Annotated in this window: 58 protein-coding genes (1 of these 58 only partly in view); 21 read left to right on the plus strand and 37 right to left on the minus strand. The window is 63.7% G+C overall.

Going from position 1 to position 54,252, the window contains the following annotated elements; all coding sequences use genetic code 11:
• Positions 1–265, minus strand: a 265-nt coding sequence (locus BMW28_RS11075; RefSeq protein WP_143280593.1) for a transposase, incomplete at its 3' end; no start/stop codon positions are given.
• Between BMW28_RS11075 and BMW28_RS11080 the strand changes: the two genes are divergently transcribed.
• Positions 200–892, plus strand: coding sequence for an integron integrase (locus tag BMW28_RS11080; protein ID WP_143280594.1), 693 nt, complete (start codon positions 200–202; stop codon positions 890–892). The two genes, BMW28_RS11075 and BMW28_RS11080, sit on opposite strands and share 66 nt — an antisense overlap.
• 106 nt (positions 893–998) lie before the next feature.
• Here BMW28_RS11080 and aceA read toward each other — a convergent pair whose 3' ends face one another.
• Both aceA and BMW28_RS12820 read right to left on the minus strand, forming a co-directional pair.
• The gene (gene aceA, locus BMW28_RS11085) at positions 999–2,315 is read right to left on the minus strand and encodes an isocitrate lyase (RefSeq protein WP_091817939.1); all 1,317 of its coding nucleotides are present in this window, start codon (positions 2,313–2,315) and stop codon (positions 999–1,001) included.
• A 229-nt stretch (positions 2,316–2,544) separates the two neighbouring features.
• A complete protein-coding gene (locus BMW28_RS12820) occupies positions 2,545–2,796 on the minus strand; it encodes a hypothetical protein (protein WP_143280595.1) in 252 nt (83 codons plus the stop codon).
• A 10-nt stretch (positions 2,797–2,806) separates the two neighbouring features.
• Between BMW28_RS12820 and BMW28_RS11090 the strand changes: the two genes are divergently transcribed.
• A complete protein-coding gene (locus BMW28_RS11090) occupies positions 2,807–3,733 on the plus strand; it encodes a DMT family transporter (RefSeq protein WP_091817942.1) in 927 nt (308 codons plus the stop codon).
• Positions 3,734–3,738: 5 nt separating this feature from the next.
• Here BMW28_RS11090 and rraA read toward each other — a convergent pair whose 3' ends face one another.
• On the minus strand, positions 3,739–4,239 hold the full coding sequence (rraA, locus tag BMW28_RS11095; protein ID WP_091818043.1) for a ribonuclease E activity regulator RraA: 501 nt from the start codon (positions 4,237–4,239) through the stop codon (positions 3,739–3,741).
• Between the two features lie 257 nt (positions 4,240–4,496).
• Here rraA and BMW28_RS11100 point away from each other — a divergent pair, with 257 nt between their 5' ends.
• Entirely contained in the window at positions 4,497–4,796 is a 300-nt protein-coding gene (locus BMW28_RS11100) for an SWIB/MDM2 domain-containing protein (protein ID WP_091817944.1), read from the plus strand.
• A gap of 103 nt (positions 4,797–4,899) precedes the next feature.
• Here BMW28_RS11100 and BMW28_RS11105 read toward each other — a convergent pair whose 3' ends face one another.
• Together BMW28_RS11105 and clpB are read right to left on the minus strand one after the other, a co-directional pair.
• On the minus strand, positions 4,900–5,472 hold the full coding sequence (locus BMW28_RS11105; protein WP_159430753.1) for a Spy/CpxP family protein refolding chaperone: 573 nt from the start codon (positions 5,470–5,472) through the stop codon (positions 4,900–4,902).
• 188 nt (positions 5,473–5,660) lie between these two features.
• Positions 5,661–8,258 (minus strand): ATP-dependent chaperone ClpB, encoded by a 2,598-nt coding sequence (gene clpB, locus BMW28_RS11110; RefSeq protein WP_091817949.1) that lies wholly within the window; start codon positions 8,256–8,258, stop codon positions 5,661–5,663.
• A gap of 119 nt (positions 8,259–8,377) precedes the next feature.
• On the opposite strand from clpB, the gene BMW28_RS11115 reads away from it, so the two are divergent.
• Positions 8,378–8,965: a hypothetical protein gene (locus tag BMW28_RS11115; protein WP_091817953.1), complete on the plus strand. Its 588-nt coding sequence runs from the start codon at positions 8,378–8,380 to the stop codon at positions 8,963–8,965.
• Positions 8,966–9,030: 65 nt separating this feature from the next.
• The gene (gene ppsR / locus BMW28_RS11120; protein WP_091817955.1) at positions 9,031–9,861 is read left to right on the plus strand and encodes a posphoenolpyruvate synthetase regulatory kinase/phosphorylase PpsR; all 831 of its coding nucleotides are present in this window, start codon (positions 9,031–9,033) and stop codon (positions 9,859–9,861) included.
• A gap of 9 nt (positions 9,862–9,870) precedes the next feature.
• On the opposite strand, the gene BMW28_RS11125 is transcribed toward ppsR, so the two are convergent.
• On the minus strand, positions 9,871–10,974 hold the full coding sequence (locus BMW28_RS11125) for a patatin-like phospholipase family protein (protein ID WP_091817958.1): 1,104 nt from the start codon (positions 10,972–10,974) through the stop codon (positions 9,871–9,873).
• 267 nt (positions 10,975–11,241) lie between these two features.
• On the opposite strand from BMW28_RS11125, the gene BMW28_RS11130 reads away from it, so the two are divergent.
• Together BMW28_RS11130 and BMW28_RS11135 are read left to right on the plus strand one after the other, a co-directional pair.
• Entirely contained in the window at positions 11,242–11,688 is a 447-nt protein-coding gene (locus BMW28_RS11130) for an RNA-binding S4 domain-containing protein (RefSeq protein ID WP_091817960.1), read from the plus strand.
• A gap of 8 nt (positions 11,689–11,696) precedes the next feature.
• A complete protein-coding gene (locus BMW28_RS11135) occupies positions 11,697–12,362 on the plus strand; it encodes a Smr/MutS family protein (RefSeq protein ID WP_091817962.1) in 666 nt (221 codons plus the stop codon).
• 71 nt (positions 12,363–12,433) lie between these two features.
• Here the strand turns inward: BMW28_RS11135 and BMW28_RS11140 are convergent, their stop codons facing one another.
• From BMW28_RS11140 to hisB, 6 genes are all read right to left on the minus strand, one after another.
• Positions 12,434–12,856 (minus strand): group II truncated hemoglobin, encoded by a 423-nt coding sequence (locus BMW28_RS11140; protein ID WP_091817963.1) that lies wholly within the window; start codon positions 12,854–12,856, stop codon positions 12,434–12,436.
• A gap of 21 nt (positions 12,857–12,877) precedes the next feature.
• Positions 12,878–15,502 (minus strand): ABC transporter permease, encoded by a 2,625-nt coding sequence (locus tag BMW28_RS11145; protein WP_091817965.1) that lies wholly within the window; start codon positions 15,500–15,502, stop codon positions 12,878–12,880.
• A gap of 68 nt (positions 15,503–15,570) precedes the next feature.
• Positions 15,571–16,470, minus strand: coding sequence for a D-hexose-6-phosphate mutarotase (locus BMW28_RS11150; protein WP_200785790.1), 900 nt, complete (start codon positions 16,468–16,470; stop codon positions 15,571–15,573).
• Positions 16,471–16,507: 37 nt separating this feature from the next.
• Positions 16,508–17,257, minus strand: coding sequence for a 1-(5-phosphoribosyl)-5-[(5-phosphoribosylamino)methylideneamino]imidazole-4-carboxamide isomerase (gene hisA / locus BMW28_RS11155; protein WP_091817967.1), 750 nt, complete (start codon positions 17,255–17,257; stop codon positions 16,508–16,510).
• Positions 17,258–17,288: 31 nt separating this feature from the next.
• Complete coding sequence (gene hisH, locus BMW28_RS11160) at positions 17,289–17,936, minus strand: imidazole glycerol phosphate synthase subunit HisH (protein WP_091817970.1); 648 nt, start codon at positions 17,934–17,936, stop codon at positions 17,289–17,291.
• Positions 17,936–18,547, minus strand: coding sequence for an imidazoleglycerol-phosphate dehydratase HisB (gene hisB / locus BMW28_RS11165; RefSeq protein WP_091818045.1), 612 nt, complete (start codon positions 18,545–18,547; stop codon positions 17,936–17,938). The genes hisH and hisB overlap by 1 nt, the downstream gene beginning before the upstream one ends.
• A gap of 288 nt (positions 18,548–18,835) precedes the next feature.
• Here hisB and hisC point away from each other — a divergent pair, with 288 nt between their 5' ends.
• Together hisC and BMW28_RS11175 are read left to right on the plus strand one after the other, a co-directional pair.
• Entirely contained in the window at positions 18,836–19,918 is a 1,083-nt protein-coding gene (hisC, locus tag BMW28_RS11170; protein ID WP_091817972.1) for a histidinol-phosphate transaminase, read from the plus strand.
• A gap of 158 nt (positions 19,919–20,076) precedes the next feature.
• Positions 20,077–20,631: a superoxide dismutase family protein gene (locus BMW28_RS11175; RefSeq protein WP_091817974.1), complete on the plus strand. Its 555-nt coding sequence runs from the start codon at positions 20,077–20,079 to the stop codon at positions 20,629–20,631.
• A gap of 203 nt (positions 20,632–20,834) precedes the next feature.
• Here the strand turns inward: BMW28_RS11175 and BMW28_RS11180 are convergent, their stop codons facing one another.
• The 8 genes from BMW28_RS11180 to apbC all read right to left on the minus strand — a co-directional run bounded on the left by BMW28_RS11180 (position 20,835) and on the right by apbC (position 27,917).
• Positions 20,835–21,269 (minus strand): hypothetical protein, encoded by a 435-nt coding sequence (locus BMW28_RS11180; protein WP_091818047.1) that lies wholly within the window; start codon positions 21,267–21,269, stop codon positions 20,835–20,837.
• Positions 21,270–21,404: 135 nt separating this feature from the next.
• The gene (hisD, locus tag BMW28_RS11185) at positions 21,405–22,727 is read right to left on the minus strand and encodes a histidinol dehydrogenase (RefSeq protein WP_091817976.1); all 1,323 of its coding nucleotides are present in this window, start codon (positions 22,725–22,727) and stop codon (positions 21,405–21,407) included.
• A gap of 4 nt (positions 22,728–22,731) precedes the next feature.
• Complete coding sequence (hisG, locus tag BMW28_RS11190; protein ID WP_091817978.1) at positions 22,732–23,397, minus strand: ATP phosphoribosyltransferase; 666 nt, start codon at positions 23,395–23,397, stop codon at positions 22,732–22,734.
• Entirely contained in the window at positions 23,394–24,677 is a 1,284-nt protein-coding gene (murA, locus tag BMW28_RS11195) for a UDP-N-acetylglucosamine 1-carboxyvinyltransferase (RefSeq protein ID WP_091817980.1), read from the minus strand. The genes hisG and murA overlap by 4 nt, the downstream gene beginning before the upstream one ends.
• 48 nt (positions 24,678–24,725) lie before the next feature.
• Positions 24,726–24,968, minus strand: coding sequence for a BolA family protein (locus BMW28_RS11200; protein WP_091817983.1), 243 nt, complete (start codon positions 24,966–24,968; stop codon positions 24,726–24,728).
• A gap of 28 nt (positions 24,969–24,996) precedes the next feature.
• A complete protein-coding gene (locus tag BMW28_RS11205; RefSeq protein ID WP_234970131.1) occupies positions 24,997–25,737 on the minus strand; it encodes an ABC transporter permease in 741 nt (246 codons plus the stop codon).
• Positions 25,738–25,817: 80 nt separating this feature from the next.
• Positions 25,818–26,765, minus strand: a complete 948-nt coding sequence (locus BMW28_RS11210) for an ABC transporter ATP-binding protein (protein ID WP_091817987.1) — start codon at positions 26,763–26,765, stop codon at positions 25,818–25,820.
• 51 nt (positions 26,766–26,816) lie between these two features.
• Positions 26,817–27,917, minus strand: coding sequence for an iron-sulfur cluster carrier protein ApbC (apbC, locus tag BMW28_RS11215; protein WP_091817989.1), 1,101 nt, complete (start codon positions 27,915–27,917; stop codon positions 26,817–26,819).
• Between the two features lie 219 nt (positions 27,918–28,136).
• Here apbC and metG point away from each other — a divergent pair, with 219 nt between their 5' ends.
• Complete coding sequence (gene metG, locus BMW28_RS11220) at positions 28,137–30,293, plus strand: methionine--tRNA ligase (protein WP_407640954.1); 2,157 nt, start codon at positions 28,137–28,139, stop codon at positions 30,291–30,293.
• A 48-nt stretch (positions 30,294–30,341) separates the two neighbouring features.
• A complete protein-coding gene (locus BMW28_RS11225; RefSeq protein WP_091817991.1) occupies positions 30,342–32,051 on the plus strand; it encodes a SulP family inorganic anion transporter in 1,710 nt (569 codons plus the stop codon).
• Between the two features lie 15 nt (positions 32,052–32,066).
• Here BMW28_RS11225 and bamE read toward each other — a convergent pair whose 3' ends face one another.
• On the minus strand, positions 32,067–32,600 hold the full coding sequence (gene bamE / locus BMW28_RS11230) for an outer membrane protein assembly factor BamE domain-containing protein (protein WP_091817994.1): 534 nt from the start codon (positions 32,598–32,600) through the stop codon (positions 32,067–32,069).
• Between the two features lie 125 nt (positions 32,601–32,725).
• Here bamE and BMW28_RS11235 point away from each other — a divergent pair, with 125 nt between their 5' ends.
• Positions 32,726–32,932: a DUF3460 family protein gene (locus tag BMW28_RS11235; protein WP_091817995.1), complete on the plus strand. Its 207-nt coding sequence runs from the start codon at positions 32,726–32,728 to the stop codon at positions 32,930–32,932.
• A 95-nt stretch (positions 32,933–33,027) separates the two neighbouring features.
• A complete protein-coding gene (locus BMW28_RS11240) occupies positions 33,028–33,825 on the plus strand; it encodes a segregation and condensation protein A (RefSeq protein ID WP_091818051.1) in 798 nt (265 codons plus the stop codon).
• A gap of 45 nt (positions 33,826–33,870) precedes the next feature.
• Here BMW28_RS11240 and BMW28_RS11245 read toward each other — a convergent pair whose 3' ends face one another.
• The 5 genes from BMW28_RS11245 to BMW28_RS11265 form a co-directional block, all read right to left on the minus strand.
• The gene (locus BMW28_RS11245; protein WP_091817997.1) at positions 33,871–35,004 is read right to left on the minus strand and encodes a succinylglutamate desuccinylase/aspartoacylase domain-containing protein; all 1,134 of its coding nucleotides are present in this window, start codon (positions 35,002–35,004) and stop codon (positions 33,871–33,873) included.
• Between the two features lie 57 nt (positions 35,005–35,061).
• Entirely contained in the window at positions 35,062–36,096 is a 1,035-nt protein-coding gene (locus BMW28_RS11250) for an NAD(P)H-dependent glycerol-3-phosphate dehydrogenase (protein WP_091817999.1), read from the minus strand.
• 111 nt (positions 36,097–36,207) lie between these two features.
• Positions 36,208–36,672 (minus strand): protein-export chaperone SecB, encoded by a 465-nt coding sequence (secB, locus tag BMW28_RS11255; protein ID WP_091818000.1) that lies wholly within the window; start codon positions 36,670–36,672, stop codon positions 36,208–36,210.
• A gap of 74 nt (positions 36,673–36,746) precedes the next feature.
• The gene (gene grxC, locus BMW28_RS11260; protein WP_091818002.1) at positions 36,747–37,007 is read right to left on the minus strand and encodes a glutaredoxin 3; all 261 of its coding nucleotides are present in this window, start codon (positions 37,005–37,007) and stop codon (positions 36,747–36,749) included.
• Positions 37,008–37,072: 65 nt separating this feature from the next.
• Positions 37,073–37,432: a rhodanese-like domain-containing protein gene (locus BMW28_RS11265; protein WP_407640955.1), complete on the minus strand. Its 360-nt coding sequence runs from the start codon at positions 37,430–37,432 to the stop codon at positions 37,073–37,075.
• Between the two features lie 179 nt (positions 37,433–37,611).
• Here BMW28_RS11265 and gpmA point away from each other — a divergent pair, with 179 nt between their 5' ends.
• From gpmA to BMW28_RS11280, 3 genes are all read left to right on the plus strand, one after another.
• Complete coding sequence (gene gpmA, locus BMW28_RS11270; RefSeq protein WP_091818005.1) at positions 37,612–38,355, plus strand: 2,3-diphosphoglycerate-dependent phosphoglycerate mutase; 744 nt, start codon at positions 37,612–37,614, stop codon at positions 38,353–38,355.
• Between the two features lie 245 nt (positions 38,356–38,600).
• Positions 38,601–40,130 (plus strand): S41 family peptidase, encoded by a 1,530-nt coding sequence (locus BMW28_RS11275; protein ID WP_091818006.1) that lies wholly within the window; start codon positions 38,601–38,603, stop codon positions 40,128–40,130.
• Between the two features lie 239 nt (positions 40,131–40,369).
• Entirely contained in the window at positions 40,370–41,125 is a 756-nt protein-coding gene (locus BMW28_RS11280) for a HesA/MoeB/ThiF family protein (protein ID WP_091818008.1), read from the plus strand.
• A 3-nt stretch (positions 41,126–41,128) separates the two neighbouring features.
• Here the strand turns inward: BMW28_RS11280 and BMW28_RS11285 are convergent, their stop codons facing one another.
• The gene (locus BMW28_RS11285; RefSeq protein WP_159430754.1) at positions 41,129–41,647 is read right to left on the minus strand and encodes a thermonuclease family protein; all 519 of its coding nucleotides are present in this window, start codon (positions 41,645–41,647) and stop codon (positions 41,129–41,131) included.
• A gap of 207 nt (positions 41,648–41,854) precedes the next feature.
• Here BMW28_RS11285 and BMW28_RS11290 point away from each other — a divergent pair, with 207 nt between their 5' ends.
• On the plus strand, positions 41,855–42,229 hold the full coding sequence (locus BMW28_RS11290) for a response regulator (protein WP_091818012.1): 375 nt from the start codon (positions 41,855–41,857) through the stop codon (positions 42,227–42,229).
• A 25-nt stretch (positions 42,230–42,254) separates the two neighbouring features.
• Here the strand turns inward: BMW28_RS11290 and BMW28_RS11295 are convergent, their stop codons facing one another.
• Positions 42,255–42,887, minus strand: coding sequence for a response regulator (locus BMW28_RS11295; RefSeq protein WP_091818053.1), 633 nt, complete (start codon positions 42,885–42,887; stop codon positions 42,255–42,257).
• Between the two features lie 112 nt (positions 42,888–42,999).
• Between BMW28_RS11295 and BMW28_RS11300 the strand changes: the two genes are divergently transcribed.
• The 4 genes from BMW28_RS11300 to BMW28_RS11315 all read left to right on the plus strand — a co-directional run bounded on the left by BMW28_RS11300 (position 43,000) and on the right by BMW28_RS11315 (position 46,052).
• On the plus strand, positions 43,000–44,343 hold the full coding sequence (locus tag BMW28_RS11300) for a CHASE3 domain-containing protein (RefSeq protein ID WP_159430755.1): 1,344 nt from the start codon (positions 43,000–43,002) through the stop codon (positions 44,341–44,343).
• A 123-nt stretch (positions 44,344–44,466) separates the two neighbouring features.
• On the plus strand, positions 44,467–44,841 hold the full coding sequence (locus BMW28_RS11305; RefSeq protein ID WP_091818016.1) for a glycine zipper domain-containing protein: 375 nt from the start codon (positions 44,467–44,469) through the stop codon (positions 44,839–44,841).
• Between the two features lie 172 nt (positions 44,842–45,013).
• On the plus strand, positions 45,014–45,391 hold the full coding sequence (locus tag BMW28_RS11310; protein WP_143280597.1) for a hypothetical protein: 378 nt from the start codon (positions 45,014–45,016) through the stop codon (positions 45,389–45,391).
• On the plus strand, positions 45,384–46,052 hold the full coding sequence (locus tag BMW28_RS11315) for a hypothetical protein (RefSeq protein WP_091818019.1): 669 nt from the start codon (positions 45,384–45,386) through the stop codon (positions 46,050–46,052). The genes BMW28_RS11310 and BMW28_RS11315 overlap by 8 nt, the downstream gene beginning before the upstream one ends.
• Positions 46,053–46,128: 76 nt before the next feature.
• Here BMW28_RS11315 and BMW28_RS11320 read toward each other — a convergent pair whose 3' ends face one another.
• The 8 genes from BMW28_RS11320 to ubiB form a co-directional block, all read right to left on the minus strand.
• Positions 46,129–46,551, minus strand: coding sequence for a BLUF domain-containing protein (locus BMW28_RS11320; protein ID WP_091818020.1), 423 nt, complete (start codon positions 46,549–46,551; stop codon positions 46,129–46,131).
• Positions 46,552–46,569: 18 nt separating this feature from the next.
• A complete protein-coding gene (folE, locus tag BMW28_RS11325) occupies positions 46,570–47,277 on the minus strand; it encodes a GTP cyclohydrolase I (protein WP_091818055.1) in 708 nt (235 codons plus the stop codon).
• Positions 47,278–47,388: 111 nt separating this feature from the next.
• A complete protein-coding gene (locus BMW28_RS11330; protein WP_091818022.1) occupies positions 47,389–48,201 on the minus strand; it encodes an endonuclease/exonuclease/phosphatase family protein in 813 nt (270 codons plus the stop codon).
• 15 nt (positions 48,202–48,216) lie between these two features.
• Positions 48,217–50,025 (minus strand): aspartate--tRNA ligase, encoded by a 1,809-nt coding sequence (aspS, locus tag BMW28_RS11335; protein WP_091818024.1) that lies wholly within the window; start codon positions 50,023–50,025, stop codon positions 48,217–48,219.
• A gap of 48 nt (positions 50,026–50,073) precedes the next feature.
• Positions 50,074–50,814, minus strand: coding sequence for a DUF502 domain-containing protein (locus BMW28_RS11340; RefSeq protein WP_091818026.1), 741 nt, complete (start codon positions 50,812–50,814; stop codon positions 50,074–50,076).
• Positions 50,815–50,832: 18 nt separating this feature from the next.
• Positions 50,833–51,105, minus strand: a complete 273-nt coding sequence (locus BMW28_RS11345; RefSeq protein ID WP_091818027.1) for an FmdB family zinc ribbon protein — start codon at positions 51,103–51,105, stop codon at positions 50,833–50,835.
• A 132-nt stretch (positions 51,106–51,237) separates the two neighbouring features.
• Positions 51,238–52,710, minus strand: coding sequence for a high affinity choline transporter 1 (locus tag BMW28_RS11350; protein ID WP_091818029.1), 1,473 nt, complete (start codon positions 52,708–52,710; stop codon positions 51,238–51,240).
• A 178-nt stretch (positions 52,711–52,888) separates the two neighbouring features.
• A protein-coding gene (ubiB, locus tag BMW28_RS11355) for a ubiquinone biosynthesis regulatory protein kinase UbiB (protein WP_091818031.1) crosses the window boundary here: on the minus strand, positions 52,889–54,252 show its 3' portion. Its footprint extends 208 nt past the window's final position; only the last 1,364 of its 1,572 coding nucleotides appear in the window; the start codon falls outside the window, past its right edge; the stop codon is at positions 52,889–52,891.

The raw sequence follows: 54,252 nt of genomic DNA on the forward strand, positions 1-54,252 counted from the left end.
GGATCTCATTGGCACGGCGCAGCTCCTTGACTTCGCGCTCCAGTTCCTTGATGCGTCGCGCATCCGAGGTCGTGGTACCCGCACGCAGGCCAGCGTCGATCTCGGCTCTCTTGACCCAATCGTGCAGGGTTTGCGGCACACAGCCAATCTTCGGCGCAATCGATTCGATAGCTGCCCACAACGAAGGGTACTCGGCTCGATGCTCCTGCACCATGCGCACAGCGCGCTCGCGCACTTCCGGGGAAAACTTGTTGGACTTGTTCATGGCTCCATCTTCTCAAGAGTTGGGGCCTCCTCCAAACCCGGGGCGGTTCAGTATGGCACCGGCATGCGCCTGATGGAATGCATGCGTTTGCGCGTCAAAGACGTAGACTTTGAGCGGCTGGAAATCCTGGTTCGCGATGGCAAAGGTGGGAAGGATCGCGTCACCATGCTGCCTCGCACACTGGCTCCTGCCCTGCAACAGCATCTTGTATGGCGGCGCGCCCTGTATCAGGATGATCTGGCTGCCGGCAAGGCAGACGTCCATCTGCCGCATGCTCTGGCCATTAAATATCCAGACGCCTCCACCCAATGGGGGTGGCAATACATCTTTGTAGCAGCCGGATTTTCCACAGACCCGCGCAGCGGGGTAGTACGACGGCATCATCTCGATGAAAAGCAATTGCAAAGGGCTTTCAAGCGCGCAGTTCAGGCCGCGGGGTTTGCAAAACCTGCTACGCCGCACACATTACGGCACAGCTTTGCCACGCATCTGCTACAAGCCGGTTACGACATCCGCACCGTCCAGGAACTGCTGGGCCACGCCGACGTGACCACCACCATGATCTATACGCACGTGCTCAACAAGGGCGGCCGCGGAGTCTCCAGTCCGCTCGATATCCTGCAGTAAAAGCCAGTAAAAAAGCCACGGCTCCCGCCGTGGCTTTCGTCTCCTTGCGCCTCTTGTCAGGCACAGCCCTGCGCCTGTCAAGGCGCAGGTGCTGACGCCATAGGGCTTAGTGGAACTGCTCTTCTTCCGTGGAACCGGTCAGGGCCTTCACGCTGGAAGAACCGCCCTGGATGACGGTGGTCACGTCGTCGAAGTAGCCTGCGCCCACTTCCTGCTGGTGCGACACGAAGGTGTAGCCCTGCTCGCGTGCCTTGAATTCCGGCTCCTGCACCATTTCGGTGTAGTGCTTCATGCCTTCGCCGCGGGCGTAAGCGTGGGCAAACTGGAAGGTGTTGTACCAGTTGATGTGGATACCGGCCAGCGTGATGAACTGGTACTTGTAGCCCAGTGCGGACAGCTCGTCCTGGAAGGCGGCAATCGTCTTGTCGTCCAGGTTCTTCTTCCAGTTGAAGGAAGGAGAGCAGTTGTAGGACAGCAGCTTGCCGGGGCAGGCAGCGTGCACGGCCTGGGCGAATTCACGGGCAAAGCCCAGATCCGGCGTACCGGTTTCGCACCACACCAAGTCAGCGTAGGGAGCGTAGGCAACGCCACGGCTGATGGCCTGCTCCAGACCGTTCTTCACGCGGTAGAAACCTTCCTGCGTGCGCTCGCCGGTCAGGAACGGCTTGTCGTTGGCGTCGTAGTCACTGGTCAGCAGGTTGGCTGCTTCAGCATCGGTACGGGCCAGAACGATGGTGGGCACGCCCATCACGTCGGCTGCGAAACGGGCAGAGATCAGCTTCTCGATGGCTTCCTGGGTAGGAACCAGCACCTTGCCGCCCATGTGGCCGCACTTCTTCACGGCAGCCAGCTGGTCTTCGAAGTGCACGCCGGCAGCGCCAGCGGCAATCATGTTCTTCATCAGTTCGAAGGCGTTCAGCACGCCGCCGAAACCGGCTTCAGCATCAGCCACGATCGGCAGGAAGTAGTCCACAAAGCCTTCGTCACCGGGGTTCACGCCACGGCTCCACTGGATTTCGTCAGCACGCTTGAAGGTGTTGTTGATGCGGCGAACCATGGTCGGCACGGAGTCGTAGGCGTACAGCGATTGGTCGGGGTACATGGTTTCGGAGGTGTTGCCGTCAGCGGCGACTTGCCAGCCAGACAGGTACACGGCTTCCAGACCGGCCTTGGCCTGCTGCATGGCCTGGCCAGCAGTGATGGCGCCGAAGGCGTTCACGTACCCCTTCTTGGCACCGCCGTTGACCTTTTCCCACAGCTTTTCGGCGCCGCGCTTGGCCAGCGTGTACTCGGGCTGCAGGCTGCCGCGCAGGCGCACCACGTCAGCGGCGCTGTAGCCACGCTTCACGAGCTTCCAGCGGGGGTTTTCGGCCCAGTCTTTTTCCAGGGCGGCGATCTGTTGTTCGCGGGTCAGTTGGGTCATGGTGCTCTCCAAGAAAAGAAAAAGTGTCTAAAGCGAATCAATCTACCGGGCTGCGACTCGGCCCTTGCGGGGCCTTGCCTTGTCTCTTTGCATGGTGCCTCGAGGCACTCTCTGCGCCAGTCGTTTTCTCGCTGGCATGGCCTCTATCATAAGTCTTGTATAAGAGTTGTCATCTATCTTATGTCTTATATAAGAGTTATTTTTGCTCTTTATAAATCAACCACTTACGTTATTTATTTCGTAATGCGGAAATATTATGCGCTCTGCAAAAAGACGGAGTCCGATTTTCCACGCCAATTTTCCACAATGTAAAACCATCTTCCGGAAATAGAAAATGGCTGCCGATCCACGCCTCGCAACTGCGCCCGAGGAACGGCAGCGTTTTTTCCCTCCAGCATGCCTGCTGCAGATGACACCAGCACGACAGGCCGCCGGCCCGTTTCCCTGCCGATAATGGCGAATCTCCGATCTGAACCAGCATTCCGCACTGCATGCACAGCATCCCCCGCCCCCTCGCCCTGCTCTGCCTGGCTGCCAGCATGTCGCTGGTGGGCAGCTATGTGGCTCTGTCCAAACCGCTGGCCATGGTGTTTCCGGTGATGCTATTGGCCTGGCTGCGTTTCGGCATCGGCGGTGCGGCCATGCTGCACTGGCTACGCAAGCCGGCAGACGAACCACCGCTCACGTCACGCACGCGCTGGCTGCTGTTTCTCGAGTCCTTTTTCGGCAACTTCCTGTTCACGCTGTGCATGATTGCCGGCATGCGGCTCACCACCGCTGTCGCAGCCAGCGTCATCATGGCCTCGATCCCGGCCGTGGTGGCCGTGCTTGGCTGGCTGATCCTGCGCGAGCGCATGAGCCTGCGCATCTTGCTGTCAGTACTGTGTGCGGTGGGGGGTGTGGCCTTGCTCGCCCTGGGCCGCGATGCTTCGCCGGGAGGCAGCACGGCGCAGTCGTCCTCCTGGCTGGGCTACGCGCTGCTGTTTGCCGCCGTGGTGTGCGAGGCCAGCTACTCCATCATCGGCAAGCTGCTCACGGTCTCGCTATCTCCCAAGCGCATCACGGCCCTGATCAATCTGTGGGGTCTGGCGCTGTCCACGCCGCTTGGGCTGTATGCCGCCTGGCAATTCGATTTTGCTGCCGTTTCTGCCGGCATCTGGACGCTGCTGCTGTTCTATGCGCTGGCGGCCTGCGTAGGCACGGTGTGGCTGTGGATGACCGGGCTGAAAACCATTCCGGCATCACAGGCTGGCGTGTTCACGGTGATGCTGCCGGTCGGCACGGCAGCCACGGGAGTGATCGCACTGGGCGAAACACTCAACGCCATGCAGGGCCTGGCGCTGGCGATCGCCCTTTTTGGCGTGCTGATGGCTACCCTGCCCGGCCGCCCGCAGGCCTTGCCGCCGGTGTCAAGCTGAGGCGATCAGCACAAGGGCTGGCTACTCACCACGATGCCGTCGTCATCGGCATACAGCCAGTCACCGGGACGCACCACCACGCCCTGCACATGCACTGGCACATCCACCAGACCTTGCTGGCGCTTCATGGGCGGCATGGGCATGGATGCCAGCGCACGGATGCCGACCTTGAGTGGCGCAAGCTCGCGCACATCACGCACGCAGCCATCCACCACCACGCCGGCCCAGCCATTCTTCTCGACCAGCTGGCCGATATTGCCGCCCACCAGCGCCGTGCGCAGCGATCCGGCACCCGCCACTACCAGCACGCGACCCTTGCCCTCGGTTTCCAGCACGGACTTGACCGTGGTGTTGTCCTCGAAGCACTGCACCGTCACAACCTGGCCGCAGAACGGCTCGCTGGAAGCGAAGTTGCGGAACACGGGCGGCAAGACGGCAAAGCCGGGCGGCACGCCATCGCGGTGCGGATCGCAGAAGTCACAGGTGGCAAAAGCGGGCTGGGTCATGAGGGTCTCCTTTTTCGGTATGCGCCGCATGATACCCAAGCCATGTCGCCTGAAAAGCGCTGCGCACGCCATCGCGCAGCGTTCGGGCCCAAAAAGCGGCAGTCGCGGGTAAACCCTCTGCCCATCCGCGCGCAAATTTTCACAAACTCGCTTGCAGAGCTTGTGAAATCGCCACAATCTCCATTAGGATTGTCTGACCTGCAGTCCCTGCCTGACTGCACCCCTCCATTTTTTCCACTGCGAGAGACCAAACTACCATGGCTACTGCAAAGAAACCCGCTGCCGACAAGACCGCTGCTCCCAAGAAACGTGAACCCAATGCCGCTTTCATGAAGCCGCTGACCCCCAGCGCAGAACTGGGTGCCGTCGTGGGCAGCAAGCCGCTGCCGCGCACCGAGGTCATCAAGAAGCTGTGGGAATACATCAAGGCCAACAAGCTGCAGGATGAGAAGAACAAGCGCAACATCAACGCCGACGACAAGCTGGCCAAGGTGTTCGGCAAGAAACAGGTCACCATGTTCGAAATGGCCGGCCTGATCGGCAAGCACCTGTCCTGATCGCCTGAGGCGGCTTCGGCCGCCCTGCTCCAGGGATGAAAAAACCGACTCCACGGAGTCGGTTTTTTGTTGCCGGCCTTCCCGCAGGAAGGCCGCATGCCGCTTACTGTGCCGGCTGCATCATCGGGCGCATCATGCGCTGGCCCGGCTGCTTCTGCATGCCACCCTGCCTCCAGGCACCCATGCTGTGCATCTGGTCAAAACGGGCACGCTGGTCTGCAGTCAGCACGGCGCGCAGATTACGGATGGTCACTGCCATTTTTTCCATCTCGGCAGCGCGGGCCTTCATCTGGTCCGCCTGATGCTGGGCGCGCTGGTCAGGCGTCATGGCCTGCATCTTCTTCATCCAGTCGGCGCGGTTGCCACTCATCATGGGCTTGCTCGCACGCATCTGCTCATGCGCCTTCACGTAGGCATCCCATTGGGGACGCTGTGCCGGCGTGATCTTCAGCACTTCGGCTTCGCGCACAAAGCGTTGCTGGAACCAGGCCTGACGTTGCTCGGGCGTCATGCGCTGCATTCTGGGCATGCGGGCATCGGCGCTGCGCATGCCGGGGGCGCTCACCTGTTGGGTCGTGGCAGCTGCAGGCTCGGTCTTCTGGCCGGGCTGGGCACAGGCCGTCAGCACGGCGGCCACGCCGGCGATGATCAAGGGGTTGCGAAAGCGGATGGTCATGTTCATGCTCCTGTTGCGTTGTTGTCTTCAGGATGGATTCAGCCCACCGCCACTGGTTCCGGCGCCGCGCTGAGGCGTTGCAACAAAATGCAAGCGTCGCAAGGCAAATGCCTCTGCGCGTGCCACACAAAAAAGGCCGGAGCAGCCCTGCTGCCCCGGCCTTCCGGCTGTAACACCGCTTCAGCACATCACGCAGCCTCGAAGCGGAACTCGCCGGGCGCGTTGACCGGATCCACGCTGACCTTGATCGTGCTCTTGGGCGGGAACTTGCCCTCGAGCAGCGCCTTGGACAGCGGGTTCTCGATGCGCTGCTGGATCGCACGCTTGAGCGGACGCGCACCGAACACCGGATCGAAACCAACCTTGGCCAGCTCCTCCAGCGCAGCGGGCGACACATCCAGCTCCAGATCCATCTTGTGCAGACGCTGCTGCAGCACCTTGAGCTGGATCCTGGCGATGTCGGCAATGTGCGCCGCGCTCAGGCCGTGGAACACCACGATCTCGTCGATGCGGTTCAGGAACTCGGGACGGAAATTCGCCTTCAGTTCATCGAACACCGCATCCTTGATCTCCTCCTGCGGGCTGCCCACCATCGCCTGGATGATGGGCGAGCCGATGTTGCTGGTCATCACGATCACGGTGTTCTTGAAATCCACGGTGCGGCCCTGGCCGTCGGTCAGGCGGCCATCGTCCAGCACCTGCAGCAGCACGTTGAACACGTCCGGATGGGCCTTCTCCACCTCATCCAGCAGGATCACGCTGTAGGGCTTGCGGCGCACGGCCTCGGTCAGATAGCCGCCCTCCTCGTAGCCCACATAGCCCGGAGGCGCGCCGATCAGGCGGGCCACGGAGTGCTTCTCCATGAACTCGCTCATGTCGATGCGCACCATGTGCTCGTCGCTGTCGAACAGGAAGCCGGCCAGTGCCTTGGTCAGCTCGGTCTTGCCCACACCCGTGGGGCCCAGGAACAGGAAGGAGCCCGCCGGACGATTCGGATCGCTCAGGCCGGAGCGCGAGCGGCGGATGGCGTTGGCCACGGCTGCAATCGCCTCTTCCTGGCCCACCACACGCTCGTGCAGCTTGGCTTCCATCATCAGCAGCTTCTCGCGCTCGCCCTGCATCATCTTAGCCACCGGAATGCCCGTGGCACGGCTCACCACCTCGGCAATCTCTTCGGCGCCCACCTGCGTACGCAGCAGCTGGTTGCCCTTGCCCTGGCCATCGGCGGCAGTTTCCTTGTCCTGCGCTTCCTTCAGGCGGCGCTCCAGCTCGGGCAGCTTGCCGTATTGCAGCTCGGCCACCTTGTTGAAGTCGCCCTTGCGGGTGGATTCCTCGATCTGGAACTTGAGCTTGTCCAGCTCCTCGCGCACCTGCTGGCTGCCCTGTGCGGCTGCCTTTTCGGATTTCCAGATCTCTTCAAGATCGGCGTATTCCTTCTGCAGGCTCTGGATTTCATCCTCGATGATTTCCAGACGCTTCTGCGAAGCCTCGTCCTTTTCCTTGTTCAGCGCCTCGCGCTCGATCTTGAGCTGGATCAGGCGGCGGTCGAGCTTGTCCATCGCCTCCGGCTTGGAGTCGATTTCCAGCTTGATCTTGGCCGCAGCCTCGTCGATCAGGTCGATCGCCTTGTCGGGCAGGAAGCGGTCGGTGATGTAGCGGTGGCTCAGTTCGGCCGCAGCCACAATGGCCGGGTCGGTGATTTCCACGCCATGGTGCACCTCGTACTTTTCCTGCAGACCGCGCAGGATGGCGATGGTCGCCTCCACGGTCGGCTCGCCCACCAGCACCTTCTGGAAACGGCGCTCCAGCGCAGCATCCTTCTCGATGTACTTGCGGTATTCGTCCAGCGTGGTGGCACCCACGCAATGCAGCTCGCCACGCGCCAGCGCCGGTTTGAGCATATTGCCCGCATCCATGGCGCCCTCGGCCTTGCCGGCGCCCACCATGGTGTGGAGTTCGTCGATGAACAGAATGGTCTGGCCTTCGTCCTTGGCCAGCTCGTTCAGCACGGTCTTCAGGCGTTCCTCGAAGTCACCACGGTACTTGGCACCCGCCAGCAGCGCTGCCATGTCGAGCGACAGCACGCGCTTGTTGCGCAGCGTGTCCGGCACTTCGCCGGAAACGATGCGCTGCGCCAGGCCTTCCACAATAGCCGTCTTGCCCACGCCCGGCTCGCCGATCAGCACCGGGTTGTTCTTGGTACGGCGCTGCAGCACCTGGATGGTGCGGCGGATTTCGTCGTCACGGCCGATCACCGGATCGAGCTTGCCCAGGCGGGCACGCTCGGTCAGATCCAGTGTGTACTTCTTCAGCGCTTCGCGCTGGCCTTCGGCATCGGCGCTATCCACGCTCTGGCCGCCACGCACAGCGTCGATGGCCGCTTCCAGGCTCTTGCGCGTCAGGCCGTTTTCGCGGGCGATGTCACCGATAGTACCTTTCGAATCCGCCACGGCGAGCAGGAACAGCTCACTCGCAATGAACTGGTCATTGCGCTTGATGGCCTCCTTCTCGGTGGCCTGCAGCAGCTTGCCCAGATCGGGGCCGGGCTGCACCTGTTCCTGGCCGTGCACCTGCGGCAGGCGGTTGACTGCACCTTCCACGGCGGCAGCCAGCCCCTGCACATTGACGCCGGCGCGTTGCAGCAACGAGCGCGGGCCGTCCTCCTGGCGCAGCATGGCCAGCAGTACGTGGGCGGGTTCGATATAGGCATGGTCCTTGCCCAGGGCAATGCTCTGGGCGTCTCCCAGGGCTTCCTGGAATTTGGTCGTCAGTTTGTCAAGTCGCATCAGGAAAATCCTCCTTCATTGCCCTCGCATATACGTGCGCAAACTGCGCTTTCAAGAGCCGCGTCGCCGTGAAGGCAAGCCCTGATGCGCAATCGCCACAAGCCTACCAGAATAGGCGCATGCACGTCCATCAGATCAGCATCCAGTACCGACCACTCGATGACCGCATCCTGCTGCGCATCAGCTTCCGCGAAGGCGGCGAACAAACCGCGTGGCTGACCCGCCGGCTTCTGCTCAAGCTCTGGCCCCTGCTGCGCAACAGTGTGGCCGATTTCGTGGCCAAGCTGCAGGCGGCGCAGGGCACGGCAGCCTCCAGCGTGGCAGTGGCTGACGACAAGACGCGCCAGCTGCTGAGCGACCTGCGCGGCAGTGCCTCCAACGAGAAGGCCGATTTTTCCAAACCGTACGCGGCGGCGGCCTCGCTGGAGAACACCATGCTGGTGCACACGGTCAACCTGTACAGCCAGCCCACAAAGGCGTCGTTCGCCATCGAGCTGCTCGACAAGCCCGCCACGCCTGATGCCCAGCCATGCCGCCTCAAGTGGAGCATGAACGAGACAACGCTCCATGCCAGCATGAAGCTGCTGGAAGATGCCATCCAGGCATCCGGCTGGGATATTCCCTCCGTCACCACCACGAGCGAGCCCGCAACGGCTCCGGATGCCGATGTGCTGCAATCGATGGAGCGCCCGAAATACCTGAACTAGCGGCACCGGCCACACGGGTCTGCGCGCGTTACACTCGCAGGAAAAGTACCCCGCAGGATCGACGCATGCCCAACTCTCCCTATCTCCGCACTGTATTCCTGGTTTCCGACGGCACCGGCATCACGGCCGAAACCTTCGGCAAGTCGATCATGGCGCAGTTCGACATGCCGGTGCGCTATGTGCGCCTGCCCTTTGTCGACAGTCTGGAAAAGGCGCGCAAGGCGGTCGAGCAGATCAACACCGTGGCCCAGAACGAAGGCGTGCGCCCCATCGTCTTCACCACGCTGGTGAACATGGATGTGGTGCACATTCTCAACGCCGAAACGCGCGCAATGGTGATGGACATGTTTGCCACCTTCGTCAATCCGCTGGAACGCGAACTTGGCATCAAGTCGCACCACCGCGTAGGCCGTTTCTCGGATGTGGCCAAGAGCCAGGCCTACCGCGACCGCATGGAGGCCATCAACTTCAGCCTGATGCATGATGATGGTCAGATGAACAAGGGCCTGGAACAATCGGATGTGATCCTGATCGGGGTCAGTCGCAGTGGAAAGACGCCTACGTCGCTGTACCTGGCCCTGCAGTACGGCCTGAAGGTGTCCAACTACCCCCTCATCCCCGAGGATTTCGAGCGCCGCCAGTTGCCGCCCTCGCTGCTGCCCTTCAAGCCCAAGCTGTTCGGCCTGACGATCCAGCCCGAGCGCCTGAGCGAGATCCGCAACGAGCGCCGTCCCGGTTCGCGCTATGCCAGCCTGGAAAACTGCCGCTACGAGGTGGCCGAGGCAGAGGCCATGATGCGTCGCGCCGGCGTGCGCTGGCTGTCCACCACCACCAAGTCGATCGAGGAAATCGCCACCACCATCCTGCAGGAAGTGATGCCGGACGGCGACTACTGAGCGCCCTGCTCAGTCGTGCATCACCATGTCGTCCGAGTAATCCCGGTCGATATTGATGCTGCCCTTCTTGCCGACCAGCGGGTAGGCTCTCTTGAGCCAGGCAAAGGCCTGCGAGCGGCCATGCTCGAACAGGCGGTTCAGCATGGTGGTGTCGGTGGAGATCTTGCTGTAGCTGTCCAGCCCCGACATCATCTCGCCGCCGTCAATGCGGTGCATCAGCACGCGCTTGAACTCCGGTTCCTGCAGCTTGCCTTCGTCGATCAGGCGGTTGACGAAGCCGATGGTGTGCATCTGCGACAGCAGGTTGGCGTTGAAGGTGATCTCGTTGATGCGGTCGGTGATGTCGGTCTGGCTGGTCGGCACCCCCTCACGCTTGAGCGGCGCAATCTGCACCAGCAGGATGTCGGCCGATTCGCACTTGGAAATCAGCGGTGTCAGCGGCGGATTGGCCACGAAGCCGCCATCCCAGTAGTTGTGACCGTTCAGTTCCACGGCCTGAAACGCCTGCGGCAGGCAGGAGGAAGCCATCACCGCCTGCAGGCTGATCTCCTTGCCGGTGAACACTTCCGCCTTGCCGGAACTGATGTGCGTGGCCGACAGGAACAGGCGATGCCTGCGCATGCGGGCCAGTGCGTCGAAGTCGACTTCACGGCGCAACAGTTCGCGCAGCGGATTCAGGTCCAGCGGGTTGAAGTTGTACGGCGAGGAAAACTGCTGAAAGGCGTTGGCCAGGATGCTGCCGGGGTTGGGCAGCATGGACAGGAAGGGCACCATGCTGGCCAGGTTGTCGTTCAGCGCTGTCAGGCTGCCGGCAGCCATCACGCCTTTCCAGACGTTGCGCAGCTTGGCGCGTGCGGCCTCGTAGCTGTCCACTTCGGCGTCGCCACGCAGCAACCCGTCGACCAGCGCCACGGCGTTGACAGAGCCGGAACTGGCACCGCTGATGCCTTCAAATTCGAGTCGGCCATCCTCCAGCAGCGCATCCAGCACACCCCAGGTGAATGCACCGTGCGCACCTCCACCCTGCAGGGCAAGGTTCACGCGCTTGCGTGCCGGCTGTGCAGTCTTGGAGGAGGTTCCGTCGGAAGAAGATGGGCGTTCGGTACGGGACATGCGCGGTTGTTTGGGTCCGTAAGCCGCCGGCACGATTTTGTGCAGTGCAGCAAATCAGGCATATTACGGGAAAACGATGAAATGCCTGAGCGTTGTTCGCTGGGGACTTGAAATTTCCGGTTTGGATGTGACCTACCGGACAGTACGGGTGCAGGGTTTATGCAACAGGCTGCCTGTGAGCCGGGTGCAGAATCCGTCGCACCGTGCAGTAGGATGCCAAGGACAGAGTTTACGCGCTAACGCCCCCCAAGGACGCTTGCTACATACATGACAGACACTTCTTCCAGCGACCGCATGCGCATCGACAAGTGGCTCTGGGCTGCCCGTTTCTACAAGACGCGCGCCCTGGCCGTGGACGAGATCCACAAGGGGCGGGTCCGGGTCAACGAGCAGGAATGCAAGCCGGCCCGTGACGTGAAGGCAGGCGACTGCATCAGCCTGCGCCAGGGATATGCCACGCGCACCGTGGTAGTGTGCGCCCTCTCCAACCGCCGCGGCCCCGCACCCGAAGCACAGAAGCTCTACCAGGAGACCGACGAAAGCCTGGCCCTGCGTGCGGCCCTGTCGGAACAGCGCCGGCTGGCGCCGGAGCCCGCGCACAGCATCGTGCAGGGCCGCCCCACCAAACGCGATCGCCGCCAGCTGCAGGAAGCAAGGAGCGCCAACAACCAGGGGCCCTGGGGCGACCGCTGGAGCGCCAGCCTGGACGATTGATTGCCACCATGAAACAGACCGCCAATTCCCTGCAGGACCTCAAGCACCTCAAGGCCACGCTCGACCAGCAGCGCGCCGAAGCTGCAGCCCGCCTGCGCGCCGAGCAGGAGGAACGCCAGCGCCAGCAGGCCGAGCAGCGCCTGTTCGTGCATGCCGTGGGCAAGGTGCAGCCGTTGTCGGGCAACCATCAGGGACGCGTGAGCCTGCGCGGCGAACCCGCTGCGCCACGCCCGGTTCAGCGGGAACGCGACCATCAGGCCGTGCTGAAGGAAGCCCTGAGCGATGCCTTCGACATCACCACCCTGCTGGAAACCGATGAAACCCTGAGCTACCGCCGCCCCGGGGTCGGCCCGGATGTGGTGCGCAAGCTGCGGCAGGGCCAGTGGAACATCCAGGCCCAGCTCGACCTGCACGGCCTGCGCCGAGACGGCGCCCGTGAAACGCTGGGCGCCTTCATCCGCGAGTGCCAGCGCCATGGCGTGCGCTGCGTGCGCATCATCACCGGCAAGGGTCTGGGCTCACCAGGCAAGACCTCGGTGATCAAGCACAAGATGTACGGCTGGCTGATCCAGAAGAAGGAAGTGCTAGCCTTCGTGCAGGCCAAGCCGTCGGAGGGTGGTGCCGGAGCCCTGATCGTCCTGCTCGCGCCCGAACGGAGCGGCATGCAGGGTTGAATCGCTGTTTGCCGAGGCTTGCAGCCATTGCCGGCTGAACAAGCACCAACCCTTAGCGCCGCCGCGCCGGTTCAACCCGCCCGGTTGCGCATCCAGTCCGCTGTTTCAAAGAAGCTCTGGTTGAGCCGCTGGTGCAAGGCCGGGTCGATGCCCGTATCCCCCATGGCCTGATCCATGCAGGCCACCCACTGGTCCCGCTCCTTGATGCCGATGGAAAACGGCAGGTGCCGTGCTTTCAGGCGCGGATGGCCGAAGCGCTCGACGAAGTAATCCGGCCCGCCACTCCAGCCGCACAGAAACCAGAACAGGTGCTGGCGCGCGCGATCCAGTTGCGGGCCATGCACGGCACGCAGCTCCGCATAGGCCGGTTCCAGCTCCATCAGGTCGTAGAAGCGGTCCACCAGCTGCTGCAACACGGGCTCTCCTCCGATCCACTCGAACACGGTCGCCGGTTGTTGCTTGGGAGTAGAGGTCAGGGTTTCGGTATCAGACATGCACACAATCCATCAGGAACATCATTCGGTCGTGGCCGCACGCAGCGTTGCCACCACCGGCCGGTTCAGCAGGCCATGCAGGCTCCAGCGGCCTGCCAGCCACGACAGCACGGCCCCGGCCAGCGCTCCGGCAGGCACCACCCACCAGGCCAACGACCAGTCAAACTCAAACACATAGCGCGCCAGCGCCCAGCCCAGGCCCAGCGCCACCAGCGCGGCCAGCAGTCCGGCCAGGGCGCCGGTTCCGGCCAGCTCGGCGGTGAGCATACGCCCAAGCAAGCGGTTGCTGGCTCCCAACGCCCGCATGATGGCCAGTTCGCGCGCACGCTCCTCACGCGTGGCGCTCACGGTGGCGAACAGCACCACCACACCTGCAGCCAGCCCGAAGCCGAACAGCAGTTCCACCGCGCGGATCACCTGTTCCAGCACACCCTGCACCTGGCGGATGGTGGAAGTCATGTCGATCTGCGTGATGTTGGGAAAGGTCTGCAGCAGCCGGTTGTCCAGGCTGATCTGACCGGGAGCGCCGGCCGGCGTGCGGTAGGCGGTGATCCAGGTAGTCGCCACTTCATCACCCAGCGAGGACACCGGATACATCGCAAAGAAGTTGACATGCATGGACGTCCAGTCCACCTTGCGCACCGAAGTGATGGTGTTCTCGCGCTGCACGCCGCCCATGTCGAACAGAAGGCGGTCTCCCAGCTTCAGGCCGAGGGTTTCCATGATGCCCTCTTCCATGCTCAGGCCCCCGGCATCCTCGTTGCGCCAGCTGCCGGCCACCACCGGGTTGTGCGCCGGACGCTGCGCGCTGAAGCTGAGGTTGAACTCGCGGTCCACCAGCCGGCGTGCGCGGTCTTCCTGGAACTGCTCGGGGGACACTGCCCGGCCATTGACGGCCACCAGACGTCCACGCACCATCGGGTACCAGTCGTACTGACGCACGCCGGCCTCCTGCAGCGTGCTGCGGAAAGCCTCGGCCTGGTCCGGCATGATGTTGATGACGAAGCGATCAGGGGCGTCCACCGGCGTGGCACGCTTCCAGTCCTCGACCAGATCGGTGCGCAGCAGCAGAAGCAGCAGCAAGGCCAGCAAGCCCACCGCCAGACTGCTCACCTGCACCATGGCAAAAACCGGCCGCGCCGTCAGTTGCCGCCAAGCCAGCGCAAGCCAGTGCGGAAGCCTCGGACCACGGCGCAGCCAACCGCGCAGCAGCACCACGGCCAGCCAGCCCAGCAGCATGAAGAGCAGCACGGCTGCGGCAAAGCCGCCGACGGCAATCAGGCCCAGCTTGAGATCCTGGCTGGTAGCCAGCAGCAAGGCAGCAAAGCCGGCCACGCCCAGCAACACGGCCGAAGCCGGCGCAGCCTTCAGTTGCCCCAATTCGCGGCGGATCACCCGCAAGGGTGGCGTGCCAGCCAGCTGCAATACCGGCGGCAGGCCGAAGGCCAGCAGCAGCGTCATGCCCACGCCCAGCCCTAGGCCGAAGGGTGCCAGCCCGGGAGCCGGCAAGTCGGTTTGCACCAGCCCCGCCAACAGCCAGACAAAAGCGTAGTGCACCACGTAGCCCAGCAACAGGCCCAGCACGCTGCCCAGCAGTCCGAGCAGGGCAAATTCAAAGGTGTAGGCCAGTGCGATCTTGCGCTGTGACAGGCCCAGCACGCGCAGCATGGCGCAGTCATCCAGATGGCGTGCTGCGAAGCCGCGTGCCGCCAGCGCCACTGCCACCGCACTCAGCAGCGCCGCCAGCAGTGCCACCAGATTCAGGAAGTTGCCGGCACGCCCGAGCGTCTGCTGCATCTGGGGATTGTTGCCCTCCAGCGCCTCCACGCGGATGCCGTGCACCTCCGGCCGCTTCAGTTCCGCCTCCGCCCAGGTGGTGTAGCTGCGCACCGCCCCAGCCGGACCCACCAGCGCCAGCCGGTAGTTCACGCGGCTGGCTGGCTGCACCAGTTGCGTAGCCGGCAGATCCTCCAGCGCCATCATGGCGCGCGGCGCAAAGTTGATGAAGTTGTTGCCGCGGTCGGGCTCGCGCGTCAGCACGGCGGTGATGCGCAGGCGGCTTTCGCCCAGCATCAGTTCGTCCCCGATCTGCAGGCCGAGCGTGTCCAGCACCGCAGGCTCCGGCCAGATTTCGCCGCGCCCCGGGCCGGCGGTGACCGCCTGTTCCGGCTGCAGCGCAAACGCGCCTGCGCCCTGCTGCCGCACGGCCCCACTCGCCGCCGCCTGCCCGCTGGTCGGCATAGCACCGGCACGGGTGACCCCCAAGGTTCCACGCAAGGGGTAGCCGGCACTCACGGCCTTGAGCATCACCAGTCGCCCCGCCTCGCCTTTCTCGGGCGTGGTACGCGCCATGGTCGGGAAGGTCTGCGTCTGGATCGCGCTCAGCCCCAATGCCTGCGCACGCTCCACAAAGGCGGCCGGCGTCGGCTGGTCGCTGCTAACCACCACATCCCCGCCCAGCATCTGCGCCGCATCACGCAGCAAGGCATTGTTCAGGCGGTCCGCAAAGAACCCCACCGCAGTCAGGGCAGCCACGGCCAGCAGCACGGCCAGCACCAGCATGCGCAATTCGCCGGCACGCACATCGCGCCAGAGGGTGCGCCAGCCCAGGCGCCAGAAGGAAATCGAAGGGGAAGAAGCTGTCATCGGAGGTAGACGGTTTCACCCATTGTGAAGGAACTCCGCCAACCCACGCCGGAGCCCGGAAAAGAGGCTCAGGCCACCTGCAGGGTTTGACCGCCCAGCCAGCCCTGCCCCGGCTCTAGACGCACGGGAGTATCGATCTGCGCTGCCTCGACACACACAAAGCGATGATAGCCGTCAGCCGGCAGATCGTGCAGCGTGGCACAGAGGGCCGCGCCCGGATTCCACACCACCGTCTGCTCCATGCTGGCAGGCTGAGACACGCGCAGCCAGTGCGAGGATTGCTGCAGGGTAGCCCGCGGTAATGCCGGATAGACCCTGTCCACCTCACCCTGGAAAACGATGTCGCCCTGCTGCACCGGATATTCCGGGTCTGCACCGGCCACTGCATCCCAGTAGCGCTGGCCCTCCGCACCGCTGATGGCCAATGCGTCGATGGCATCCACAGCCAGATAGCTGTGCAATGCAGTGGTAAAGGCAAACGCGGTTGTCCCGGTGTTGCGCACCGCCAACTCCACATTCAGGCGTGCCGATGCCAGCCGCACCGTCAGGTCGACTTCGAAGTCATGAAGCCAGGCCATGGCGCCATCGGCATCCTGCAGCAGCCCCTCCGGCACATCTGCGCGTGTCAGGCGCAAGGTCACGGCAGATTCTGATTGTTCGATCACCTGCCATGGCACCACGCGCGCAAACCCGTGCTTGACCAGCGGCCCGCGCCGGTTGAATTGCGGCCAGCACACCGGAATGCCGCCACGGATGGCCACACTGCCATCCAGTGTGGCCTTCGGGCTCAGGTACAGCAACTCGCGTTCGTCGGCATCTGTCCAGGACAGCACCTGCGCGCCGAACAGCGAGACCACCGCCTGCTCGCCCGTGCGCGCCTGCAAACGCACCACCGGATAATCAGCCGGCAGGTTCAATGCGCCGCGCATGGCCGGGCTGCGCAGGGATAGCTCCTCCGTACCCAGCATGCTGCAGGTAGTTGGCATCTGCACCGTCAAAACCGGATCACTCCGCCGCGCCGTTCAGCGCATCCGCACGATCCTGCGCTGCCGCAAAATCCAGATCGCCGCTGTAGATGGCACGACCCGCGATCACACCGATCACGCCTTCATCCTCGACCGCGCACAGCTTCTCGATGTCGTCCATGTTGCTCAGGCCGCCCGAGGCAATCACCGGAATCGTGCTGGCCTGTGCCAGACGCACGGTGGCTTCGATGTTCACGCCGCTCAGCATGCCGTCGCGGCCGATGTCGGTGTAGATGATGCTGTCCACACCCAGGTCTTCGTATTTCTTGGCCAGATCGGTCACTTCGTGGCCGGTCAGCTTGCTCCAGCCATCGGTGGCGACCTTGCCGTCCTTGGCATCCAGGCCCACGATGATGTGGCCGCCGAAGGCGCTGCAGGCATCGGCCAGGAAGCCCGGGTTCTTCACCGCAGCCGTACCAATGATGACGTAGCGCAGGCCGGCGTCGATGTACTGCTCGATGGTGTCCAGATCGCGGATGCCGCCACCCAGTTGCACCGGGATCTCGTCACCCAGCTCCTGCAGGATTTCCTTCACCACGCCCAGGTTCTTGGGCTTGCCGGCAAAGGCACCGTTCAGGTCAACCAGGTGCAGGCGGCGCGCGCCCTGCTCCAGCCAGTGCACGGCCTGCGCCACCGGATCGGTATTGAAGGTGGTGACGCGGTTCATGTCCCCCTGTTGCAGGCGAACGCATTGGCCGTCTTTCAGGTCGATGGCAGGAATCAGCAGCATGTTGGTCTCGGAAAATCAGAATGCGGAAAAATCAGGGCTTCCAGTGCAGGAAGTTGCGATACAGCGCCAGACCGGCGTCAGCGCTTTTTTCGGGGTGAAACTGGGTCGCGAAGATGTTGTCGCGCGCAATGGCAGCCGTGTAGCGGCCACCGTAGTCGGCCTCGCCCACACTGTGCTCGGCATGGGCGGGCGACGCAAAATAGCTGTGCAGGAAATAGAACCAGCTGTTGTCGGCAATGCCTTCCCACACCGGATGCGGACGGGTGATGGCAACCTGGTTCCAGCCCATCTGCGGCACCTTGAAGCGGCTGCCGTCCGGCTGCGTGCGGCCTTCCAGCTGAAAGCGCTTGACCTCGCCGGGGAACAGTCCCAGCGCCGCCGTATCGCCCTCCTCGCTGTGCTCCAGCATCATCTGCATGCCCACGCACACGCCGAACAGCGGCTTGTTGGCCGCCGCTTCAAGCACGGCCTGCATCATGCCGCTGTCACGCAGGTGCTGCATGCAGTCGCGCATGGCGCCCTGGCCCGGCAGCACCACGCGCTCGGCCTGCTGGATCTGCTCGGGCTGGCGCGCAATCACCACCTCGTAGCGATCTTCGGCCACATGCAGCATGGCCTGCGCCACCGAGTGCAGGTTGCCCATTTCGTAATCAACAACGGCAACAACCGGTTTTCCCATCAGAGGCTTCCCTTGGTGGAAGGAATCATGCCCGCAGCGCGCGGATCCAGTTCCAGTGCCTGGCGCAACGCACGGCCAAAGGCCTTGAACACGGTCTCGCACTGGTGGTGCGCATTGATGCCGCGCAGGTTGTCGATGTGCAGCGTGACGCCTGCGTGGTTGACGAAGCCCTGGAAGAACTCGTACACCAGCTGCGTATCCAGCGCGCCAATCATGCCGGCGGTGAAGGGAATGTCGTAGGTCAGGCCGGGACGGCCGGACAGGTCGATCACCACGCGGCTCAGCGCCTCGTCCAGCGGAACATAGGCATGGCCATAGCGGCGAATGCCCTTCTTGTCACCCACGGCGCGGGCCACGGCCTGGCCGAAGGTGATGCCGATGTCCTCCACCGTATGGTGGCCGTCGATGTGCAGATCCCCCTTGCAGGCCACGTTCAGGTCAATCAGACCATGGCGGGCAATCTGCTCCAGCATGTGGTCGAAAAAGCCGATGCCGCTCTGGAGGCTTGACACGCCGGTGCCATCCAGATTGATGGAAACGGTGATGTCGGTTTCGGCAGTCTTGCGCGAAACCTCGGCAATACGGGCGCTGGGCGCAATCGGTGTGGTCATGGCGTGTTGTTTCTCCATACGGCCGGGCTTTCGCAACGGAACACCCGACCGGCCGGCCACGGGAGCCGGCGCATGTCACAAGGGATTGTAAAAATGTTTGCCGGCATTTGGCCGATTGCCGGACAGGCAAGCAGCGTCGCGCACAGGCGTGATGCAGCCCCGCAACGCAAGCACCGCGTGCAGGAGCCAGACCCTCTATTGTCGCATTACAGGGCAGTCTTCTGCTTCCAGCGCAAGTCGCCTGCTAACATTGATGTTTTACCGCACCGCATCATCAGGCAGAACCCCATGAATCGCTACTGGAGCGCCCTGGTCCACGACCTCGTCCCCTACGTCCCCGGCGAACAGCCCAAGCTCGACAATCTGATCAAGCTCAACACCAACGAGAACCCCTACGGCCCCTCGCTGCGTGCGCTCGAGGCCATCCGCAACGCCACCGGTGACAGCCTGCGCCTGTATCCCGATCCCGAATCGGATGCGCTCAAGGCCGTGCTGGCCCAGCGCTTTGGCGTGGAGCCCAGGCAGGTATTCGTGGGCAACGGCTCCGACGAAGTGCTGGCCCATGCCTTCATGGCCCTGCTCAAGCACGACCAGGCACTCTGGTTCCCCGACATCACCTACAGCTTCTACCCCACCTACTGCGGGCTGTACGGCATCCGGCACAAGCTGATTCCGCTGGACGACAACTTCGCCATCCGCGCCGATGACTACCTGCCGCGCGGCGACGAGCGTGCCGGTGCCATCATCTTCGCCAACCCCAACGCACCGACCGGCAGCCCGCTGCCGCTGGCCGAGGTCGAGCGCATCGTCGCCGGCAACCCGGATGCGGTGGTGCTGGTGGATGAGGCCTATGTGGATTTCGGCGGCGAAAGCGCCATGGCGCTGGTCAACAAGTACCCGAACGTGCTGGTGGTGCACACCTTCTCCAAGAGCCGCTCGCTGGCCGGCCTGCGCGTGGGCTACGCGATTGGCGATGCCGGCCTGATCGAGGCGCTGGAGCGCGTGAAGAACAGCTTCAACTCCTACCCGCTGGATCGTCTGGCCCAGGCAGCCGCCGTGGCCTCGGTGGAGGACGACGCCCACTTCCGAAACAGCTGTGCCAAGGTCATCGCCACGCGCGAGACGCTGGTCACGCACCTGCATGCGCTGGGCTTCGAGGTGCTGCCGTCTGCCGCCAACTTCATCTTTGCGCGGCACGTCGTGCGCGGCGGTGCCGAACTGGCCAAGGCGCTGCGCGAGCGCTCCATCATCGTGCGTCATTTCAGCAAGCCGCGCATCGACAACTTCCTGCGCATCTCCATCGGCACCGACGCGCAATCCGCGGCGCTGGTACAGGCGCTGGTGGACATTCTCGGCCAGGAAACGGCCTGATTCCGGGCGCCTGCGATTATGACAATCCTGTCATGATCGCCTGCTATATTGGCCTGCCATCAGGCCACCAGCATGCATCCGGATGGGTTTCTTGCCCCGGACAGGCAGGGTTCGGACCTGTTGCCAGTTCCGTCAACACAACCCAAGGGAAACCCAGAATGTCCAAATCCGTGATCGCTCCTGCCCTGTCCCTGCTGCTGGCTGCCGCCCTCGCCGGCTGCGCTGCCAACACCAGCAAGCCCGCCGCCAAGCCGGCCGAGAAGAAGCCCTCCGGCATCACCGCCCAGATTGCCCCGACCGACGCCAGCAGCCAGGTCAAGGGCGACCTCAAATTCGTGCAGCGCGGCGATGCCGTGGTGGTGAGCGGTGTCATCAACGGCCTGGCTCCCAAGTCCTGGCACGGCTTCCACGTGCACGAAAAAGGCTCCTGCGCCGACAAGGGCAATGCGGCCGGCGGTCACTTCAACCCCACGGCCAAGCAACACGGCGCACATGGCGTTGGCGAACACCACGTGGGCGACATGCCCCCGCTGTACGCCGACTCCAAGGGTGTGGCCACGGTCGACTTCACCAGCACCAGCCTGGCCCTGAGTGGCGCCAACAGCATCGTCGGCAAGGCCGTGATCGTGCACGAGAAGGATGACGACGTGACGGCACAGCCGGCTGGCAATGCCGGTGCGCGCATCGGTTGCGGCATCGTCGTTTCCAACTGATCGGCTGTGGCTGACAGGTTTGCGCCTGTCGGCAGACGCGGATGAGAAAAGACCAGCTTCGGCTGGTCTTTGTGTTTCTGCTCATTGGAGTGGCGGCCGGCCCGTCTGCATTGCGTCTGCCGTGCGTCTGCCGTGCGTCTGCCGTGCGTCTGCCGTGCGTCTGCCGTGCGTCTGCCGTGCGTCTGCCGTGCGTCTGCCGTGCGTCAGAGGATGCCACGCTCCCGTAGCAGCGCCTCTTCGTCACCCGAAATCCAGCCGAAGATCCTGGGCTCGGCACCTTCGAGCTGCTGCACCAGGTAATGAACCTCGAAGTCGATCGACACATCCGGAGCAGCGTCCCGACCATAGACCGCGGTCCAAGCTACATGCGCCAGGCAATGTAGCGGGTCGATAGGATGCACGCGGACATCCCGCAGCAGCATGTCTTTCGTCCCGCTCTGGCGATAACGCTCGAATCCCTGCAGCATGACCTGCTGCAGCTGTCCATCGTTCTGCCCGACGCTCACGCCCGCCGGTGAAGCCGCAACAAAGGCGACCGCATAGGAAGAAGCGACCTGTTCCATGTCGGCTTCGCCCTTCAGGCCCTGGCGGAAGAAATCCTGATATCGGCTGAAGAATGCGCGGATGCTGGCTTCCATCGGAACCTCCTGGGTCAAATTCGGCGCGCCACGCATCACGCTGGGCAGCTTCGTCTCACTTACCGGTATACGTGGGGCCCAGCCTTATGAGCCCACCCAATACCGCCAAGCCCATCCAAGCCGGGGACACGCGGCTCAGTCCTTCAGGCGCATCTCTGCAGCACGCGCGTGGCCCTGCAGTCCCTCGCCATGTGCCAGCACGCTGGCAATGCGACCCAGTTCCTGCGCGCCCTGCTCGCTCACCTTGATGATGCTGCTGCGCTTCTGGAAATCGTACACGCCCAGCGGCGAACTGAAGCGAGCTGTGCCGCTGGTCGGCAGCACGTGGTTGGGCCCGGCGCAGTAGTCACCCAGGCTCTCGCTGGTGTAGGCGCCGAGGAAGATCGCGCCTGCGTGCTTGAGCAGCGGTTCCCAGCGGTGCGGTTCGCGGCTGCTGACCTCCAGGTGCTCGGGCGCGATGCGGTTGCTGATGGCACAGGCCTCTTCCATGCTGGCCGTCTGGATCAGCGCACCACGGCCGTTCAGGCTCTTGGAGATGATCTCGGCGCGCGGCATTTCCGGCAAGAGGCGATCAATGGCGGCCTGCACCTCGTCGATATAGGCCGCATCCGGGCACAGCAGGATGGACTGCGCCAGTTCATCGTGCTCGGCCTGGCTGAACAAATCCATGGCCACCCATTCGGCCGGCGTGCTGCCATCGGCCAGCACCAGAATCTCGCTCGGACCGGCAATCATGTCGATGCCCACGGTGCCGAACACGCGGCGCTTGGCGCTGGCCACATAGGCGTTGCCGGGCCCGGTGATCTTGTCCACCTTGGGGATGGTGTCCGTGCCATAGGCCAGTGCGGCCACCGCCTGCGCGCCGCCAATGGTGAAGGCCCGCGAAACACCCGCCACATAGGCCGCGGCCAGCACCAGTGCGTTGCGTTCGCCGCGCGGCGTCGGCACCACCATGATGATGTCTTCCACGCCTGCCACATGCGCCGGAATCGCGTTCATCAGCACGGAGGACGGATAGGCCGCCTTGCCACCCGGCACATAGATGCCCACGCGGTCCAGCGGCGTGACCTTCTGGCCCAGCAGCGTGCCGTCCGCGTCGCGATAGCTCCAGCTCTGTCCGCTGGCACGCTTCTGCGCCTCGTGGTAGCTGCGCACCCGGGCCGACGCAGCCTGCAGCGCCTGTTTCTGCACCTCGGGCAGACTGTCGAAAGCCGCCTTCAGTTCATCCTGCTTCAGCTCCAGTTCGGCCATGCCGCCCACCTGCAGGCCATCGAAACGCGCCGTGTATTCCAGCACCGCGGCATCGCCACGCTGCTGCACGTCGGCCAGGATGTCGGCCACACGCTGCTCGATCTCGGCATCGGTATCCGCGCTCCAGTGCAGACGCGCCTGGAAGGCGGCCTCGAAATCAGGCTGGGAGGTGGACAGGCGAAGGGGTTTGGCTTGCAGGATGCTCATTCTTTCAGTCTACAACTTCCGGCTTTTTCACGGCCTTGGCAAAGGTATCGATCAGGTGGCGGATCGGCTGCTGCTTGAGCTTGAGCGCGGCCTGGTTCACCACCAGGCGCGAACTGATCGGCATGATGTGCTCGACTTCCACCAGGTTGTTGGCCTTGAGCGTGCCGCCGGTGCTCACCAGATCGACGATGGCATCGGCCATGCCGGTCAGCGGCGCCAGTTCCATGCTGCCGTAGAGCTTGATGATGTCCACGTGCACGCCCTTGGCGGCGAAGAACTCGCGGGCAATGTTCACGTACTTGGTGGCCACGCGCAGGCGCGCACCCTGGCGCACCTTGCCAGCGTAATCGAAGTCGGCCGGCACGGCCACGCTCATGCGACAGCGGGCAATCTGCAGGTCCAGCGGCTGGTACAGGCTGGTTTCGCCCCACTCGGCACAATGCTCGATCAGGGTGTCCTTGCCCACCACGCCAAGATCGGCGCCACCGTACTGCACATAGGTCGGCACATCGGTCGCACGCACCAGCACCACACGCACATCGGGCTTGTTGGTCGGCAGGATCAGCTTGCGGGATTTTTCCGGATTCTCGAGCACCTCGATCTCGGCCGCCGCCAGCAGCGGCAGGGTTTCATCGAAAATGCGTCCCTTGGAGAGAGCCAGCGTAATCATTCGCCCACCCGTTCAATATCGGCGCCCAGCGCACGCAGCTTGACTTCCATCTGGTCGTAGCCGCGGTCCAGGTGATAGATGCGGTCCACCGTGGTTTCACCTTCGGCCACCAGGCCGGCGATCACCAGACCGGCAGAGGCGCGCAGGTCGGTCGCCATCACGGTGGCGCCGGACAGCTTGTCCACGCCTTCCACCATGGCGTTCTTGCCATCGATCTGGATGTTCGCACCCAGACGTGACAGTTCGCTGACGTGCATGAAACGGTTCTCGAAAATCGTCTCGGTCACCATGCTGCTGCCCTGGCTGATGGCGTTGAGCGCCATGAACTGGGCCTGCATGTCGGTCGGGAAGCCGGGGTATTCGGTAGTGCGGAAGCTCTGCGCCTTCAGGTGGTTCCAGGCCGGGCCGGCAGCGCGCACACGCAGGCCGTCACCTTCCCTGGTAATGTCCACGCCGGCTTCGCACAGTTTGTCGATCACGGCATCCAGATGGTCACCACGGCCGTTGTGCAGCAGTACGTCGCCGCCCGTGGCCGCCACGGCGCACAGGAAGGTGCCGCATTCGATGCGGTCCGCCACCACGGCATGCTCGCAGCCGTGCAGTTTTTCAACGCCTTCGATCACGATGCGGCTGGTGCCGTGGCCCGTGATCTTCGCGCCCATCTTGATCAGCATCTCGGCCAGATCGGGAATCTCCGGCTCCTGCGCCGCGTTCTCGAGGATGGTCGTGCCTTCTGCCAGCGTCGCCGCCATCAGGAAGTTCTCGGTACCGGTCACGGTGATCATGTCGGTCGTGATGCGGGCACCCTTCAGGCGCGTGCGGCCTTCGGGCAGACGCGCCACCATGTAGCCGTGCTCCACGTCGATGATGGCACCCATGGCCTGCAGGCCCTTGATGTGCTGCTCCACCGGACGCGCGCCAATGGCGCAACCACCCGGCAGCGACACCTTGGCGCGGCCGGTACGTGCCAGCAGCGGGCCCAGGGCCAGCACCGAGGCGCGCATGGTCTTGACCAGTTCGTACGGTGCTTCCGGATTGACAGGGTCACGCGCCTCGAAGGTGATGCCGCCGCGCTCGCCATGCAGTTCGATGGCCACACCCATGTTGGCCAGCAGCTTGCGCATGGTGCTCACGTCGCGCAAGCGCGGTACGTTGGTCAGCTTGACAGGATCGGCCGTGAGCAGGGCTGCACACATTTCGGGCAGTGCCGCATTCTTGGCACCGGAGATGGCGATTTCGCCGTGCAGGGGCTTGCCGCCGCGGATCAGGAGTTTGTCCATGGTCTGGATCTTCTTTCAGGGAATCGTTCTTGTTCGGGAAGGCAGGTGTCAGTCCTGCGCAGCGGCCCACTCGGCCGGCGTGAAGGTCTTCATGGACAGCGCATGCACTTCGTCCGTCTTCATGCGATCACCCAGCGTGGCATACACCAGCTGGTGGCGCTGGATCAGGCGCTTGCCCTCGAAGGACGACGACACAATGGTGGCAAACCAGTGACGGCCGTCGCCTTCCATGGTGATGTGTTCGCACGGCAGTCCGGCCGTGATGAGGGAGCGCAGTTCGTCGGCAGTCATGGAAATCCTGGAAACAATCTTGAAAAAATCAGCTACGCAGCTTGTAGCCGCTCTTGAGCAGGTACAGCGTCAGCATGGACACCAGCACAAAGCTGCCGCCCGCCACGCCCAGGCTGAGCCAGGGCGATACATCGCTGACGCCGAAAAAGCCATAGCGGAAGCCGTCGATCATGTAGAAGAACGGGTTGAAGTGGCTTAGCGTCTGCCAGATGCCGGGCAGCGAATGAATGGAGTAGAACACACCGGCGAGAAAAGTCATCGGCATGACAATGAAGTTCTGGAAGGTTGCCATCTGGTCGAACTTGTCGGCCCACAGGCCAGCCAGCATGCCCAGCGCGCCCATCAGGCCGGCACCCAGCAGCGCAAACGCCAGAATCCACAGCGGATGGGCCGCCTGCGGCGGTGCATAGAACAGCGTGACCAGATACACGCCCAGCCCCACCAGCAGGCCACGGGCGATGGCCGCGCCCACATACGCAATGAACCAGTGGCGACCACCCAGCGGGGTGAGCAGCACAAACACCAGGTTGCCCATGATCTTGCTCTGCACCAGGCTCGAGGCGCTGTTGGCGAAGGCGTTCTGCAGCACACTCATCATGACCAGACCCGGCGCCAGGAAGGCGACGTAGCTCACGCCCGGGTAGACCTGCACGCGGTCGCTCAGCACATGGCCGAAGATCATCAGGTACAGCACGGCCGTCAGTACCGGCGCGGCAATGGTCTGGAAGGCCACACGCCAGAAACGCAGGATTTCCTTGCGCAGCAGCATCTTCCAGCCGTCGTTGGCAGCGGGCACGGCCTGCAGCCCCTGGAAATCAGGCTGCACATGCACGGAAGGGGGTGATTGCGTCATGCCTGCACTCCTTTCGCATCGACACCGGTCGGGCAGCTGGGCGCATTCATCAGGGTGATGAACACGTCTTCCAGATCGGCCTTGCGGATTTCAAGCTCCTCGACCGGCACACCGGCCTGGCGCAGCGCGGCCAGATGCTGCTCGATTTCCTGCGGATCATGCGCCGGGAGTTCGACCATGCGGCCGGTGATACGCGCCAGTTGCGCCAGTGCAGGCGGCAGGGTGGCATCGGTCTTGAAGTGCAGCACGTTGGCGGTGGCATTGGCCAGCAGCGTGCTGGTCTTTTCCAGCGCAATCACGCGCCCTTTCTTGAGCATGGCAATGCGGTGGCAGAGCGCTTCGGCCTCTTCCAGATAGTGCGTGGTCAGCAGCACGGTGTGGCCCTTGCGGTTCAGGTCGGCCACGAAATGCCACAGCGTCTGGCGCAGTTCCACATCGACGCCGGCCGTCGGCTCATCCAGCACGATGACGGGTGGGCGATGCACCAGCGCCTGCGCCACCAGCACGCGGCGCTTCATGCCGCCGGAGAGCTGGCGCATGTTGGCATTGGCCTTGTCGGACAGTCCCAGGCCGGCCAGCAGTTCGTCGATCCAGTCATCGTTGCGGTTCAGGCCGAAATAGCCAGACTGGAAACGCAGCGCCTCGCGCACGGTAAAGAAGGGATCGAACACCAGCTCCTGCGGCACGATGCCCAGGTGGCGGCGCGCCTGCACGTAGTCGGTGCGAACATCGAAACCATGCACCTTGATGGAGCCGGAACTGGCACGGGCCAGGCCGGCCAGAATGGAAATCAGCGTGGTCTTGCCGGCACCGTTGGGGCCGAGCAGACCGAAGAATTCGCCATGCCCGATATCGAAGCTGACGTGGTCAAGTGCATGCACCGCCGGCGCATTGCCGCGCGGCGGGAAGGTCTTGACGAGGGATTGGATGGAGATGGCAGACATTAACCGTTCATTGTAACTTTTGCGGCCCAAGCCTGCACGCCTGCCTGTGGCTCAGGTGCCGTGCGACACCTTGATTGTCGGGAACTTGTGCGTATAGTCACGCCCCTTGGCCGCGATGCTGGCCGCCACCTTGCGCGCGATCTCGCGGTAGGTCTGCGCAGCCTGGCTGTCCGGATCCGACACCACCGTGGGCGCACCACTGTCGGCCTGCTCGCGGATGCTGAGCGACAAGGGCAGCGCTCCCAGATAGGGCATGCCCTGCGCCTCGGCCAGGCGCTTGCCGCCTTCGCGGCCGAAGATGTGTTCCTGATGGCCGCAGTTGCTGCACACGTGCACCGCCATGTTTTCCACCACACCCAGAATCGGCACGCCGACCTTCTGGAACATATTGATGCCCTTCTTCACGTCCAGCAGGGCGATGTCCTGCGGCGTTGTCACCATCACGGCGCCGGTCACCGGCACGCGCTGGCTCAGCGAGAGCTGGATGTCGCCGGTACCGGGCGGCATGTCCACCACCAGATAGTCCAGCTCGTCGTCGGGGGCCGTGCCCCAGTGCGTCTGGTGCAGCAGCTGGTCCAGCGCCTGCGAGGCCATGGGGCCGCGCCAGATCATGGCCTGGTCGCCGTCGATCAGGAAACCGATGGACATCACGCGCACGCCATGGCCGATCATCGGCTCCATGGACTTGCCGTCCAGGCTTTCCGGCTTGCCCTGCACGCCCATCATCATCGGCATGCTGGGGCCGTAGATATCCGCATCCAGCAGGCCGACTTTGGCGCCTTCGGCAGCCAGCGCCAGCGCCAGGTTGGCCGCCGTGGTGCTCTTGCCCACGCCGCCCTTGCCCGAGGCCACCGCCACCACGTTCTTCACGCCCTTGATCAGCTGGATGCCGGACTGCACCGCATGCGGCACCACTTTGGTCGTGATCTGCACATCGACCTGCTCCACCCCGGGCAGCGCCCTGGCTGCCTGCTGCAGTGCCTCGCGGATGGCCGGGTGACGGCTGGCAGCTGGGTAGCCCATCTCGATCGTGAAGGCAAGGCGGTTGCCGGTCCACACCAGATCCTTGATGGACTTGTCGTTGGCGAGCGGAGCGCCGGTTTCGTCGGTGACAACGGCGAGGGCTTGGAGCAGTTCTGCAGGAATGGTCATGGGTGCGGGTGTTCCAGAAAATTCGTCAATGCCCGCCAGTGTAGCCAATGCGCTCACCCCTGTTCGGCAAGCGGATTAGGGCACGACTGCCGGATGCAATTTCTTCAAATCATCGCAGGCCGCTCCGCGTGTAATCACGCTCCCGTAAAATGAATGGTTTGTGTCTCCGCACGCTGCTCTCGCAGCGCCGGCTTCCTGCCTCTCTTTCCCATCCGGATCATGTCGCGCCAACTGTTCGTCACCACTGCCCTGCCCTACGCCAACGGCACCTTCCACATCGGCCACATCATGGAGTACATCCAGGCCGACATCTGGGTGCGTTTCCAGCGCATGCAGGGCCATGAAGTGAATTTTGTCGGTGCCGACGATGCCCACGGCGCGCCTATCATGATCGCCGCCGAAAAGGCCGGCAAGACGCCGCAGCAGTTCGTCGCCGACATCGCCGCCGGCCGCAAGCAGTACCTGGAAGGCTTCCACATCAGCCACGACCACTGGTACAGCACCGACAGCCCGGAAAACACGGAACTGGCGCAAGCCATCTACCTCGACCTGAAGAAAGCCGGCCTGATCGAGACGCGCACCATCGAGCAGTTCTACGACCCGGACAAGGGCATGTTCCTGCCCGACCGCTTCATCAAGGGCGAATGTCCCAAGTGCGGTGCCAAGGACCAGTACGGCGACAACTGCGAGAGCTGCGGCGCCGTCTACAGCCCCACCGAGCTGAAGAACCCCTTCTCCGCCCTGAGCGGCGCCACGCCGGAACTGCGCCAGAGCGAGCACTTCTTCTTCAAGCTGTCCGACCCGCGCGCGGTGGACTTCCTCAAGCAGTGGACGGCCATCGAAAGCCCTCGCGGCGTGCCGCACGTGCAACCCGAGGTGCTGAACAAGATCCGCGAATGGTTCCAGCCCGCCGCCGACGGCAGCAGCGGCGACCAGCCCCAGCTGGGCGACTGGGACATCTCGCGGGATGCCCCCTACTTCGGCATCGAGATCCCCGATGCACCAGGCAAGTACTTCTACGTGTGGCTGGACGCACCCGTCGGCTACCTCGCCAGCCTGAAGAACCTGCTCACGCTGCAGGGCAAGGACTACAACTCCTATTTCGCCAACCCGAACCTGGAGCAGTACCACTTCATCGGCAAGGACATCATCACCTTCCACACGCTGTTCTGGCCCGCCATGCTGCATTTCAGCGGCCGCAAGACGCCCGACGCCATCTTCGTGCACGGCTTCCTGACCGTGAACAACGGCGAGAAGATGAGCAAGAGCCGCGGCACTGGCCTGGATCCGCTCAAGTACCTGAGCCTGAAGATGAACCCCGAGTGGCTGCGCTACTACCTGGCCGCCAAGCTCAACGGCCGCAACGAGGACATCGACTTCAACGCGGACGACTTCATGGCGCGCGTGAACAGCGACCTGATCGGCAAGTTCGTCAACATCGCCTCGCGCTCGGCCGGCTTCCTCAGCAAGCGCTTCGAGGGCAAGCTGGGCACGCTGGATGCCCAGGGCACTGCCCTGCTGGCCGAACTGCAGCAGGCAGGCGACGGCATTGCGCAGCTGTACGAAACGCGCGACTACGCCCGCACCGTGCGCGAGATCATGGCGCTGGCCGACAAGGTCAACGTCTATGTCGACCAGCACAAGCCCTGGGAACTGGCCAAGCAGGAAGGCCAGGAACAGCGCCTGCACGAAGTGTGCACACTGTGCATCGAGGCCTTCCGCGTGCTCACCATCTACCTCAAGCCCATCCTGCCCAAGCTGGCGGCGGAAGTGGCCAACCTGCTGATCGTGCCGGCCGAAAACTTTGCCGATGCGCGCAAGGCGCTCGGTGCCGGCCACCAGATGGACGAATTCAAGCACCTGATGCAGCGCGTGGACGTCAAGCAGCTGGATGCCCTGTTCGCGCCCCCGGCCGATGCGGCTCCCGCCAAGGAACCGGAAAAGAAGGCCGCGAAGAAGTCGCAGGCGCTGGCCGCTCCGGTGGATCCCAACGCACCCGGTGGCGAAGCGCTGGCACCGACCATCACCATCGACGATTTCGCCAAGGTCGACCTGCGCATCGCCAAAATCCTGGAGTGCAAGGCGGTGGAAGGCTCCACCAAGCTGCTGCAGCTCACGCTGGATGCCGGCGAAAAGGACGAAGCCGGCCAGCCGAAGACGCGCAACGTGTTCAGCGGCATCGCAAGCATGTACCAGCCCGAACAACTGGTGGGCAAGCTGACTGTGCTGGTGGCCAACCTGGCGCCGCGCAAGATGAAATTCGGCCTGAGCGAAGGGATGGTGCTGGCCGCCAGCCATGCGGACGAGAAGGCCCAGCCCGGCATCTACGTGCTGGAGCCCTTCCCGGGCGCTCAACCGGGGATGCGCATCCACTGAGTTGTCCCATGTATGTAGCCGTTCGCAGTTAACCCGCCGGAGTTCCCCATGCAGCTGCCTGAGTCCATCCTCCTGTTCAAGCCCAGCATTCTGAAAGCGCTGCGCAGCTACACCCGGGAACGCTTCGTCAAGGACGTCACGGCAGGGATCACGGTGGGGATCGTGGCACTGCCGCTGGCCATGGCCTTCGCCATCGCCAGCGGGCTGACGCCGCAAACCGGCATTTTCACGGCCATCATCGCGGGCTTCCTGATCGCCCTGTTCGGCGGCAGCAAGGTGCAGATCGGCGGGCCGGCCGGCGCCTTCATCGTGATCGTGTACGGCATCGTCGAGCGCTATGGGGTGCCCAGCCTGATCATCGCCACCGCCATGTCGGGCATCCTGCTGTTTCTCATGGGCCTGTTCCGCATGGGTACGCTGGTGCGCTTCATTCCGGTGGCCGTGGTGATCGGCTTCACCAACGGCATTGCGGTGCTGATCGGCCTGTCTCAGCTCAAGGACTTTCTGGGCCTCAGCATCCCGAAGATGCCTGCCGACTTCTTCGGCATGCTCTCCACCCTGTGGGCGCACATGTCCACCTTCAACCCCTACGCGCTGGCCGTATCGGCCGGCTCACTGCTGGTCATCATCGCCTGGCAGCACCTGCTGCCCTCGCTGGGTCCGAACAAGCAGGTCCTGCATGGCAAACTGACCATCATTCCGGGCTCCATCGTGGCGCTGATCCTGGGCAGCATTGCCGTGTCCACGCTTGGCCTGCCAGTCGAAACTATCGGCAGCCGCTTTGGCGGCATCCCGGCCGAACTGCCCGCCTTTGCCCTGCCCGAACTCAACTGGGACACGGCACGCTTCCTGTTCATTCCTGCCCTGACACTGGCGATTCTGGGCGCCATCGAATCACTGCTGTGCGCCCGCGTGGCCGATGGCATGACCGATGACCGGCACGACCCGAACCAGGAACTGATGGCGCAGGGCACAGCCAACTTCATCACTCCGTTTTTTGGCGGCATGCCCGCAACCGGCACCATTGCACGCACCGTGACCAACATCAAGAGCGGCGCCAGCAGCCCGGTGGCCGGCATCGTGCATGCCTCGGTGCTGTTGCTGATCGTGCTGGTGGCGGCACCGCTGGCCGCCCTGGTTCCCCTGCCTACCTTGGCCGCCGTGCTGATGTTCGTGGCCTGGAACATGGGTGAGTGGAGCGAATTCGCGCGCCTGCGCAGCTACCGCATGCCCTACCGGCTGACCCTGCTGGCGGTGTTCTTCCTGACGGTGGTGTTCGACCTGACAGTCGCGGTCGAAGTGGGCCTGGTCGCTGCCTGCCTGACCTTCATCTACCGCATCTCCAGCCTATCACGCTCGGAGCCGGTGATGCCGGCCGCCACCACCGCTCCGCCCACGCACTGGAACGAACAGGACGTGCGCGCCTGGCGGCTGCACGGCGCCCTGTTCTTTGGTGCCGTCAAGCTGATCGAAGACATCGAACTGCAGCTTCCCAGACACGTCGCCATCCTCGATATCGAGCACGTGATCTACCTGGATTCCTCGGGCGCGGAGGAAATGCTGCACCTCGCGCGCAGCTGCGAGAAACGCGGCGTCACGCTGATTCTCTGTGGCGTGATGGGACAACCGCTGGACATGGCACGCCGTGTGCGTCTGCTGGACTCCCCCGGCGTGCTGCACGAACCCGATCTGTCTGCCGCCCTTTCCAGCGCACTGAACCTGCTGCCCGCCGGCCAGGACAGTGCCGCTGACTCCTGACAGCGGCCGCCTCGTTCAAGGCTTGTTGTCGGGGTTGGTCATGTCCTCGGGATCTTCCCGGTGCTCGGTGCGGATCACCGTCAGATCCGGATCGAAGGTCACCTCGAACACGCTGCTGCGGTTGTGCCCCTCGCGGTAGCGCCAGGTGTAGACGGTTTCCTTCTTCAGCGCATAGGGAACAATGCGCGCCGGCTTGCCAAGCATGCGGCGCACCTCTTCCATCATCATGCCGGGCTTGACGCGATCGAAATTGTCGCGGTTGAGCACCTGGCGCAGCGCCACCACCTTGCCATCCGGGCCGATGGTGATCTGGTAGTTGGTGGTGCCCTGCGGCTGGCGGTTGTATTCGAGAATGCGCTCGCCATTCTGGCCTTCCCAGATGTTTTCCGGCTGGCCCCACTTGGCGTACACCTGCGCCTCGGTAGTCAGGTCTTCTTCGGTCGTTGCCACGCGCTCATTGTCGCAGCCCTGCAGCAGCAAGGCGCCACACACGGTTGCGAGGGCCGCTGCCCACTGCCAGCCGCGAAAACGTCGGGAAAATGCCTGCATGTGTTCTCCTGGTGATCAGTAACCTGCCTGCCGGACCGCCATACGTGGCCGGAAGGGGCAGGAATCGCTAAAATACACGAAATTCGGCCTGATGGCCCTTCCTCCTTCACTTTGAGCGCTGCACCATGCATTTGTTCCGCCGTCCCGATTACCAGTCCGAAACCACCAAGTTCATCAACGAGCTGAAAAAGCAGCGCCCCGAACTGGATGAGCAGCAACGTGCCGGCCGCGCCCTGCTGTGGGACAAGGAACTCGACCGCGAACTGATCGCCGAATACAAGGCCGGCCGCGTCAAGCAGAAGCCCTACGTCTACCAGACCAACGCCGAATAATGCCGGCCCGGCATCGTTCCCGATGCCATTGACCTGCTCTCCGCCACGCCTTGGACACCCCCGATCTTGACCTTGCACCAGCCACCGATGCGCTGATGCCCGAGGTGGTGGACAACGTGGCCGTGGCGCGCCTGTATGGCGAGCCCCTGTTCAACGTCCCCCAGGATCTCTACATCCCGCCCGATGCGCTGGAGATCTTCCTGGAAGCCTTCGAGGGCCCGCTCGACCTGCTGCTGTACCTGATCCGCAAGCAGAACTTCAACATCCTCGACATTCCCATGGCGGCGCTGACGCGCCAGTACCTGGCCTATGTCGATGAAATCCGCACCCGCAACCTCGAACTGGCCGCCGAATACCTGCTGATGGCAGCCATGCTCATCGAGATCAAGTCGCGCATGCTGCTGCCCCCGCGCAAGACGGCCGAGGGCGAGGAAGCCGAAGATCCCCGCGCCGAACTGGTGCGCCGACTGCAGGAATACGAGCAGATCAAGCTCGCTGCCGCCCAGCTGGGCACCGTGCCGCAGGCCGGCCGCGATTTCTTCCGCGCCCAGGTGCATATCGAGCAATCCCTGCAGCCGCGCTTTCCCGATGTGGAACTGAGCGATCTGCAGCAGGCCTGGGCCGACATCCTCAAGCGTGCGAAGCTGGTGCAGCACCACCGCATCAGCCGCGAGGAACTCAGCGTGCGCGAGCACATGAGCCTGGTGCTCAAGACCTTGCAGGGACGCCGCTTCGTCGAATTCGAGCAGCTGTTCGATCCGGCCCGCGGTGTGGCGGTGATGGTGGTCACCTTTATAGCCCTGCTGGAACTGGCCAAGGAAACACTGGTGGAAATCACCCAGGCCGAAGCGTTTGCGCCCATCTACGTGCGCCTGGCGTATACGCCCAGCTAGGCTCGATTTCTGCTTCGGCATCGAGACCCCTCACGCTCAATCCCGTCAGGGCGAAAGACTGGCGTTGCCGATATCCTCGGCGCCCGAGATGCTCATCAGCTTGTTCTCCGGATGCACGAAACGCTGCCCGCTGGTGGCAAAGACTACCCCGTCGATCGGACTGTGCACCGTGATCTGCTCCTGACTCACCGGATCGACCACATCCGCCAGCGGCTGGCCGCGTTGCACCCAATCTCCCGCCTGCACGTGGTAGACCACGATGCCCGGCATGGGCGCGTTCACATACTGCATGCCCTGAAGCGGATGCGGAGGGCGCGCCAGTTCGGGAGCTTCACGCACGGCGTCGGAAGGCAGCTGCACATCGCCCAGTTGGTGCAGGTACTGCAGCAAGGCATCGGCATCCTGCTGCGCCCAGGCATGGGACAGGTCGCGCTCGCCCCGCAACTCCACGGTGGCGCTGTGGCATGCCAGCGGAATGGCGGCGTCCGGCCAGGTGCGCTGCAGCTTGAGCCAGGGCGTGGAGAGCGACTCGTCGAACGAATCCGATTGCGAGTCCTCCGCCAGAATCTGGCATTCCGACCCCAGATGCCGGGCCATGGGCTCAAACGCCTGCCACAGCTGCGGCAAGGTGTAGAGATGCAGCACCGCATGGTTGTCGCAATGCAGATCCAGCACCAGATCGGCATCGAACGCCAGCCCGACCAGCACGGCATGCAGAGCTTCCACGCTGGTCTGCGGTTCAAAGGCGTCGATACTCTGCTGCATGGCCGCGCGAATCTGCGTCACGTTGGTGGCAGCATCCCCGGATGGTACGAAACCCTGCTGCTGCAAGCGCTCCAGCGCCCAGTCATGCAGGCGGATGCTGCGCAGGCGGTTGTAGTTCTGGCCGGTGGCGAAATCGAAACGCCCGATATGGCCGTAGAACAGGTTCTGGCGCAACCCCAGGGGATTGCACATGGGCACTAGCACAATGCGGGATGGCAGGCGCCCTTCGTCCTCGAGGCGCTCCAGCCGCTCGAACAGGTGATGCGCCACCAGCGAGCCGGGCAGCTCGTCCGCGTGCAGGCTGGCCTGGATGTAGATCTTGCGCTGCGCCTGGTGCGGGCCAAAGCAGAACGCCGTGACCACGGTCTCGGTGCCGGGCGTGGCGTGGCGCAGGGGGTAGGTGCGTTTTTCCATGCTGCCTGCATTATGGTCCGAACGGGCGTCCGCAATCAGTGAGGCAAACCCGCGCGCTCAGGCATGTTCGTTCTTGGCATCGCGGCCAAGCAGCAGGCGTGCGGCATCGACCGGCGCAATGGCACCATCCAGCAGCGCCACCACGCAGCGCGTGATCGGCATGTCCACGCCCAAGGCATCGGCACGGGCCAGCACGGTGCGGGCGCAATACACGCCTTCGGCCACATGGCCCAGGCTGTCCACCGCCTGATCCGCCGTCATGCCCTGCGCGAGCAAGAGACCCACCTTGCGGTTGCGGCTCAGGTCGCCGGTGGCCGTCAGCACCAGATCGCCCATGCCGCTCAAGCCCATGAAAGTGGCTCCGTCAGCACCCAGGCGCACGCCCAGACGCGTCATTTCGGCCAGCCCCCGCGTCATCAGCGCCGCGCGCGCATTCAGGCCGGGGGCAAAACCCTCCGCGCCCTGTGCAGCCCGCTGGGACAGTCCGTCCAGCACGCCCGTCGCGATGGCAAGCACGTTCTTGACCGCGCCGCCCACCTCCACACCAATCAGATCATCGCTGCGGTACACGCGCATGGTGCCGCCATGCAGGGCCTGCACCGCCCGTTCGCACACGACGGCATGGGGACTCGCCACCACCAGCGCCGTCGGCTGGCTGCGCGCCACTTCCTGGGCAAAGCTGGGGCCGCTCAGCACCCCCGCAATCAGCTCAGGCGCCACCTGCTGCTTGACTTCGTGCGGCAACAGCCCGAAGGAAGCACCCGGCTGCATGGCTTCGAAGCCCTTGCACAGCCAGACCAGCGGCACAGCGGATCCCCGCAACTGCTCCAGCTGCCCGCGCAGGCCGGCCACCGGCACCGCCAGCACGAGCAGGTCATCATCCGCCACATCGGCAGCGGTAGCGATGCCGCTGGCCACCGACAGTGCTTGCGGAAATGCCACGCCCGGCAGATAGCGGGTATTGCTGCGTTCGGCCTGCATGGCCTGGGCATGTTCGGGCTGACGCGTCCAGAGGGTCACCTCATGGTGCTGTGCAGCGTGGATGGCAACTGCGGTGCCCCAGGCGCCCGCTCCCAAAACGGCAATCTTCATCGCGTGTTCCCAAAGGTGGCCCTTTAGGCCATGCCCATACAAAAACAGAGCGCCGAGCGCCCTGTCCATTCCGTGCGGAAAGACAGCCGGAGCTGTCTCTTGCGGAGGAGTTTACTGCACGGCAGCGCCGTCAGCCGGGCCTTCGGCGGCAGCCGCCTGCAGCTGCTGCTCGTACATGGCCTGGAAGTTGATCTCGGCCAGATGCACGGGCGGAAAGCCGGCGCGCTGGACGATGTCGGCCACGTTGCCACGCAGGTAGGGGTAGATGATCTGCGGGCAGGCCACACCCATCACGCCGTTCATCTGGTCTTCGGGCAGATTGCGGATCTCGAAGATGCCGGCCTGCTTGGCCTCGACCAGGAACACGGTGCGCTCGCCGATCTTGGTGGTGGCGGTTGCCGTCACGGTCACCTCGAACAGGCCGTCAGCCACCTGCTCGCCGCCCAGACCCAGCTGGATCTCGACGTTGGGGGCATCCTGCTCCAGCAGGATGGCGGGGGAGTTCGGCTGCTCCAGCGAGGCTTCCTTCAGGTAGATGCGCTGGATGTTGAATACGGGGTCCTGGTTGTCTGCCATGGCGTGCTTGTACTTTCGCAAGTGTGAATGATCAAGGCTTCATTATGCAGCACGCCATGCAGGCTTCATGACAATCAGGCCGCGTCCAGCAGGGGCTGCAGTCCGCCCTTTTGATCGAGGGCAAACAAGTCGTCACAGCCGCCCACATGCGTCTCGCCGATCCAGATCTGCGGCACAGTACGACGACCGCTGCGCTCCATCATGACCTGGCGCTGTGCCGGGTCCTGGTCGACCTTGATTTCCTGGTAGTCGGCCACGCCCCGCTCCTTCAGAAGCTGCTTGGCGCGAATGCAGTACGGACAATAGGCGGTGGTGTAGATGGTGACTTTTTGCATGATGAAGAGTATCGCTGCCGCATGCAGCGGCAGTGTTTCAGGGTGTCAGCAGGGCCAGCTGGCGCTCAGGCCTTGCTGCCGCTCACCGGCATGTTCGCACTCTTCCAGCTGCGCATCCCGCCGGCCACCGAATAAGCCTGCTCGTAGCCCAGCTTCTTGGCGATGGCGGCCGCACGGCCGGAGCGCGCGCCATGCTCGCAGAAGAACAGCACCGGCGTCGACTTGCTCTTGACCGTCTGCGGCAGTTTCTCGCTCAGCTGCGCCAGCGGAATGTTCTTGGACTGCGCAATGCGTTCATTGGCATACTCGCCCGCCTCGCGCACGTCGACCAGCACGGCCTTCTCGCGGTTCATTTTCTGCACCGCGTCGGCCACGGACATGCCGCCCTGCCCCACGCCGCCCGTCAGTGCCGGGAACAGCAGCATGGCGCCGGAACCGACCGCCACCAGGATCAACAACCAGTTATGCAACAAAAAATCCACGTGTAACCTCTCTTGCTGCGCCCGGGGGCGCCGATGAACATGGCGAGATTTTATAGAATAGAGGATTGCCTGCTGCCAGTCGGTGTGCAATTCCCTCCACCTCTTTCCGCACTGTGAGAGCCATGTACAAACTCGTCCTCATTCGCCACGGCGAATCCACCTGGAACCTCGAAAACCGCTTCACCGGCTGGACCGATGTCGACCTGACCCCCACGGGTGTGTCGCAGGCCATGTCTGCCGGCAAGCTGCTCAAGGCCGAAGGCTGGGATTTCGACCTGTGCTACACCAGCGTGCTCAAGCGCGCCATCCACACCCTGTGGTACACGCTGGACGAAATGGACCGCACCTGGCTGCCGGTGGTCAAGGACTACCGACTGAACGAGCGCCACTACGGTGGCCTGCAGGGCCTGAACAAATCGGAAACGGCCCAGAAGTATGGCGATGACCAGGTGCTGATCTGGCGCCGCAGCTACGACACACCCCCGCCGCCGCTGGCTGCCGATGATCCGCGCAGCGAGCGTAGCGACCGCCGTTACGCCGATCTGGCCCCCGAGCAGATCCCGCTGACCGAATGCCTGAAGGACACCGTGGCCCGCGTGCTGCCGTTCTGGAACGAATCCATCGCTCCCAGCATCCAGTCCGGCAAGCGCGTGCTGATCGCGGCCCACGGCAACTCCATCCGTGCCCTGATCAAGTATCTGGACAACATCTCCGACGAGGACATCGTCGGCGTGAACATCCCGAACGGCATCCCGCTGGTGTACGAGCTCGACGCCGACCTCAAGCCGATCCGCCACTACTACCTGGGCGATGCCGCCGCTGCAGAAGCTGCCGCCAAGGCCGTGGCCCAGCAAGGAAAGAAGTAAGCCGGAGGGGAGCCGGGCCGGCTGCTCCTGGCAGCATGCCGGCCCCATCCCCTGCCCTGCGGGCTTACCGCCCCTGACAACCGTTACAAACACGCGAAAACCCGCCACACAGCGCGGGCAGGGTCCGTGTATAGTCCCTTCTGTATCAATGGACTGACGGGACACTGGCACCTGCCTTCGGCGGGCTGCAGCCTGATTCAGGCATGACTGGGCCCGCAGGGAATGGGCCGGGAGAAGGTAAATACATGGGTTCCAAGTTGAAAGCAGCCGGCTGGATGTCGGCAGGCATCCTGGCGGGGGCGATGGCGACGGTGTCGTTCCAGACGGCCGCGCGCAATGCCACTGATCCGCTGCCGCTCGAAGAGCTGCAGCAGCTTGCCGCCGTGTTCGGCATGATCAAGAGCAACTATGTGGAGCCCGTCAACGACAAGAAGCTGATCACCGATGCCATCTCCGGCATGGTGTCGGGCCTCGATCCGCACTCCCAGTACTTCGACAAGAAGGCCTTCAAGGAATTCAAGGAAGGCACCAGCGGCAAGTTCGTCGGCGTCGGCATCGAGATCACGCAGGAAGACGGCCTGGTCAAGGTCGTCTCGCCCATCGAAGGCTCCCCCGCCGACAAGGCCGGCATCAAGGCCGGCGACCTGATTACGCGCATCGATGACAAGGCCGTGCGCGGCATGTCGCTCAACGACGCCATCAAGCGCATGCGCGGCAAGGCCGACACCAAGGTGGTGCTGACCATCTGGCGCAAGACCGAAAGCCGCACCTTCCCGGTCACCATCACCCGTGCCGAGATCCGCGCCCAGTCCGTGCGCACCAAGATGGTGGAGCCGGGCTACGCCTGGGTGCGCCTGACGCAATTCCAGGAGCGCACTGTGCCCGATTTCGTGCGCAAGGTGAACGAGCTCTATCAGCAGGATCCCAGCATCAAGGGCATCGTGCTGGATCTGCGCAACGATCCGGGCGGCCTGCTCGATGCGGCGGTGGCCGTGTCTGCCGCCTTCCTGCCGCAGGGCGTGCCGGTGGTGTCGACCAAGGGCCAGCTGGCCGAGAGCAATACCGTGTTCAAGGCGATTCCGCAGGACTATGCCCGCATGTTGGGCAGCGGCGATCCGCTGCGCGAACTGCCTGCCGCGCTCAAGAAAGTGCCGGTGGTGGTGCTGGTGAACGAAGGCTCGGCCTCCGCCAGCGAGATCGTGGCCGGCGCCCTGCAGGACCACAAGCGTGCCACCGTGATGGGCAGCCAGACCTTCGGCAAGGGATCGGTGCAGACCGTGCGCCCGCTCGGCCCCGATACCGGCCTGAAGATCACCACGGCCCGCTACTACACGCCCACGGGCAAGTCCATCCAGGCCACCGGCATCATCCCTGACGTGATGGTCGATGAGACCGTCGAGGGCAGCCCCTACGCCATCCTGCGCATGCGCGAAGCTGATCTGGATCACCACATCAGCAACGGCCAGAAGGATGACAAGGTCGATCCTGCCAAGGAAAAGGAACGCACCCAGGCCCGCGAGGAAGCGCTGAAGAAGCTCGAGGCGGAGATGAAGAAATCGCCGGACGGCCTGAAGCTGCCCGAGTTCGGCAGCGAGAAGGACTTCCAGTTGCAGCAGGCGCTGAACAAGCTCAAGGGCCTGCCGGTGACGGCCAGCAAGACGCAGACCGTGCGTCCACCCGAATCCAAGGACAAGGACGAGGACGACAAGTCCGCTGACAACAAGGACAAGCCGGCCGGCAAGGCCCCGGCGGCCAAGCCACCCGCCTCCCGCTGACCGGCAGGGCCTCGGATGCATTCCGTGGCCCTTCCCGGCCAGACATCCGGCACCGGATACCGTGCCGAACAACACCCCAGGAGCTGGACGCCAGCCTTGGGGTGTTTTTCATGATGGATGCCCCCTTGCATCAGCACCGTCTCGGCCCGCCCCGTGCCGGCAGTGCATGTGTCACCGCTCCATCGCCTCCGCAAATCGGTCTATGATCGACCTCTTTCCCCTGCCCTGTCTGCCTCCCGATGAACGACGCCCAACTCCTGCGCTATTCCCGCCACCTGCTGCTCGAGGAAATCGATGTGGAGGGCCAGGAGCGCCTGCTGGCTTCGCACGCCGTCATCATCGGCGCGGGCGGCCTGGGCTCGCCCGCTGCCATGTACCTGACCAGCGCCGGCGTAGGTCGCCTTACGCTGGTGGACGATGATGAAGTGGATCTGACCAATCTGCAGCGCCAGATCGCCCACACCGAGGCCCGAGTCGGTCAGCCCAAGACCGAATCCATGCGCACGGCGCTGCAGCAGATCAATAGCGACACGCAAATCCGCACCCTGACCCGACGCGCAGATGCCGAACTGCTGCGCGAACTGGCCCGCGATGCCGACGTGATGCTGGACTGCACCGACAACTTCGCCACCCGCCAGATGGTGAACCAGGCCTGCGTGCAGGAAGAAACCGATCTGGTGTGGGGCGCCGCCATCCGCTTCGATGCGCAGATCGGCGTCTATCGGGCCGGCGATCCGGTCAGCCCCTGTTACGCCTGCACCTTCGACCCGCGCCATGTCCCCGAGGAGGCACGCTGCGCCACCATGGGCGTGTTCGCGCCAATTACCGGCATCGTGGGCTCAATCCAGGCAGCCGAAGCCATCAAGCTGCTGTGCGGCCTGCCCAGCGAACTGCACCACGCCATGCTGCTCATCAACGCCCGCCGCATGGCCTTCAGCAGCATCGGATTGCAGCGCCAGCAGGCCTGCCCGGTCTGCGGCAGCATGCACGCCTGAGTTTCAGCGGCTCGGCATCGGCTTCTGGCGCGGCACCACATGGCACGGGCCATGCATGGCGCGGAAATCGCGGGGATAGCGCGCTTTCGGATCCGCGAACAGCCCGGCCTCCTCGCGCATCGCCGCACGCTCCTCGGCGGCATAGATACCGCGCGTCCAGCCGGTGCGGTACGACCAGGCGTGTCCCTCCCGCACCATGACAGCACCGATATCCTGCCCGTCCTGCGCCTGCACCTGGACAAGCAGGCGGCGATAGCGGTCTGAACCCTGTACATGCACCTGCACCGTCTGCTGCAGCACCCAGCGTTCTAGAAAGCGCTGTGCAGTCCGGCCATGGGCCTGGCAGATTTCCGGCGCATCAATGCCCTCGATGCGCAGCTTGATGCGCCCTGAACGCTCCAGCGCGCCCCCCGCACGCCGAACCTGCACCTCGTGCTGGGGCATCACCCACAGCGTGTCGCCATCCACCACGCGCAACACACGCGCCGGGAAAGATTCCGCTGCCAGTGCTGCCCCCTGCATCAGCACAAGCAGGCACACCGCACCCAGCCATTGTCCGATTCTCTCGAGAATAGAACTGTTGTGCTGTAAGTGTGCTCCGACAGCCCGGCCCGCATCTTGATGGCATACTTGAGAAAGTACACGGGGTATCTTGTATATCATCGTTCAATTTTCCGGCCCGCAGCTCAACAGGCAGGCGAGCCCCATAACATAGTGAGCCAACCGCAAGTGGGCCTGAAGGTTTACATCGTAGAAGACAACCCGGTCATTCGGGAGAATCTGGTAGATACACTCCAGGAACTCGCCGACGCCGAGACCGTGGGCGTCGCCGCCACCGAAAAGGAAGGGGTCAACTGGCTGACCTCGCATCTGCCAGAGTGGGATCTCGCCATTGTCGACCTGTTCCTGCAACAGGGCACGGGACTGGGTGTGGTCGAAGCCTGCAAGGATCGCCCCGACGACAAGAAGGTGGTCGTGTTCAGCAACTACGCCACCAATGACGTGCGCGACCGCTGCGTGCAGATGGGCGTCGACAAGTTCTTCGACAAGTCGCGCGAGATCGATGCGCTGATCGATTACTGCATCGAGATTTCCGAGCAGTAAGCGATCAGGCCAGGGTTCCGGCTGATCAGTCGATCAGCTTGTTCTTCAGTGCGTAATAGGTCAGGTCGCTGTTGGTGTGGAGATTCATCTTCTCCATCAGGCGCGTGCGATAGGTGCTGACCGTCTTCACGCTCAGGGACAGTTCCTCGGCAATGTCGCTGGCCGTTTCGCCCTTGGCCAGCTTGAGGAAAACCTGGAATTCACGCTCGGACAGCTGCTCGTGCGGCAGCACGTCCTCGCCCTTGCCCAGTTGCTGCGCCAGCAGTTCTGCCACACTGGCGCTGATGTAGCGCTTGCCCATGGCAATGGTGCGGATCGCCTTGACGATCTCTTCCGGGTCGCATTCCTTGTTCAGGAAACCGCTCGCACCCTGGCGAATCAGGTTGGTGGCGTAGTGTTCTTCGGGATAGCCGCTCAGGATCAGCACGCCCACATCCGGCGCCTTGGCCCGGATCATGCCCAGCGCATCCATGCCGCTCTGCCCGGGCATGGACAGATCCATGACCAACACGTCCATGGGCTCATTGCGCACCAGATCGATGGCCTCGCGCCCGCTGGCGGCTTCTCCGATCACCCTCAGATCGACCTGTTCCGCAAAAAACTGTTTCAGACCTGCCCGCACAATGGCGTGGTCGTCTACGATACCAACCTTGATCATCAAGCTCTCCAGCGTGGTGATGTCTGGCGCTGCCCGAAAAGCCGGGGCGCCGCTGAACTAGCTGCCCATGTTAACTGTAGAGACCTTCACCAAGGGGTTCACACACCCCTTTATGCGAAAAATTCTTACAGTACTGGTCTTTCTGACCTGTGCTGCCCTGCTGGTCATCAACGAAATCAACTTCCGGGCGACCAACCTTGCCTTCGACGAGGCCGCCACCGCGCGGCGTGTGAACCTGCAGTTGCAATCGCTGATGCTGGCCGTTTCCGATGCCGAAAGCACCCAGCGCAGCTACCTGCTCACCGGCGATGAACGCTACCAGGCCGACTTCATCCAGCACATGAGCGACATCGACACCCAGTCCGCGCAGCTGTCCACCCGCGTGCAGGTGGGGGTGCGCGACAGTGTCGACGCACTGCTGGCCCATGTGCGCGACAAGCAGAAGATCATGGGCGAGACCGTGGCCATGCAGATGGCCGGCGACGTGCAGGGCTGGCAGCGCATCGTGCAAAGCGGGGCCGGACGGGAACTGATGCGCAAGATCCAGGCCCAGGGCGCCCATGTGATCGCCTTCAACAACCTGCGCCTCAAGCGCTTCGACGTGCAGGCACGGCAGTCGCTGCAGATTGCCCGCCTGGCGATGGCCGGCATGCTGCTGTTTGCCGTGGGCATGATCATCCTGATCTGGCGCCAGACCGTCGCCAAGGAGCGACGCGAAGCCCGCGTGCAGCAGATGCTGGAAGCCGAGCGCATCCAGCTGGAAAAGACGGTGGAGCAGCGCACCGAAAGCCTGCGCCGCCTGGCGGCCCATCTGCAGTTGGTGCGCGAGGATGAGCGCGCGCGTCTGGCGCGGGAGCTGCATGACGAACTGGGCGCCCTGCTCACCACCGCCAAGCTGGACGTGGCACGTCTGCGCAGCAGGGTGGACAAGAGCAGCGCCAGCGCACAGGACACGCTGGAACGTCTCGCCCATCTGGCACAGATCCTGAGCGATGGCGTGGCACTCAAGCGCCGCATCATCGAGGACCTGACACCGAGTGCGCTGAGCAACCTCGGCCTGGTGCCGGCGCTGGAGAACCTGACGCGCGACCATGCGGGCAATACCGGCATGGCGGTCGTCACGCGCCTGGAACCGGTGCAGCTGGGCAAGGACAAGGCACTGACCGTGTACCGTCTGGTGCAGGAAGCGCTGACCAACTGCAGCAAGTATGCGCGCGCCAGCCGGATCACCGTCGACCTGTGGGCAGAGGGAGATACCGTCCACGTCCGCGTGTGCGATGACGGCTGCGGCTTCGATACCAGCCAGCTGGCCACCGGCTCGCACGGCCTGGCGGGCATGCAGTACCGCGTGGAAACACAGCGCGGCAGCATTCAGGTGGACTCTTCTCCCGGCAACGGCACCACCATTTCGGCACAGCTGCCCCAGGATCCGGCCCCTGAAGGCGGCGTGACGTAGGTCACCTCCTACAGCGTGTCGTCCGCCGCATACAAATCCTTTGGTGTGCCGACTACTCTTGTAATCCCGCAGGCGGTTACCATATGAATGTCGTCCCCACTATTCTTTCCAAAGGAGATACTCATGGACATGAACAACGTGCAAAACACCACCGACAAGGTCATCAACGACGCCGCCGCAACCACCCAGGAAGTGGCTGACAAGACCTTGACCGCCGCAGGTGCCGCCATGGATAACGCCAGCGATCGCCTGGGCGCTGCACGTGCCCGCGCGACCGAAGCCATCGATCACCTGGCTGGCCGTGCACAGCAATATGCCCGTGTCGGTATCGACAAGGCCAGCGACGCCCGCGACTACGCCAAGCGCAGCCTGCAGAACGCCGGCGATGCCACCAGCAGCTACGTCGAAGAGCAACCCCTGAAGTCGATCGCCATCGCAGCCGGAGTGGGCGCAGCCACAGCCGCCCTGCTGATGATGCTGCGCGGCCGCGACCGCTGATCTGCATCCGCAGGGAAGGCAGGTTCGGGACGGCCTCCAGGGAGGTTATATGGCTGGCCCTGCCTTTTCCATGCGATCGCCGCAGTCGTGAGCCGCACGTTTCCGTGCGTACCCGCTGCGGCTTTTTCATACCGCCCGGGCTCGGGCGGCCCATTTCCGAACAGGCGATCCCATGCTTCACCCCCTTCTCAAGGTCATGATCAAGAAGCCCGATCTGATCGTGACCCATATCGGCAATTACCTGGATCTGTTCCGCGCGGAATCGATGGACGTTGCCGGCAATGCCGTACGTCGCCTGGTAGCCTGGGTGGCAGTCGCCATCACGCTTTCGCTGTTCCTCGTCTTTACCGGCGTAGCCCTGATGCTGGGCCTGCTGCAGAACCAGTTTCACTGGGCACTGGTGGCCGTGCCGGCCATTCCCCTGCTGCTTGCCTTCATTGCCTGGGGCATGACCCGCAAGCCGGTGCTGAGCGCCGAGGTCGGGGAAATCAAGCGCCAGTTCATGGCGGACATCGAAGCCTTCCATGTTGCTGGAGAAAAAGATGCCTGAAAACAATCCCGGCACCACCGAATTGCTGACTCCCTCCCAGCGGCTGGAACAATCCAGACGAGCCCTGCTGGAAACCATGCGCCCCGGTGCCACTGCTGCCATGCAGGCCACCCGCCAGGCTGCCGAAGACGTCGCGCAGCAGGCAGAAACGCTCCAGCCACCCAGCCCGGTGGTGGCACAGGCCCCCTCTTTCGTCGCAGCGGCCGCTACCGAGCCGCCCGAGCCTGGCACAGCCGCTGAAGAGGCCGCCATTGCCCAAAGCACCGAAGCCGTTCCCCCTGCCATGGCGCGCCGCCGCGCACGCCCTGCTGCGCGCGCATGGTCGCTGTCTGGCCTGGTCGACAGCGATACCGGACGCGCCCTGTCCACCGGTGCACTGGCTGCGCAGCGCCTGGTCAATGCCTGGTGGCGTCGCCATCCGCTGCATGTGGTGGCCGACATTGGCGAGCCGCTGCTGGAGAAGTACGCCCGCCGCCACCCCTACCGCCTGCTGGCCATTGCTGCCGCACTGGGCGCTGCCGTGGTGGTACTCAAGCCCTGGCGCTGGAACGGCACACGCCGCTGGGCGCGCAACAGCTTCAGCCGCGAACTGCAGAACATGAACTTCTCGCGCCTGTCGCAGATGGTGGTGGACAGCCTGCTGCACAACGGCAAGCGCTGATTGCCCTGCTTTCGGACACTCCAACGAAAAACAGGCAGCCTTGGCTGCCTGTTTTCTTGTGCGTTAATGCCTTCAGTCAGGCGCGGCCGATGATGTTGGCCGTGGCCACCAGTTCCTGCATCATCGCCAGCGACATCTTGCCGGAGTTGGCGTAGGGGTTGAAGTCGGCATGCTCCGAGTACTTGAGCACGGTGGACGTGTTCAGGCGGGAAATGTCCACGCGGCCCATGGTCCAGCTGCCATAGCTGCGCTCACTGATTTCCTCGTAGTGCAGCAGTTCCACATCGGTGTGGTGCGGATCACGCAGAATGGTGGCGTACAGGCGGTTCACCTCCGTGCGGCTGCCTTCCAGCACCTGCATGAAGATATTGCTGCTGTAGCACAGCGCGCCGGTGATGCCGTGCTCGGCGTTGTAGGTGCGGGCATGCTGCAGGATGTTGTCAAGATCCTTCAGGGCGGCATCGGCGGCACGGCTTACATATAACAGTCTGACCAGCATAAAAACTCCGTTTGGCTTTCAATCCTTCATCGGGATCAGGGACAGGAACTCGCGGCGCAGGTTGGGATCCTTGAGGAACACACCGCGCATGACCGAGTTGATCATCTTGCTGTCCATGTCTTTCACGCCGCGCCAGGCCATGCAGTAGTGCGTGGCCTGCATCACGATGGCCAGGCCATCGGGGTGCGTCTTGTCCTGGATCAGGTCAGCCAGTTGCACCACAGCCTCTTCCTGGATCTGAGGGCGGTTCATCACCCACTCGGCCAGACGCGCGTACTTGGACAGGCCGATCACATTGGTGTGCTCGTTCGGCATGATGCCGATCCACACCTTGCCGATCACCGGTACCAGATGGTGCGAGCAGGCACTGCGCACCGTGATGGGGCCGACGATCATCAGTTCGTTCAGGCGCTCGGCGTTGGGGAATTCGGTCAGCACCGGCTGCGGCACGTAACGGCCACCGAAGACCTCTCTCAGGTACATCTTGGCCACACGGCGTGCCGTGGTGTCGGTGTTGTGGTCGTTCTCGGTGTCGATCACCATGCTGTCGAGCACGCCCTGCATCTTCTCCTCGACTTCGTCGAGCAGCTTTTCAAGCTCGCCCGGCTGGAGAAACTCGGAGATGTTGTCGTTGGCGTGGAAGCGCTTGCGTGCGGCCAGGATGCGTTCCCGGATCTTGACCGATACCGGCGTGCCTTCGTCTTCGGCGGGAGAGGAGGATGTCATGGGGGTCTGGATGAATTCGGACTGCTGAAGCTGTAGAAGCATACCATCTGTAACCCGTTCCACGGGTAGGTTCGACAATCAGCCCTGCGCCGATTGGGGATGCCTGACGCGTCAGCGGTCCAGCTCGAACTCGGCCACCAGCGGCAGATGGTCCGACAGACGCGACCAGGAGCGGATGCCCGTATTGCGCACCGCCGAATCGAGCTGCGGCACGAATTGGCGCACGCGGTGCAGGCCGCGCGAATAGACATGGTCCAGCTGCGCCAGCGGCAGGCGCGCGGGATAGGTGAAATGGGCAGCCGACTGGCATTCGCTGTGCAGGCCGCATTCGGCCATGATCGGCACCAGCTGCTTGCCCCAGTCATTGAAGTCGCCGGCCACCAGCAGCGGCTCGTTCCAGCCGATCTCGCGATCGATGAATTCCTGCAGCTGGCGGATCTGGCGCACGCGGCTGGCGGCGATCAGGCCCAGATGCACCACGATCACGTGCACCGGCTTGCCCTGCAGATTGACCTCGCCGTGCAGCAGGCCGCGCTGCTCGAAGCGGTGGTCCGACATGTCCTCATGCTTGTGCCGCACCACTTCGAAGCGGCTGAGCAAGGCATTGCCGTGCTCGCCGTGCTTGGTGACGGCATTGGTCATGTACAGGGCGTGGTAGCCCTGCGGCTTGAGGAAATCGGCCTGCCCCTGCTGCGGCCAGTTGGCAAAGCGGCGCTCGCCCTGGCGGTTCATCTTGCGCACTTCCTGCAGGCAGACGATGTCGGCATCGAGCTGCTGGATCGCCTGCTGCAGGTTGTGGATCTCCAGCCGCTTGGCCGGGCCCACGCCCTGTACACCCTTGTGGATGTTGTACGTCGCCACCCGCAGCGTGCGCTGCGGTTCGTCGGTCGGCAGAATGCGCTCGGGAACCTGCGGGGGCGCCATGGTTCAAGGCTCCGGTCAGGCGCTCTTGGCCTCGGCCGCCACCGGGTTGCGCAGGCGGATGTGCAGTTCGCGCAGCTGCTTCTCGTCGACCATGCTGGGGGCCTGCGTCAGCAGACACTGGGCACGCTGGGTCTTCGGGAAGGCAATCACGTCGCGGATGGATTCGGCGCGCGTCATCAACGTGATCAGGCGGTCCAGACCAAAGGCCAGGCCACCATGCGGGGGCGCGCCGTACTGCAGCGCATCCAGCAGGAAGCCGAACTTGACCTGCGCATCTTCCGGCGTGATCTTGAGCGCGCTGAACACCTTGCTCTGCACTTCGGCGCGGTGGATACGGACGGAGCCGCCACCCAGTTCCCAGCCGTTCAGCACCATGTCGTAGGCCTTGGCCACGCACTTGGACGGGTCGCTGTCCATGTAGTCCTCGTGACCGTCCTTGGGCGAGGTGAAGGGATGGTGCATGGCATTCCAGCGGTCTTCGTCCTCGTCGTATTCGAACATGGGGAAGTCCACCACCCACAGCGGCGCCCAGCGGTCCTCGAACAGGCCGTTCTTCTTGCCGAACTCGCTGTGGCCCACCTTCAGGCGCAGCGCGCCGATGGAGTCGTTCACGATCTTGGCCTTGTCGGCACCGAAGAAGATCAGGTCGCCGTCCTGGGCGCCGGTGCGCTCCAGGATCACGTTCAACGCGGCATCGTGCAGGTTCTTGACGATCGGGCTCTGCAGGCCTTCGCGGCCCTTGGCCTTCTCGTTGACCTTGATCCAGGCCAGGCCCTTGGCACCGTAGATCTTGACGAATTCGGTGTAGCCATCGATCTCGCCACGGCTCATCTGGCCGCCCTGCGGTACGCGCAGCGCCACCACACGGCCACCAGGGGTGGTTGCCGGCGTGGAGAACACCTTGAAGTCCACGTCCTTCATCACGTCGGTCAGCTCGGTGAACTGCAGCTTCACGCGCAGGTCCGGCTTGTCGGAACCGTACAGGTGCATGGCATCGGCGTACTGCATGACCGGGAACTCGCCCAGGTCCACATCCATGGTGTTGCGGAACACCTGCTTGATCATGTCCTGGAACAGCGCGCGGATCTCGTCCTCGCCCAGGAAGGAGGTTTCGATGTCGATCTGGGTGAATTCGGGTTGACGATCGGCACGCAGGTCTTCGTCGCGGAAGCACTTGGTGATCTGGTAGTAGCGGTCGTAGCCGGCCACCATCAGCAGCTGCTTGAACAACTGGGGAGACTGCGGCAGCGCGAAGAAGTGGCCGTCGTGCACACGGCTGGGCACCAGGTAGTCACGCGCGCCTTCGGGCGTGCTCTTGGTCAGCATCGGGGTTTCGATGTCGATGAAGCCGTTGGCATCGAGGAACTTGCGCACTTCCATCGCCACCTTGTAGCGCAGCATCAGGTTGCGCTGCATGTAGGGGCGGCGCAGATCCAGCACGCGGTGCGTCAGGCGCGTGGTTTCGGACAGGTTGTCGTCATCCAGCTGGAACGGCGGCGTGACGGAGGCGTTGAGCACGTTCAGCTCGTGGCACAGCACTTCGATCTTGCCGGTGGTGATGTTGTCGTTGGTGGTGCCTTCGGGGCGCGCACGCACCAGACCCTTGATCTGCACGCAGAACTCGTTGCGCAGGTCTTCGGCGACCTTGAACATCTCGGGACGGTCCGGGTCACACACCACCTGCACATAGCCTTCGCGGTCGCGCAGGTCGACGAAGATCACGCCACCGTGGTCGCGACGGCGGTTGACCCAGCCGCACAGGGTTACAGTCTGGCCCAGCAGGGCTTCGGTCACCTGACCACAATAAATCGAACGCATAGCCATATTTTTCTCGGTCTTTCTCGTTCCGCCGGATGCGGAACCTGCTTGATGTTACTCGGTCTTTTCCGGATGTGCGGGCGGCGCGGCCGGAGCAGCTGCCGGAGCCTGTGCCGCCTGCGGCAGCGGCTTGCCGGCCATCGCCCCCTTGCGCGACAGATTGCCCACATGCTCGGGCGGCACCACCACCCCCATGGAAATGATGTACTTGAGGGCTTCGTCCACCGTCATGTCGAGCTCGATCACGTCGTCGCGCGCCATCATGAGGAAGAAGCCGGAGGTCGGGTTGGGCGTGGTCGGCACATAGACGCTGACATGCGCGCCGGGCAGGTGCCGTGCCACTTCACCACCGGGATGGCCGGTGAGGAAAGCCACCGTCCAGGAACCATGGCGCGGATACTGTACCAGCAGCGCCTTGGAGAAGGCCTTGCCACTGCCGGAAAACAGCGTGTCGGACACCTGCTTGACGCTGCTGTAGATGGAGCGCACCACGGGGATGCGCGCCATCAGCGCGTCCCACTGACGAATCCACCACTGGCCGACGATGTTGGCAGCCAGTGTGCCGGTTAGCAGGATCAGCAGACCCAGCGCCAGCACGCCGATGCCGGGAATCTTCATCACGGCCTGCGCCATGCCGGTCAGGCCCGGCACCACGGCCTCGATCGTGGCCAGGATGCTGACGAAAATGCCATCCAGCATGCCAAGCAGCCACATGAGCACCCAGACGGTGATCACCAGCGGCAGCCATACCAGCAGGCCGGCGATGAAGTATTGTTGGAGCTTGCTCTTGAACATACGTGTGCGGGGAAAGGGTCAGTCCTTGCTGGTGCTGGCTGCCGGGCAGGATGCGCAGGCGCTGCTATCGGACGCCTGGCTGGTTGCCGGAGCGCTGGTGGCGCCCTGGCCGCCGCGGAAATCCGTTGCGTACCAGCCGGAACCCTTGAGCTGGAAGCCGGCCGCCGTCACCTGCTTGCGGTAGCTGTCGGCTCCGCAGGAGGGGCAAATGCTCAGGGGGGTGTCACTGATTTTCTGCAGGACATCGGCGCTGTGGCCGCAGGCTTCACAACGGTAGGCGTAAATCGGCATGGCTCTTCAGGAAAGGGACAAACAGGAACACCTGCCGGAATTGGCAGGGCAACCTGTGATTATAAAGTCCGGCCATGACTTGCGCTTGACGATAAGGCCTGAAGGCCGCATCGCAGCAGCCTCTGCGCCACATCAGGCGATGAGCCGCCCTTCCACTTCCGGCGAGCCTTCGAAGTGCGGCACGCGGCCGCGATCCGGCGCAATCCACTGCGGCAGCAGCGAGCCCGCCACCATGCCCACCATGGAGGCGAGCAGACCGGCCAGCTGCTGCGGGAACACCTCACCCCAGCCGGGCACGAAAATGAACAGCAGCCACACGCCCACACCCAGCAGCACCGAAAAAATACCCCCCTGCGTAGAAGCGCGCTTCCAGTACAGACCCGCCACCAGCGGCACGAAAGCCCCCACCAGCGGCACCTGGTAGGCACCGGACACCATCTCGTAGATGGAAGTACCTTCCATCAGGATGGCGTACACCAGCACGATGCCGGCAAACACCAGCACGGAAATGCGCATGGCAAACAGCGTGGCCTTGTCGCCCATGTTGCGCACGAAGTGGCGCAGGATGTTCTCGACGAAAGTGGTGGTGGGCGCCAGCAGCGTGGCGGAGGCGCAGGACTTGATGGCCGACAGCAAGGCGCCGAAGAACACCACCTGCATGACGAACGGCATCTTCTGCATCACCAGCGTGGGCAGCACCTTCTGCGGATCATCGGCAATCAGCGCGCTGGTCTGCTCGGGCATCACGATCAGCGCCGTGGCCACCAGAAAGATCGGCACGGCAGCAAAGATGATGTACATGCTGCCGCCGATCACCGGACCCCAGGTGGCGGCGCGCAGGTCCTTGGCCGACATCACGCGCTGGAACACGTCCTGCTGCGGAATGGAACCCAGCATCATGGTGATGGCTGCGGCAAAGAAGAAGATGATGTCGTGCCACTGGGGTTCGGGCCAGAAACGGAACAGGTCCTTGCTGGTGGCCAGATCAAGCACCGGCTGCACACCACCCGCCATGTCGCTGGCATAGTAGGCCAGCAGCAGCAGGCCCACGATCAGCACGATCATCTGGATGAAGTCCGTCACCGCGACCGACCACATGCCGCCGATCAGGGTGTAGATCAGGATGGAGAGCACGCCCAGCACCATGCCCATCTGCACGGACACCGTGCCCTCGCTCAGCAGATTGAACACCACGCCCAGCGCGGCCACCTGGGCCGACACCCAGCCGAGATAGCTGATCATGATGATGATGGAGCAGAACACCTCGACAAAGGTACCGTAGCGCACACGGTAGTAGTCGCTGATGGTCAGCAGGTCCATCTTGTACAGACGGCCGGCAATGAACAGGCCCACCAGGATCAGGCAGGTGCCGGCACCGAAGGGATCCTCCACAATGCCGCCCAGACCGTCCTGCATGAACTTGGCCGGGATGCCCAGCACCAGCTCCGAGCCGAACCAGGTGGCGAAGGTCAGCGTGATGATCATCGCCAGCGGCAGGTGGCGGCCGGCTACGGCAAAGTCGGCCGTGTTCTTGACGCGCCGCGCCGCATACAGGCCGATGCCAATGGTGATCAGCAGGTAAACAAGGACCAGGGTAATCAGCACAGGGGGTGTCTCCGCGAGGCTTCAGCTGTTGCACCATGCAACAAAATCAGCGCATTATCGCGGCAAAGCCCTGCCAACAGCGCCCTCCCCGGCCTGCACGCGCCGCTGTTACGGCAGCGCATGCGGCAGGTGCGGCACATTTGCCACACTGCGCCCCCCCGGCCGCCTGTGCGCCCACTCAGCCCAGCTGGATGCGGATGAACACCTGCATGGCCAGCATGCCCAGTGCAAAACCGACAGCACCGTACACCAGACCCTGCAACAGGCGGTTGGTGCGCTTCTGCTCGGCCAACAGCGCCAGCAGTTCGCGGTTCTGCACCGGCTGGCTTTCGGCGCCCTGTTTGAGGTAGCCATGCAGCAGGCGCGGCAGGTGCGGCAGCATGCGCGCCAGATGCGGCACTTCGTTCTTCAGCTCGGTCAGGAAGCGCTTGGGGCCCAGCTCGTCCAGCATCCACTTCTCGAGGAAGGGCTTGGCGGTACTCCACAGGTCGAGGTCGGGATCGAGTTCGCGGCCCAGGCCTTCGATGTTAAGCAGCGTTTTCTGCAGCAGCGTGAGCTGCGGCTGGATCTCCACATTGAAGCGGCGTGAGGTCTGGAACAGGCGCATCAGCACGATGCCCAGCGACAGCTCCTTGAGCGGACGGTCGAAATACGGTTCGCACACGCCGCGCACGGCGGCTTCCAGCTCGTCCACGCGGGTGGTCGAAGGTACCCAGCCGCTTTCGATGTGCAGCTCTGCCACGCGCTTGTAGTCGCGTCGGAAGAAGGCGATGAAGTTCTGCGCCAGGTATTCCTTGTCGTTCTCGGTCAGCGTGCCGACGATACCGAAATCGAGCAGGATGAACTGGCCAAAGCTGCCCGGCTCCACGCTCACCTGCAGGTTGCCGGGGTGCATGTCGGCATGGAAATAGCCATCACGGAACACCTGCGTGAAGAAGATGTTGACGCCATCGCGCGCCAGCTTCTTGATGTCTACGCCCAGGGCGCGCAGCCGGTCGATCTGGTTGATCGGAATGCCGTTCATGCGCTCCATCACCAGCACGTCCTGCGAGACCAGATCCCAGTACATCTCGGGAATGCGCACCAGATCCAGGCCTTCCATGTTGCGGCGCAGCTGCGCGGCGTTGGACGCCTCGCGCACCAGATCCAGTTCATCGTGCAGGTACTTGTCGAACTCGGCCACGACTTCGCGCGGCTTGAGGCGGCGCCCGTCCTCGCTCAGTCGTTCGACCCAGCCTGCCATCATGCGCATCAGGCTCAGGTCCTTCTCGATCACGTCGAGCATGCCCGGGCGCAGTACCTTGACGGCGACGTCCTTCTCGGTGCCCTGGCGCGTGCGTACCTTGGCGAAATGCACCTGCGCAATCGAGGCGCTGGCAACCGGCACCCGGTCGAACTCCGTGAACAGCGCATCGATCGGCTTGCGGAATGCGCGCTCGATGGTCTCTACCGATACCTCGGCCGGGAACGGCGGCACGCGGTCCTGCAGCTGGGAGAGTTCGACAGCGACATCGGGCGGCAGCAGGTCGCGCCGGGTGGACA

It is taken from the genome of Allobrachymonas denitrificans DSM 15123, from assembly GCF_900110225.1.
In the GTDB taxonomy this organism is placed as follows: Bacteria; Pseudomonadota; Gammaproteobacteria; order Burkholderiales; family Burkholderiaceae_C; genus Brachymonas; species Brachymonas denitrificans.

What these genes read in the sequence shown, in the direction of transcription:
- BMW28_RS11080 (WP_143280594.1), top strand. Translation starts at nt 200, where the DNA reads ATGCTCCTGCACCATGCGCACAGCGCGCTCGCGCACTTCCGGGGAAAA.
- aceA (WP_091817939.1), bottom strand. Translation starts at nt 2,315, where the DNA reads ATGACCCAACTGACCCGCGAACAACAGATCGCCGCCCTGGAAAAAGAC.
- BMW28_RS12820 (WP_143280595.1), bottom strand. Translation starts at nt 2,796, where the DNA reads ATGCTGGTTCAGATCGGAGATTCGCCATTATCGGCAGGGAAACGGGCC.
- BMW28_RS11090 (WP_091817942.1), top strand. Translation starts at nt 2,807, where the DNA reads ATGCACAGCATCCCCCGCCCCCTCGCCCTGCTCTGCCTGGCTGCCAGC.
- rraA (WP_091818043.1), bottom strand. Translation starts at nt 4,239, where the DNA reads ATGACCCAGCCCGCTTTTGCCACCTGTGACTTCTGCGATCCGCACCGC.
- BMW28_RS11100 (WP_091817944.1), top strand. Translation starts at nt 4,497, where the DNA reads ATGGCTACTGCAAAGAAACCCGCTGCCGACAAGACCGCTGCTCCCAAG.
- BMW28_RS11105 (WP_159430753.1), bottom strand. Translation starts at nt 5,472, where the DNA reads ATGACCATCCGCTTTCGCAACCCCTTGATCATCGCCGGCGTGGCCGCC.
- clpB (WP_091817949.1), bottom strand. Translation starts at nt 8,258, where the DNA reads ATGCGACTTGACAAACTGACGACCAAATTCCAGGAAGCCCTGGGAGAC.
- BMW28_RS11115 (WP_091817953.1), top strand. Translation starts at nt 8,378, where the DNA reads ATGCACGTCCATCAGATCAGCATCCAGTACCGACCACTCGATGACCGC.
- ppsR (WP_091817955.1), top strand. Translation starts at nt 9,031, where the DNA reads ATGCCCAACTCTCCCTATCTCCGCACTGTATTCCTGGTTTCCGACGGC.
- BMW28_RS11125 (WP_091817958.1), bottom strand. Translation starts at nt 10,974, where the DNA reads ATGTCCCGTACCGAACGCCCATCTTCTTCCGACGGAACCTCCTCCAAG.
- BMW28_RS11130 (WP_091817960.1), top strand. Translation starts at nt 11,242, where the DNA reads ATGACAGACACTTCTTCCAGCGACCGCATGCGCATCGACAAGTGGCTC.
- BMW28_RS11135 (WP_091817962.1), top strand. Translation starts at nt 11,697, where the DNA reads ATGAAACAGACCGCCAATTCCCTGCAGGACCTCAAGCACCTCAAGGCC.
- BMW28_RS11140 (WP_091817963.1), bottom strand. Translation starts at nt 12,856, where the DNA reads ATGTCTGATACCGAAACCCTGACCTCTACTCCCAAGCAACAACCGGCG.
- BMW28_RS11145 (WP_091817965.1), bottom strand. Translation starts at nt 15,502, where the DNA reads ATGACAGCTTCTTCCCCTTCGATTTCCTTCTGGCGCCTGGGCTGGCGC.
- BMW28_RS11150 (WP_200785790.1), bottom strand. Translation starts at nt 16,470, where the DNA reads ATGCTGGGTACGGAGGAGCTATCCCTGCGCAGCCCGGCCATGCGCGGC.
- hisA (WP_091817967.1), bottom strand. Translation starts at nt 17,257, where the DNA reads ATGCTGCTGATTCCTGCCATCGACCTGAAAGACGGCCAATGCGTTCGC.
- hisH (WP_091817970.1), bottom strand. Translation starts at nt 17,936, where the DNA reads ATGGGAAAACCGGTTGTTGCCGTTGTTGATTACGAAATGGGCAACCTG.
- hisB (WP_091818045.1), bottom strand. Translation starts at nt 18,547, where the DNA reads ATGACCACACCGATTGCGCCCAGCGCCCGTATTGCCGAGGTTTCGCGC.
- hisC (WP_091817972.1), top strand. Translation starts at nt 18,836, where the DNA reads ATGAATCGCTACTGGAGCGCCCTGGTCCACGACCTCGTCCCCTACGTC.
- BMW28_RS11175 (WP_091817974.1), top strand. Translation starts at nt 20,077, where the DNA reads ATGTCCAAATCCGTGATCGCTCCTGCCCTGTCCCTGCTGCTGGCTGCC.
- BMW28_RS11180 (WP_091818047.1), bottom strand. Translation starts at nt 21,269, where the DNA reads ATGGAAGCCAGCATCCGCGCATTCTTCAGCCGATATCAGGATTTCTTC.
- hisD (WP_091817976.1), bottom strand. Translation starts at nt 22,727, where the DNA reads ATGAGCATCCTGCAAGCCAAACCCCTTCGCCTGTCCACCTCCCAGCCT.
- hisG (WP_091817978.1), bottom strand. Translation starts at nt 23,397, where the DNA reads ATGATTACGCTGGCTCTCTCCAAGGGACGCATTTTCGATGAAACCCTG.
- murA (WP_091817980.1), bottom strand. Translation starts at nt 24,677, where the DNA reads ATGGACAAACTCCTGATCCGCGGCGGCAAGCCCCTGCACGGCGAAATC.
- BMW28_RS11200 (WP_091817983.1), bottom strand. Translation starts at nt 24,968, where the DNA reads ATGACTGCCGACGAACTGCGCTCCCTCATCACGGCCGGACTGCCGTGC.
- BMW28_RS11205 (WP_234970131.1), bottom strand. Translation starts at nt 25,737, where the DNA reads ATGCTGCTGCGCAAGGAAATCCTGCGTTTCTGGCGTGTGGCCTTCCAG.
- BMW28_RS11210 (WP_091817987.1), bottom strand. Translation starts at nt 26,765, where the DNA reads ATGTCTGCCATCTCCATCCAATCCCTCGTCAAGACCTTCCCGCCGCGC.
- apbC (WP_091817989.1), bottom strand. Translation starts at nt 27,917, where the DNA reads ATGACCATTCCTGCAGAACTGCTCCAAGCCCTCGCCGTTGTCACCGAC.
- metG (WP_407640954.1), top strand. Translation starts at nt 28,137, where the DNA reads ATGTCGCGCCAACTGTTCGTCACCACTGCCCTGCCCTACGCCAACGGC.
- BMW28_RS11225 (WP_091817991.1), top strand. Translation starts at nt 30,342, where the DNA reads ATGCAGCTGCCTGAGTCCATCCTCCTGTTCAAGCCCAGCATTCTGAAA.
- bamE (WP_091817994.1), bottom strand. Translation starts at nt 32,600, where the DNA reads ATGCAGGCATTTTCCCGACGTTTTCGCGGCTGGCAGTGGGCAGCGGCC.
- BMW28_RS11235 (WP_091817995.1), top strand. Translation starts at nt 32,726, where the DNA reads ATGCATTTGTTCCGCCGTCCCGATTACCAGTCCGAAACCACCAAGTTC.
- BMW28_RS11240 (WP_091818051.1), top strand. Translation starts at nt 33,028, where the DNA reads ATGCCCGAGGTGGTGGACAACGTGGCCGTGGCGCGCCTGTATGGCGAG.
- BMW28_RS11245 (WP_091817997.1), bottom strand. Translation starts at nt 35,004, where the DNA reads ATGGAAAAACGCACCTACCCCCTGCGCCACGCCACGCCCGGCACCGAG.
- BMW28_RS11250 (WP_091817999.1), bottom strand. Translation starts at nt 36,096, where the DNA reads ATGAAGATTGCCGTTTTGGGAGCGGGCGCCTGGGGCACCGCAGTTGCC.
- secB (WP_091818000.1), bottom strand. Translation starts at nt 36,672, where the DNA reads ATGGCAGACAACCAGGACCCCGTATTCAACATCCAGCGCATCTACCTG.
- grxC (WP_091818002.1), bottom strand. Translation starts at nt 37,007, where the DNA reads ATGCAAAAAGTCACCATCTACACCACCGCCTATTGTCCGTACTGCATT.
- BMW28_RS11265 (WP_407640955.1), bottom strand. Translation starts at nt 37,432, where the DNA reads ATGCTGCTGTTCCCGGCACTGACGGGCGGCGTGGGGCAGGGCGGCATG.
- gpmA (WP_091818005.1), top strand. Translation starts at nt 37,612, where the DNA reads ATGTACAAACTCGTCCTCATTCGCCACGGCGAATCCACCTGGAACCTC.
- BMW28_RS11275 (WP_091818006.1), top strand. Translation starts at nt 38,601, where the DNA reads ATGGGTTCCAAGTTGAAAGCAGCCGGCTGGATGTCGGCAGGCATCCTG.
- BMW28_RS11280 (WP_091818008.1), top strand. Translation starts at nt 40,370, where the DNA reads ATGAACGACGCCCAACTCCTGCGCTATTCCCGCCACCTGCTGCTCGAG.
- BMW28_RS11285 (WP_159430754.1), bottom strand. Translation starts at nt 41,647, where the DNA reads ATGCAGGGGGCAGCACTGGCAGCGGAATCTTTCCCGGCGCGTGTGTTG.
- BMW28_RS11295 (WP_091818053.1), bottom strand. Translation starts at nt 42,887, where the DNA reads ATGATCAAGGTTGGTATCGTAGACGACCACGCCATTGTGCGGGCAGGT.
- BMW28_RS11300 (WP_159430755.1), top strand. Translation starts at nt 43,000, where the DNA reads ATGCGAAAAATTCTTACAGTACTGGTCTTTCTGACCTGTGCTGCCCTG.
- BMW28_RS11305 (WP_091818016.1), top strand. Translation starts at nt 44,467, where the DNA reads ATGGACATGAACAACGTGCAAAACACCACCGACAAGGTCATCAACGAC.
- BMW28_RS11310 (WP_143280597.1), top strand. Translation starts at nt 45,014, where the DNA reads ATGCTTCACCCCCTTCTCAAGGTCATGATCAAGAAGCCCGATCTGATC.
- BMW28_RS11315 (WP_091818019.1), top strand. Translation starts at nt 45,384, where the DNA reads ATGCCTGAAAACAATCCCGGCACCACCGAATTGCTGACTCCCTCCCAG.
- BMW28_RS11320 (WP_091818020.1), bottom strand. Translation starts at nt 46,551, where the DNA reads ATGCTGGTCAGACTGTTATATGTAAGCCGTGCCGCCGATGCCGCCCTG.
- folE (WP_091818055.1), bottom strand. Translation starts at nt 47,277, where the DNA reads ATGACATCCTCCTCTCCCGCCGAAGACGAAGGCACGCCGGTATCGGTC.
- BMW28_RS11330 (WP_091818022.1), bottom strand. Translation starts at nt 48,201, where the DNA reads ATGGCGCCCCCGCAGGTTCCCGAGCGCATTCTGCCGACCGACGAACCG.
- aspS (WP_091818024.1), bottom strand. Translation starts at nt 50,025, where the DNA reads ATGGCTATGCGTTCGATTTATTGTGGTCAGGTGACCGAAGCCCTGCTG.
- BMW28_RS11340 (WP_091818026.1), bottom strand. Translation starts at nt 50,814, where the DNA reads ATGTTCAAGAGCAAGCTCCAACAATACTTCATCGCCGGCCTGCTGGTA.
- BMW28_RS11345 (WP_091818027.1), bottom strand. Translation starts at nt 51,105, where the DNA reads ATGCCGATTTACGCCTACCGTTGTGAAGCCTGCGGCCACAGCGCCGAT.